Origin of the sequence: Propioniciclava soli (assembly GCF_014858005.1) — a bacterium.
Lineage (GTDB): Bacteria > Actinomycetota > Actinomycetes > Propionibacteriales > Propionibacteriaceae > Propioniciclava > Propioniciclava soli.
Window position 1 is genome coordinate 113,193 of record NZ_JACYOT010000005.1, and the last position, 56,600, is coordinate 169,792.

A 56,600-nucleotide genomic window follows, 5' to 3' on the forward strand; every position below is an offset into this window, starting at 1 on the left:
GAACGCTTGTTCGAGTCTAGGAGCAGATCAGACCCACGTCAACCCCCACCACCGGGTCAGATCAACACCGACACCGCCGAGGCCGCCACGGCCGCGACGGCCAGGCCCACGACGAGCCACGGACGCCAGCGGGGCCGGTCGGGGCCGCTCCACGTCAGGGCGGCCGCGATCGCGGGGAGGGCGAGCAGCCACACGATCACCACGGGCACCGGCAGTGCCATCACCGCCGGCAGCGCGAGCAACACGGCGAAACCGGCCAACCACCACTCCCACCCCAACCGCACGATCCAGGCCGTCAGCGCCGTGCCGAGCCCGAACCCGACGAACCAACCCAGCCACCACCAGCCCAGGCCACACACCACGTCGGAATCCGGCCCGCACACGCGGTCGGTGAACAGGCTCCACACCGACCAGACGAGCCCGGTGACCAGCAGCGCCCCGACGATTGCCAGGTAGGAGAACGCGATCCGGGAGCCCCCGATCGGGGACTCCCGGACGCGCAGGGTGAGGCTCTCGCTCACGCCGTCTTCAGCAGGCTCCGCAGCACGTACTGCATGATCCCGCCGTTGCGGTAGTAGTCGGCCTCACCGGGGGTGTCGATGCGCACGACCGCGTCGAAGTTCACCTCGCGGCCGCCCTCGGCCGTGGCCGTCACCGCCACCGTCTTCGGGGTACGCCCCTCGTTGAGCGCGGTCACGCCCGTGATGGCGAAGGTCTCGGTGCCGTCGAGGCCGAGGCTGTCGGCCGTCTCACCCTCGGCGAACTGCAGGGGCAGGACGCCCATGCCGATCAGGTTGGAGCGGTGGATGCGCTCGTAGCTCTCGGCGATCACGACCTTCACCCCGAGCAGCGAGGTGCCCTTGGCCGCCCAGTCGCGCGAGCTGCCCGAGCCGTACTCCTTGCCCGCCAGCACCACCAGCGGGACGCCGGCCTCGGCGTAGTTCTGCGCCGCGTCGTACACGAACGCCACCGGACCGTCCTGCTGGGTGAAGTCCCGGGTGTAGCCGCCCTCGGTGCCGGGGGCGATCTGGTTGCGCAGCCGGATGTTGGCGAACGTGCCCCGGATCATGACCTCGTGGTTGCCGCGGCGGCTGCCGTAGCTGTTGAAGTCCTTCCGCGCCACGCCGTGCTCGGTGAGGTACACCCCGGCCGGGGTGTCGGCCTTGATCGCGCCCGCCGGGCTGATGTGGTCCGTGGTCACCGAATCCCCCAGCTTGAGCAGGACGCGGGCGTCCGCGATGTCGGTCACGGGCTCGGGAGCGTCCGGCATGCCGTCGAAGTACGGCGCCTTGCGCACGTAGGTCGAATCCGGATCCCAGGCGAAGACCTCGCCCTCGGGCGTGGGGAGGGAACGCCACTGCTCGTCGCCGGCGAACACGTCGGCGTAGCGGTCGGCGAACATCTCCGCGCTGATGGAGCTGCCCACCACCTCCTCGATCTCGCCGGTCGTCGGCCAGATGTCGCGCAGGTAGACGTCGCCGCCGTCCGAGCCCTGACCCAGCGGCTCGGTGGCGAGGTCGATGTCCATCGTGCCCGCCAACGCGTACGCGATGACCAACGGCGGGGAGGCCAGGTAGTTCATCTTCACGTCGGGGCTGATGCGCCCCTCGAAGTTGCGGTTGCCCGACAGGACGGCCGTGACCGCCAGGTCGTTGTCGTTGATCGCCTGGCTGACCTCCGGGATCAGCGGGCCGGTGTTGCCGATGCAGGTCGTGCAGCCGTAGCCGACGGTGTTGAAGCCAAGCTGGTCGAGGTAGCCCTGCAGGCCGGACTTCTCGTAGTAGTCGGTGACGACCTTCGAGCCCGGTGCCAGCGTCGTCTTCACCCACGGCTTGGGCTCCAGCCCCTTCTCGGCGGCCTTCTTGGCCACCAGGGCCGCGCCGAGCATCACCGACGGGTTCGACGTGTTCGTGCACGACGTGATCGCCGCGACGGTCACCGCTCCGTGGCCCAGCTCGAAGCTGCGACCGTCGGCCAGCGTGACGGGGACGACCGTGTCGGGGGCATCGGTGTAGGTCGGCAGCGCGGCCTCGAAGGACGCCTTCGACTCGGCCAGCACCACCCGATCCTGCGGACGCTTCGGCCCGGCGATGCTGGGCACGACGGTCGAGAGGTCGAGCTCGAGGTACTCCGAGTACCGCGGCTCGTGGTCGGGCTCGTGCCACAGTCCCTGGGCCTTGCTGTAGGCCTCGACGAGCGCCACCTGCTCCTCGCTGCGGCCGGTGAGGCGCAGGTAGTCGGTCGTCTTGTCGTCGATGGGGAACACGGCGATGGTGGAGCCGTACTCGGGGCTCATGTTGCCGATCGTGGCGCGGTTGGCCAGGGGCACCTCACCCACCGAGGGTCCGTAGAACTCGACGAACTTGCCGACGACCTTGTGGGCACGCAGCATCTCGGTGATGGTCAGCACGAGGTCGGTGGCGGTCACGCCGTCGCCGAGCTTGCCCGACAGCTTGAAGCCCACGACGCGCGGGATGAGCATGCTGACCGGCTGGCCGAGCATCGCGGCCTCTGCCTCGATGCCGCCGACGCCCCAGCCGACGACGCCGAGGCCGTTGACCATCGTGGTGTGCGAGTCGGTGCCCACGCACGTGTCCGGGTAGGCCTGCAGCACGCCGTCCACCGTGCGCGGGAACACCACCCGCGCCAGGTTCTCGATGTTGACCTGGTGGACGATGCCCGTGCCCGGGGGCACGACCTTGAAGTCGTCGAACGCCGTCTGCCCCCAGCGGAGGAACTGGTAGCGCTCGCGGTTGCGCTGGTACTCGACCTCCATGTTGAGGGCCATCGCGTCGTCGGTGCCGAAGAAGTCGGCGATGACGGAGTGGTCGATCACCATCTCCGCCGGCGACAGCGGGTTCACCTTCGTCGCGTCCCCGCCCAGCTCGGTGATGGCCTCGCGCATGGTGGCGAGATCGACCACGCAGGGCACACCGGTGAAGTCCTGCATGATGACGCGCGCCGGCGTGAACTGGATCTCCTGGGTCGGCTCGGCGTCTGCCTCCCACTGGCCCAGGGCGGTGATGTGGTCGGCGGTGATGTTCGCACCGTCCTCGGTGCGGAGCTGGTTCTCCAGCAGGACCTTCAGGCTGAAGGGCAGGGTGTCGGCCCCCTCGACGGCGTCCAGGGCGAAGATCTCGTACTGCTTGCCGCCGGACTCCAGGGTGCGCTTGGCGCCGAAGCTGTTCACGCTCATGCGGTGCTCTCCTCGTCTGCTCTCGCTCGGAATATCTCGATGTCGAGATACTACTGCACCGGACGCCCTCTGTCACCCGGCTCGCTGCGTGCGATCCTACTCATCGGACGCCCCCGCAGCGGCCGGGACGAGCAGCGCGACGCACTCGACGTGGTGCGTCATGCCGAACAGGTCGATGGCTCGGACGCCCGCCACGTGGTAGCCCAGACCTGCCGCGGTCGCGAGGTCGCGGGCCAGGGCAGCCGGGTCGCAGGCGACGTAGGCGATGGCCCGCGGCCGACGGGCGCAGACCTGCTCCATCACGGCGCGTCCGGCACCCGCGCGTGGCGGGTCGAGCACAACGAGATCGACGCGGGGCGGCAGCTTGCGCACCAGCCGCTCGACCGGCCCGGCGCGAAAGGTGGCCTCCGGCACGTTGCTGGACGCGAGCGCCACGGCCTCGCGCGACCCCTCCACGCCGACGACGTCCACCCCCTGCGCGCTGAGCGCCCCCGCGAAGAGCCCCACCCCACAGTAGAGGTCGACGGCGCTCTCACCCGGCTGCGGGTCCAGCGCCGCGACGACCGCGGCTGCGAGCGTGTCCGCCGCCTCGGGGTGCACCTGCCAGAAGCCGTCGGTGCGCACCCGGAACGTCCGTCCCGCAGCGCGTTCCACCACGACGCCCGGCCCGCCCTCCTCCAGCGCCGTCGCCGCGCCGGGCTCGGCATCGGGCACGGCGTCGGACGCCCCCGCCGCAGCCAACCAGTGCACGGCCGGCCCCGAGATCTCGCCGCGGCTCTCGACGCCCAGGCGCTGGGAGCCGGCCGGCCCGGGGCCGACCTCGGGACGGGCGATCGGCGGTCGCGCGATGAGGCACCCCTGCTCGGGCAGCGGCACCACCGTGTGGGAGCGGTGCGCGCGCAACCCCCAGGCGCGGCCGTCGGAGAGATACCGGACGCGGGTGCGCCACCCGAGCGCCTCGGGCGTCACGGCCTCGACCGACCCGGAGAACGACACCCCGGCCAGCCGGTCCAGTTGTTCGGCGATCACCTGGCGCTTCAACTCCCGCTGGTGGGCCGGCGCGACGTGCTGCAGGTCGCACCCGCCGCAGACCCCGGCCACCGGGCAGGGCGCTGCCACGCGGTGGGGGCTCGCCTCCTCGACGCCCATGGCGTCGCCCCGCGCGAACCGCTTCGCGACCTCGGTGATGCGCACCCGCACCAGTTCACCCTCGAGGGTGTGCCGCACGAAGATCACCCGCCCCTCGTGGCGGGCGACCCAGTGCCCACCGTGGGCGACGCGTCCGACCCGCACCGGGCCGACCACGTCCCCCACGGCCAGCTCAGTCGTCAAGGTGCGCTCCCACGTGGACGGCCCCCGACCCGGGACGACGCCAGGCGGCGGCGTCCGACCGCACGGCCCGTTCGAGCGCGACCTGGCTGGAGGCCAGCTGGTAGGGCACGGCGGTGACCATCACGCCGGGGAAGAATTCCAGCCGCGCCTTGATGAGCAGGCCCGTCTGGTTGTGCAGCAGCCGCTCCCACCAGTGGCCCACCACCAGCTCGGGGAGGTACACCATCACGACGTCGCGCGGGTTGCCCGATCGCAGGCCCTTCACGTAGGCCAGGAACGGCGCCACCACCTGCCGGTACGGCGACGCGATCACGGTGAGCGTGATGCCCGGGTTGAGCTCGTCCCACTCGTCCCGGAGCTGCTCGACGGCGTCCGGGTCGGCCGCGACCACGACCGCCTCCATCGTGTTGGCGCGGCTGGCCCGGGCGAAGTTGATCGCCCGCATCGCGGGCTTGTTCAGCTCGTTGACCAGGATCACAGCGCGGACGCGGCTGGGCAGCGTCCGCGTCTCCGACGGGTCGAGCGCCGTCTCCCGGGCCACCTTCGCGTAGTGGCGCTGGATCGCCCACATCAGCGCGAAGAGGAGCGCCATCGCCACGACCGTCAGGTAGGCACCGTAGATGAACTTGGCCGCCAGGACGATGACGAGCACCGTGCCGGTGCAGGTGAGGCCGACGGCGTTGATGGCGCGGCTGCGCACCATGTGGGCGCGGGCGGCGGGGTCGACCTCCGTGCGCAGGTGCCGCGTCCAGTGACGCAGCATGCCGAGCTGGCTGAGGGTGAAGGAGACGAACACACCCACGACGTAGAGCTGGATCAGGGCGGTCACGCTGGCGTTGAACACCAGCACGAGGGCGGACGCCGCCACCGCCAGCAGGATGATGCCGTTGCTGTAGGCCAGCCGATCACCGCGGGTGTGCAGCGACTTGGGGAGGTACCCGTCGCGCGCGAGGATCGAGCCGAGCACGGGGAAGCCGTTGAAGGCGGTGTTGGCGGCGAGGAACAAGATGATCATCGTCATGGCGATGACGAACAGGAAGCCGGGGTAGAACCCGTCGAACACGGTGGCGGCGAGCTGACCCATGATCGTGTCGGTGTGCCGGACGACCTCCTCGCCGCGGGTCAGCACCACCCCGGAGCTCTCGTCGATCACCTTGGTGCCGGTCACGTTCGCCAGCCAGATGATGCCCCCGAGCATGCTGATCGCCACCGCGCCGAGCAGCCCCAGCGTGGTGGCGGCGTTGCGGCTCTTGGGCTCCTTGAACGCCGGGACGCCGTTGCTGATGGCCTCCACGCCGGTGAGGGCGGCACAACCGGACGAGAAGGCCCGCGCCAGCAGGACGACGACGGCGATCGACGTCAGTGACCCGTAGAAGGGGTCACCGACGATCGTGTAGTCGGCCGTGGGGGCGTGCAGCTCCTCTCCGAGACCCAGGATCCGGAAGGCGCCGAACAGCGTCATCCCGATCACGGCGACCATGAAGCCGTAGGTGGGGATGGCGAAGAACGTGCCCGACTCGCGCACCCCGCGCAGGTTGAGCGTCATGAGCAGCAGGATCAGCGCCGCGGCCCAGATGCCCTCGTGGCCGACGAGCTGGGGGAAGATCGCCTTCGCGTTCTGGACGCCCGAACTCACCGACACCGCCACGGTGAGGATGTAGTCGACCAGCAGCGCGCTCGCGACGACCAGGCCCGGGCGGCGGCCCAGGTTCACCGTCGCCACCTCGTAGTCCCCACCCCCGGAGGGGTAGGCATGCACCGTCTGGCGGTACGACAACACCACGACGAGCATGACCACGGCGACGGCGACCGCGATCGGCCAGCTGAAGGCGTACCCGGCAATGCCGGCCAGGCTCAGCGTCAGGAAGATCTCGTCCGGGGCGTAGGCCACGGAGCTGAGGGCGTCGGAGGCGAAAACCGGCAACGCGATGCGCTTGGGGAGCAGCGTCTCCCCCAGTTGGGTGCTGGCCAGTTTGCGGCCGACCAGCAGTCGCTTGAGCGATTCCGCGACGTTCACGGGGCTACACTGTAGACCTGCTTCCGCCGGACGCACACCCGTGGGTCACGAGTGGGGAGCAGGACAGGGAAAGGCCTCGTCACGTGCACATCGTGATCATGGGATGCGGACGCGTCGGATCGTCGTTGGCCCGGGCGCTCGAACGGCGCGGCCACAGTGTGGCCGTCATCGACATCAACGCCGACTCCTTCCGCCGGCTCGGGCCGGATTTCCACGGCCGGACGATCAAGGGCGTGGGGTTCGACAAGAAGGTTCTGGTGAGCGCCGGCATCAAGCAGGCGGACGGGTTCGCCGCCGTCTCCAGCGGCGACAACTCCAACATCCTCGCAGCCCGGGTGGTCCGGGAGACGTTCGGCATCGACAACGTCGTGGCCCGCATCTACGACCAGGGGCGTGCCGAGGTGTACGAGCGGCTCGGCATTCCGTCCGTCGCCACCGTGCGCTGGGCGGCCGACCAGGTGCTGCGCCGGCTGGTGCCCGAAGGCTCGGAGCCCGAGTGGCGGGACGCGGCGGGCACGGTCCGACTGCTCCGCCTGGGCGCCCACGACGGTTGGGTGGGCCGACGGATCGGCGACATCGAGACGGCCATCCGGTCCAAGGTGCCCTTCCTCTCGCGCTTCGGTCAGGGCCTGGTGCCGGACGCCGCCACCCTGTTGCAGGACGGCGACACGCTGTTCGTGGCAGCGGGCAACGACGACGTCTCGCGCATCGAGTCCGTCCTGGCCGCGCCCCCGCCGCGCCACTGACGCGCGCGTCCACCACCACCGAAGACACCGAAAGGGGCCCCATGCGCGTCGCCATCGCCGGAGCGGGCAACGTCGGGCGATCGATCGCCCGCGAGCTGCTCGCCAACGGCCACCGCGTCCTGCTCATCGACCGCGATCCCCATGCGATCAAGACCGACAGCGTTCCGGACGCCGACTGGCTGCTCGCCGACGCCTGCGAGGTCGACTCGCTGGAGGAGGCGCGGATCGACCGCTGCGACGTGGCCATCGCCGCGACCGGTGACGACAAGGCCAACCTGGTGCACAGCCTGCTGGCCAAGACCGAGTTCGCCGTCCCCCGCACCGTGGCCCGCGTCAACCACCCCAGCAACGAATGGATGTTCGACGACGTGTGGGGGGTCGACGTCGCCGTTTCGACGCCCCGCCTGATGTGCGCGCTGGTCGAGGAGGCGGTCACCGTCGGCGACCTGGTGCGCCTGTTCAGCTTCCACGGCGGCAAGTCGAACCTCGTCGAGATGACCCTGCCCCACGACAGCCCGGCGGTCGGCGTCCGGGTGGACGACCTGCGGTTCCCCGGGGACGCCGTTCCGGTCGCCATCATCCGCGACGGCGTCGCCCGACCCCCCGAGCGGGATGCCGCCGTCGAGGGTGGCGACGAGCTGCTGTTCGTGGTCAACCCCGAGTTCGAGGCGGAGTTGGCGCAGTACCTCTCCCCCGGCGTCCGCCGCGAGCCGGCGCCCGACGAGGACGACTGAGACCCGGCGGGCTGAGCCGCGGTCAGAGCAGGGTGAGCCGCGGTCAGAGCAGGGTGAGCCGCGGTCAGAGCAGGGTGTAGCGCGGGTTGTGGATGCGGCGGACGCCGTCGCTGACACCGACGCGGCCCTGCACGAGGAGTTCGCGCCCGGCCTCGATGCCCGGGATCTCGTGGCGCCCCATCCAGATCAGCGTCACCCGGCCGGTGCCGTCGCTCAGTTGGGCCTCCAGCCAGGGCTGCGGTCGCCTGGGCCGGACGGTGAGCTGCTCAACGGTGCCGCGCAGCGTGACGACACTACGGTCGCGGACGTCCGCGATCGCGTCCGCGCCGGTCGCCTCCGCCAGCCGGTGCCGATCGGCCGAGGTGAGCTCGTCGTCACTCGCGAAGACGCGGCGCAGTCCGTCAAACAGTCCCATGGTGTGCCTACCCGCGGACGCTGCCCTCGGGCAGGGCGAGCTGGATGATCTCCCCCGGCGACCGGGGGGCGTCATCACGGCGCACGACGAGGTTGCGGAAGAACTCCACGAAGAAGTCGGCCGGCGGCTTCTCGCCCTCGACGAGGCCCGCCTGGCCCATCAGCGTGCCGCGCAGCAGCCACCGGGGGCCCTCGACGAGCCAGATGCGTGAGACGTGGAACAGCTGTTCGCCCTCCGGGCCGGTGAGCGGCAGCACCCGCCGCACCTCCGTGCCGAAGGGCCCCTCGGCACGCTCGGCGCTGCCCCCGGCCTGGGTGGCCTCCTCGATGATGTCCTCGCGGAGCTCCTCGGCCAACCCGCCGCTGCGGGGGGCCGCGAACAGCGCCACCTCCAGCCCCGAGTTCTCGTGATGGGCGAGCAGGGTGTAGACGGCGTTCGTCTTCTGGTCCCCCTGCACCTGCAGCAACAGGTCGTGCGGTTGGGTGACGATCAACGGCCCGAACGCGACCCGTCGCACCTGGAGCCGTTCCAGCTCCGCCGCGTCGGCGTCCAGGTCGACCTCCTCGTGGTCGAACGGACCGTCGACGCGCGGATTGACGGCGTCGCGCTCCTCGGCGGTCACCTCATCGCTCTCGTCGGCCTCCTCGGCAGCGAGGCCGTCCGGTGCCGCGTCGGCCTCCATCGCCTCGTTCGCGTCGGCCTCCACCCCGGAGTCGTTCGGGGTCACCTCGACGTCCGCGTCCGTTCCGGCCCCCGCGGGGTCCTTGCGGCCCTTGCGTCCGAAGATCACTCGTCATCCTCCGTCGTCGTCGTCTGCGTGCCGGGGGCACCCCAGTGGGCGACTCCCCCGGTCGACCCGTGCCCACCCGCACCTCGGCTGCTGGCCGGCAGGTCGTCCACCTCGGTGAACACCGCCTGCGCCACGCGTTGGAAGACTAGCTGGGCGATCAGGTCGCCCCGACGCAGTATCACCCTGCGGCGGGGATCGGTGTTCAGCAGGCAGACCTGGATCTCCCCGCGGAACCCCGCATCGACCGTACCCGGCGCGTTGACGACCGTGACGCCCGAACGGGCAGCCAGCCCCGAACGGGGGTGGACGAGCGCGACCCACCCGGGCGGAAAGGCCAGGGCGATGCCGGTCGGCACGAGGGCGCGCTCCCCCGGTTCGAGGGTGACGTCGATGCGCGTTGCCAGGTCGGCGCCCGCGTCGCCCGGATGGGCGTAGCGCGGCAGCGGGACGCCCGCGTCCAGCCGGCGCAGCTGGACGCCGACCCGCTCGGCACCGCTCATCCCCGCTCGTCCACCGGACGCGTACGGCCCAGGGCCGCCGCGGCCCGCGCCGGGGAGCGGCTGGACACCAGCCAGTAGGGGTGCGGGTCGGCGGGGTCGGCCACGGCGATGCGCACCGACTCGGCCAGCCAGGGCCGCTGGACGACGTGGGCCCGGGCGTCCGCCCCGGTGCCCAGGGCCTCGCGGGTGGCGGCGGCGTCCAACACCGTGACCTCGCCGACATAGGGCCAGGTCAGCAGGGAGCGGCCCACGCGCACCCCCGCGTCATCGACCATGATCTCCGTGGCGCCCATGAGCCCCAGGCCGAAGGCGACGCCCACCCCTGCCACGAGTCCGGCGGCGATGCCGACCCATGGCCCGGCCAGGAATCCGATGAAGAAGAACGTGGGGACGCCGACGCCCAGGCCGACGATCCACCACCACACCGGGGGGGTGAGCCGCTCGCGATATGCCACCCGCCCAACCTACCCGCTGGCGGTGGGTCGCCCCTAGGATGGGGCCACCGGGAGGCCGCACGGGCCTCCCCGAGGCAGGACGGGGATCGTGGACCTCTCACAGAAGATCGTGTGGAACCTCTACTCCACCGGTGTCGCCGCCATCGCGGGCATCGTGACGAAGCAGCTCGTGGACCGCGCCTGGATGTTCGTGACGGGCGACGACGATCCGCCGGAGCCGAACGACCCCGAGACCCCGGTCGGGGCGGCGGTGGCGCGCGTGGTGGTGGTGGCTCTCGGCATGGGCCTCTCCCAGGTGCTCATCAACCGCGTCGCGGCCAAGGGGTGGTCGTCGTTCACCGGCCAGGCCAGCCCGGCCCGGCAGGTCAACCTCAAGTTCTGAGCCCCTGAGCAGGAACGCCGACGCGCGCGGCCCCGCCCGGATCGTCCGGGCGGGGCCGCGCGCATGATGGGTCCGTGGTCAGCCGGCGCAGTCCACGCAGTACGTCTGGCCGTTGCGCTCCTCGGCCACCTGGCTGCGGTGCTTCACCAGGAAGCAGCTCGCGCAGGTGAACTCGTTGGCCTGCCGGGGCAGGACGCGCACGGTGAGCTCTTCGTGCGAGAGGTCGGCCCCCGGGAGTTCGAAGGCTTCGGCCGCCTCGACCTCGTCCTCGTCGACCTTGCCGGAGTTCTTGTCGTTGCGCCGGCTCTTCAGTTCTTCAATGCTGTCTTCGCTCTCCTCATCGGTCTTGCGAGGAGCGTCGTAGTCGGTGGCCATGGGTTCCTTTTCTGTCCGGTCGATCGTGGACGGATGCGGCGGTGTGTCGCACGCACATATATCACACTGGTCAAACCCGGGCCCACCCGGGCGGGCCCGTCGGCGGCCCCGGGGTGTTGGGAACCAGTGCTGCGGAGTGCAGGGTAGGTTACGGGTGCAACCTTCTCCCACGGAAGAACGAGAGACATGGACAGTGCCCTGCGCCCCCGCGACATCCAGGCGCGCATTCGCGCGGGAGAGTCGCCCGACGAGGTCGCCGCGGCAGCCGGCGTCCCCGTCGAACAGATCGCCGGCTTCGCACTGCCGGTGGTCGCCGAGCGCGAGCACGTGGCCGGCCTGGCCCGCACCCACCCGGTGCGGCGTCGCGGCGAGACGACCTCCCACCGCACGTTGGCCGTGGCCGTGTCCGATGCCCTCGCCCAGCGCGGCATCGACGCCGACACCGCTACGTGGGACGCGTGGAAGCTCGAGGACCGGCGCTGGCGCGTCCGCGCCGTGTTCGACGCCGACGCCGGAACGGCCGCCGACTTCACCTACGACCAGGGCGGCCGCTTCGCCGTGGCCGCGAACGACGAGGCCCGGGCACTGATCGGTGACGCGGTGGCTGCTCCGGCCGCCGTTGCACCGCTCGATGACGAGCTGGCCCTGGTGCGGGCGGTCCAGGAGCCGGCAGCGCCCTCGGAGCCGTCGGCGACCGGCACGGGTGCCGTGGCCACTGTCACCGAGCTCGCGCCGCCCGTCGCCCAGGACGCCGTCGCCGACATCGCCACCCCGTCGGTCGCCGACACCCCGCCCCCGGCGCCGGACGCCACCGACGACACCCCCACCGACGTGGTCGACACGACCGAGTCGGCGGACGGGGAGGCCGAGGAGGATCCGACCCGCGACGCGTACTTCGAGGCCGAGCTGACCGAGGTGGATGGCGTCGCCGACATCGTCGTGGCCCTCGACACCGACATGGACGTGCTCTACGACATGCTCTCCAGCTTCGATGAGGACTCGGTGAAGATCTACGCCGGCCTCGTGCAGCCCATCCAGGAGAGCCTGCCCGTGGTGGACGATGCTCCCGTCCCCTCCGCCGACGCCGACGACCGCCCCGGCAACGAGGCGGAGACGGAGTCCGACGACGATCCCGAACCGCCGGTTGATGTGGCGGCCGAGGACGTGGGCGCCGAGGACGTCTGGGCGTCCACCGAGTTGCCGGCGCCGGCTGCGTCGTCGGAGGAACCGGAGCAGCTGTCCCTGATCGACGACATCGACCCCGCGCCCGTGCTGCCCAAGCCGCGCCCGCGCAAGAAGCGGGCCTCGGTGCCCAGTTGGGACGAGATCGTCTTCGGCGGCCCCACCCCGCGCCAGCAGGACTGAACCCCAGGACTGAGCCCCAGGACTGAGCCTCAAGACGGAGCTCAGCCCCCCTCGAAGGGGAGCGGTTCGGGCTGCGCGACCCCGCTGCGGGCTCGCGGCAGCCGCAGGCGGTGGTGACGCCGGCACAGCACCTCGTAGGTGACCCGCCCCGGCGCGACGGTGTCGGTGTCACCGACGGCGATCTGGGCGCCCTCCGTGACCATGGCGCCGTCCACGAGCCGGGCGTTGTGCGTCGCGACGGCGCCGCACCAGCACCGCGGCCGCGCCGGCAGCATCTCGATCCGGTCCGCGAGTTCGACCAGCCGCGCAGAGCCCGGGAACAGGCAGGTGCGGAAGTCGGCCAGGATGCCGAAACACGACACGTCGATGCCGAACTCGTCGACGATGCGCGCAAGGTCGTCCACCTGCGCGGCGGTGTAGAACTGCGCCTCGTCGCAGACCAGGTAGTCGATGCGGCGCCCCGCGGTCAGCTCGGCGGCCACGTGGGCCCACAGGTCGAGGCCGGGCGTGACCTCCACCGCCGGCGCCGCCAGGCCGATGCGGGAGGAGATCACGGCCTCGCCGCCGCGGTCGCAGCAGGTGAACAGCAGGCCGCGGCGTCCGGCGGAGCGTTCGGTGTCGTCCACCTGGAGGGCCAGGGTCGACTTGCCGCAGTTCATCGGCCCGGTGAAGTAGATCAGGGCGGCCACGTCACCCCACCAGCAGCGGGACGCGCATTTCGGCGTCGGTGAGGGAGCCATGCATGCCGACGAGTCCGAACTCGTTGGGCTGGCGGCGCGTCATGACGGCGGTGTCGTCGCGCACGCCGACGAGCACGTCGCCGATCCGGGATGCCAGGCGGGGCTGCACCGGGCCGAACCAGCCGGCGTCGATCGCCTCGTCCCGGGTCACGACCCAGGCCCGCTCGCCCAGGACGGACGACCACCGCCGCGCGACGCCGACCACGTGGCCCGGCTCCGCGTAGACCTGCCGGAAGCGTCCCTCGCCGGCGAACAGGGTGACGTCGTCGAGCAGGCCGGGCACGTCCTCGGCCACCACCCACCGGTCGCGGGGGCAGTCCACCATGCCGTGGTCCCCCGTCACCAGCAGCGCGACGTCGTCGGGCAGCGCCTCGCGCAGCCGCCGCGCCAAGGTGTCCACGCGGCGCAGCGCGTGGCGCCACGCGCTGGACTGCCAGCCCTCACCGTGCCCGGTGTGGTCGAGCTCGCGTTCGTAGAAGTAGACCAGGGACGCGTCCCCGGACGCCGCGGCGTCGGCCACCCACCCGATGCGGGACGCGTGGTCACCCTCGTCGGGCACCGGCACGAACCGGGCCCCGCGCAGGGCGCACTCGGTCAGCCCCGTGCCCGCGAACCGGGCGAGGGCGACATTGGTGAGGTCGACCCCCGAACGGGCCAGGCGTTCGAAGCCCGTCAGGCGCGGCTGCACGTCCAGCGCGGAGAGCCCCCGCTGCCAGGACAGGGCGTTCAGCACCCCACCGGAGACGGGGTTGCGGAACGAATAGCCGACGATGCCGTGCTCCCCGGGGGTCAGCCCCGTGCCGAGGCTGGTGATGCTCGTCGCGGTGGTGCTCGGCGCGCCGCTGGTGAGGGTGCGACCCTGCGCCTCGCGCAGCCCCGCCAGGTAGGGCGCGCAGTCGGCCGCGGCGGCCAGGTTGGCGTCCCCCAGGCCGTCCACGAGCAGGATCACCCAGCGTGCGGACCGCGGCAGGCCCAAGGCGTCGGGCCACCCGCTCACCCCCAGGGACGTGGCGACGCTGCCGAAGACGTCGGCGAGGGTCGAGCGCCCGTAGTCGGGCACGCAGGGCTGCTCGTTCGGCTCGGGTTCGGCCACGTCAGACGCACCTGCGTTGCAGGAGCGAGCCCAGGCGCACGAGGCCGGCCAGCGCGGCGTCCCCGTCGGCGGCGGCGCTCATCCGCACGCTCAGGTCGTCGGTCAGGTCCTGGGCGGTGTAGCCGTGGTCGGCGTCACAGGTCGGGTCGGCGCAGGCGGCCGGCTCGATCTCGACGCGGCGCACCGCCCCCCAGTTCACGACGAGCCACGCCTCGGCGATGCCGCCGCGGCCGCGTCCGAACTTCTCGGGCTGCGCCGCCACCTGCGTGAGGGCCACCGACCGGACGCGGGAGAGTCCGACGACCTCCGTGGTCGTCAACGCCTGGCCCGGCGTGCCGGGGACCCCGTCGCCGTCGTCGGTGTGGGCAACGATGAACCGGGCCGGGGTCACGACGAGGACGGTGACGTGGCGGTGCACCTCGCTGGCGGTGAACGTGGCCTCGTGGTGCACCAGGGAGTCGACCACCTGTTCGTCGCCCACCGCCTGGAGCACCGTGGCCGCCACGAACTCCGGGAAGTAGCCCGAGGCGACGATGGCCTCGTGCAGGTCGCGGGGCAGTTGTGGCGTCGTCATGGCGTGCATTCTCGCACCCCGCGCGGTGGCGACGAAACGGACGCGGCGGCGTCCGGGGGGTGACGGCGTCCGTTACGGTGGGGTCCCATGAGCAATCGCCCGTTCTTCGCCGCCCGCGTCGAGATGTTCATCGACCGCCGTGCCGAACAGTTCTTCCGCTCGCTGGGGTGGACCGAACAGGTGATCCCCTACACGGCGTACGGCGACGACGGGTTCGCTCGGGTCCTGGCACGGGTGGTGCTCAGCCCGACGTTCAGCGAGACGCAACTCGGCAAGGTCGCCGAGGAGTTCCTGGCCAGGCGGGGCTGGCGCAACTTCCTCAACGCCGCCTGCGTCCACGCCCGGTACACGATCCGGCTCGGCGACGCCGAGGTGCACGGCACGACCGACCGGGGCGGCTACGTCGACCACCGGGTTCGCAACCACGGGTCCGAACCCGGATGGGTGATGGCCACCGTGGAGTCCGGTGACTCGTCGGCGCAGGTGCCGGTGCTCGTCGTCAACCCCGACGCGACCGTGGGGATGGTGAGCGACATCGACGACACGATCCTGACGACCATGCTGCCCCGCCCCTTCATCGCGGCGTGGAACTCGTTCATCCGCACCGAATCGGCCCGCCAGGCGGTGGCCGGCATGGCGCTGTTCTATGACGCCTTCCTCACCCGTCACCCGGGCGCGCCGGTGCTCTACCTCTCCACCGGCGCGTGGAACACGCACGGCTTCCTGCGCCGCTTCATGCGCCGCCACCGCTACCCCGAGGGTCCGATGCTGCTGACCGACTGGGGGCCCACCAACACGGGCTGGTTCCGGTCCGGTCAGGAGCACAAGCGCATGTCGCTGCTGCAGCTCAGCGTCGACTTCCCCCACCTGCGCTGGCTCCTGGTCGGCGACGACGGCCAGCACGACCCGGACATCTACAGCGAGTTCGCCTCCGCGAACCCCCATCGCGTGCTGGGCATCGCGCTGCGCCAGCTGTCGCCCGCCGAGCACGTCCTCGCCCACGGCACGACCGAGCCGCTGCTGGAGGACGAGGGCCCCACCCCGGTCCCCGTCGTGCGCGCCCCCGATGGGCGCGGCCTGCTGCAGATGGCGCGCGAACGCTTCGGGCTGCTCTGAGGCACCCCGGCGCCCGGTGCGGCGTCCGGACGCCGGCGTCCGGGCCCCCTACCATGGTTCGCGCGCCCGCCCGGGCGCGGTCGAGGGCGCCGAACGGGCGCCGGGAAGGGGTCACGTGGTCACCCGAGGGCCGAGCGAGGACGAGCTGGTCGAGAAGATCATCGACATCGACGTCACCTCCGAGATGGAGACGAGCTTCCTCGAGTACGCGTACTCCGTCATCTACGCCCGCGCCCTGCCCGACGCCCGCGACGGGCTGAAGCCGGTGCAGCGCCGCATCCTGTACTCGATGGACGACATGGGGGTGCGGCCCGACCGCCCGCACGTGAAGTGCGCCCGCGTCGTCGGCGAGGTGATGGGCAAGCTGCACCCCCACGGCGACTCGGCGATCTACGACGCGCTCGTGCGCATGGGGCAGTCGTGGGCGATGCGGCTGCCGGTCGTCGACGGCCACGGCAACTTCGGTTCGCTGGACGCCGGCCCCGCGGCGATGCGCTACACCGAGTGCCGGATGGCGACGGCGGCGTCCGCCATGGTGGCCGACATCGGCGCCGACACCGTCGACTTCAAGACCAACTACGACGGCCGCGGCACCGAGCCCGTCGTCCTGCCCGCGGCGTTCCCCAACCTGCTCGTGAACGGCTCGACCGGCATCGCGGTCGGCATGGCCACCAACATCCCGCCACACAACCTCGTCGAGGTCGTCCAGGCGCTCAAGCACCTGTTGAAGCACCCCGACGCCACGGTGGAGGACCTGATGCGGTTCGTACCCGGCCCCGATCTGCCCACCGGCGGCAAGATCGTCGGTCTGGAGGGCATCGCGGACGCCTACGCCAGCGGCCGCGGCGTCTTCCGCATCCGCGCCACAGCCCGCATCGAGCAGACCTCCCCGCGCCGCCGCGGCATCGTCGTGACCGAGCTGCCGTACATGATCGGCCCCGAGCGGATCATCGAGCAGATCAAGACGCTGCACCAGAACAAGAAGATCACCGGCGTCGCCGACATCAAGGACCTCACCGACCTCGTCAACGGCACCCGCCTGGTCATCGAGGTCAAGAACGGCATCAATCCCGACGCGCTGCTCGAGCAGCTCTACAAGCTGACCAAGCTGGAGGACAGCTTCGGCATCAACATGGTGGCCCTCGTCGAGGGCCAGCCGCAGACGCTGTCGCTGCGCGACGCCCTGGTCGTCTACGCCAACCACCGCCTCGACGTGACGCTGCGGCGGACGCGGTACCTGCGGCAGCAGGCCGCCGACCGGCTCCACCTCGTCGAGGGTCTGTTGCTGGCGATCGTCGACATCGACGACGTGATCGCGATCATCCGGGGTTCGGACGACGCCGAGGCGGCCCGCACCCGGCTCATGGAGGTGTTCGACCTCACCGAGCTGCAGGCCACCTACATCCTCGACCTCCGGCTGCGTCGCCTCACGAAGTTCAGCCGCATCGAGCTGGAGACCGAACGCGACGAGCTGCTGGCCCGGCTCGCGGAGCTGGACGAGATCATCGGCAGCGACGAGGCGCTGCGGGCGCTCGTCGCCGCCGAGCTCGACGCGATGGCGCGCACCCACGGCACTCCGCGTCGGACGGTGCTGCTCGCCGGCGGCGGCACCACCGTCACCGCCGCCGCCACGCCGCTGGAGGTGGCCGACGACCCCTGCACCGTCATGCTCAGCTCGGCGGGCCTGCTGGCGCGCGTCGACAGCCCGGAGGCGCTGCCGAGCGGCGGACGCCGCGCCCAGCACGACGTGATCGTCTCGGCGATCCGCACCACGGCGCGGGGCGAGTACGGCGTCCTGACCTCGGCGGGGCGGGTGCTGCGCGCCCATGCCATCGAGCTGCCGAGCGTGGCGCTGACCGCCGACGCCCCCAATCTGCAGGGCGGCACGCTGGCGTCCGAACTGCTCGACCTCGCCGCCGGGGAGCGACCGTTGGCGCTCACACGGCTCGGGGCGGACGCCACCTGGGCGCTGGGCACCGAGCGCGGCGTCGTGAAGCGCGTCAACCCCGAGGTGCTGACCAACAAGGACGCCTGGGAGGTCATCCGCCTCGAGGAGGGCGACGCCGTGATCGGCGCGGTCGAGCTGACCGACGAGACCGCCGAGCTCACGTTCGTCAGCTCCGACGCCCAGCTCCTGCACTTCCCGGCCGCGGCCGTGCGCGCCCAGGGCCGCGCCGGTGCCGGCATGGCGGGCATCAAGCTCGCGGCCGGTCAGAAGGCGGTGTTCTTCGGCGCGGTCGGCGACGACGCGGTCGTGGTGACGGTGTCGGGTTCGGCCTCGGCGCTGCCCGGTACGGAATCGGGTTCGGTGAAGGTCACCCCGTTCTCGGAGTACCCGCCCAAGGGCCGGGCGACCGGCGGCGTCCGCTGCCACCGCTTCCTGAAGGGCGAGGACGCGATCGTGCTGGCCCACGTGGGGGCGATTCCGGTGATCGCGGCGGCGGCGTCCGGTGCGCCGGTCGACCTGCCGCCCGCCACGGGCCGGCGCGACGGCTCGGGCACGCCGGCGGTCCAGCCCATCGCCGGCGTCGCGTCCCGGCGCCACCCCGAGGCGGACGCCCCCGCCGCCGGCTGAGTCAGACCCGCTGCTCCAGCAGGCCGGTGTCCACGTCGTACAGGAAGCCGCCCACCTCGGCGCGGCCCGCCACCAGGGGGTGCTCGCGCAGCAGGGCGACGTCGGCCGTGAGCCGGCCCTCCTGGTCGGGGTCGGTGCCGAAGTCGAAGTCTCCGGCGTCCAGGCCGGACACCTGGAGGATGCGTTCCCGGATGCCGGCACTGTCGGCCGCTGCGGCAGCGCACTTGGTGTGGTGGACGACCAGGATGCGGTCGACCCTCAGCAGGTGCACCCCGAGCACGCAGCCCACCAGCGCATCGGGCGTGACCCGGGCCCCGGGGGTGCGCAGGAACTTCGCCTCGCCGAGCATCAGCCCCACCATCTCCAGGGGTTGGAGGCGTGAGTCCATGCACGTGATCATCAAGACGCCCGCGTGCGCGATGCCGTCGAAGCCGCGGGGTGCGCTGTTGGCGTAGCGCCGGTTGGCGGCGAGGAGATCTGCGAACGGCTCGGCTTCCATGGGCTGGATCGTAGCGACGCGGCGGGCGGCTGCGGTCCGCCGTCCACCCCGGGGCGGCCGTCGCTGGGACGCCTGCTGCCTCAGGCGTCGATGCGTTCCGCGTCGAGGGCGTAGGCACCCTCGATGATGAACTCCTTGCGGGGGGCCACCTCGTTGCCCATGAGCTTCTCGAAGGTCGCGACGGCCTGCTGCAGCGATTCCCCCTCCTCCACGGTGATGCGGCGCAGCGTCCGGAACCGCGGGTCCATCGTGGTCTCCTTGAGCTGCTCGGCGTCCATCTCCCCCAGACCCTTATAGCGCTGCGGCTCCTTGAACCCGGTGCCCCTCTTGGTGAGCTCGGCGAGCTTTCGCTGGTACTCGGCCTCGGTGTAGGTGTAGGTGTACTTCTCCTGGCCCTTGCGCGGGTTCGTCAGCTCGAACCGGTGCAGCGGCGGCACGGCGGTGTAGACCTTGCCCGCCTCGAGCAGCGGGCGCATGTAGGTGAAGAACAGGGTCGTCAGCAGCGTTCGGATGTGCGCGCCGTCGGAGTCGGCGTCCGCCATGAAGATCACCTTGCCGTAGCGGGCGGCGTCCAGGTCGAACGAGCGGCCCGACCCGGCCCCCACCACCTGGATGATGGCGGCGCACTCGGCGTTCTTCAGCATGTCGCCGACCGACGCCTTCTGCACGTTGAGGATCTTGCCCCGAATCGGGAGCAGCGCCTGGAACTCGGAGTTCCGCGCCATCTTGGCCGTCCCCATCGCCGAGTCACCCTCGACGATGAAGAGCTCCGTGCGGTCCCCGTCGTTGCTGCGGCAGTCGGCCAGCTTGGGCGGCAGGCTGCTCGACTCCAGCGCGTTCTTGCGCCGCTGGTTCTCCTTGTGCGCCCGGGCGGCCACGCGGGTTCGGGCCGCCCCCACCGCCTTCTCGAGCACGGCGCGGGACTGCCCTCGCTGCGTCGGCTTGGTGGAGGTGAGGAGGGTCAGCAGCTCCTGCTCCACGATGCGGGTGACGAGCCGGGCCACCGGAGGCGTGCCGAGCACCTCCTTGGTCTGCCCCTCGAACTGGGGCTCGGCGAGCCGGACGGTGACCACGGCCGTCAGCCCCTCGAGAATGTCCTCCTTGACGACCTCCTCGCCGGCCTTCAACAGCCGGGTGCCATCCAGCGCCTTGCCGACGGCGCGCACCAGCCCGCGTTCGAAGCCGAGCACGTGCGTGCCCCCCTTGGGGGTGGCGATGATGTTCACGAAGGAGACCACCTTCGTGTCGTAGGTGTCGCTCCAGCGCAGCGCGACGTCGACCTCCAGGTCACGCTCGACATCGGTGGGGGTCATCGCCCCGGCATCGTCCAGCATCGGGACGGTCTCGGTGAAGCGGTCCGCGCCGCCCAGCCGCCAGACGTCCGTGACGGGCGTCCCCTCGGCGAGGAAGTCCGCGAACTCCGAGATGCCCCCGGTGTGGAGGTGCGTGTCGACGCGCTCGGCGCCGGCGACGCGCCGGTCGTCGACCGCGATCTCGAGGCCCGGCACCAAGAAGGCCGTCTGGCGGGCCCGCTGGGCGAGCTGGGTGCCGGAGAGCTCGGCGTCGGCCAAGAAGATCTGCCGGTCGGGCCAGTAGCGGATGCGGGTGCCGGTGCGTCCCTTGGCCACGCGCTTGCCCTTGTGCAGGGTGTTGTCGGGGGTGAACGCGGCGTTCGGGCCCTCGCCGTCGAACACGCCGGGGACGCCGCGCCTGAACGACATCAGCCAGGTCGCCCCGTTGCGGTCGACCTCCACGTCCAGCCGCGCGCTCAGCGCGTTCACGACGGACGCCCCCACCCCGTGCAGACCGCCGGTCGCGTTGTACGAGCCGCCGCCGAACTTGCCGCCGGCGTGCAGCTTGGTGAAGATCACCTCGACGCCCGACAGGCCCGTCCGCGGCTCGATGTCCACCGGCATGCCGCGGGCCTCGTCGTCCACCTGCACCGACCCGTCGGCGTGCAGCGTGACCCGGATGCGCTGCCCGAACCCGGCCAGCGCCTCGTCCACCGCGTTGTCGATGATCTCCCACATGCAGTGCATGAGGCCGCGGGTGTCGGTGGAGCCGATGTACATGGCCGGCCGCTTGCGCACCGCCTCGAGGCCCTCCAGCACCAACAGGTGCCGGGCCTCGTACTCGCGGCTCTCGGCCTTCGGCTTCGTCTGGGTCGTCGTCACGCCCCGCAGCGTACCGGGGCTCTCCGACAACCTTGGTGACCCACTCCGCGACCGTCCGGGGGTCGCGGGGCGGCCTCCGCCAGGACACGAACGTGTGACGATCGTGCGTCGTCGCCGGGAATGTTGTGCGCAGCGAGTACCGTCAGGGGCGTCGGGAACAATCCTCCGCACGGCGGCGTTGAACCCGGTGTCACCGACTTGGACCGCCGATGAAAGGAAGGCCGATGACCACGACCGTTCTGGACGGGCTCACCGCCGCCGACCGCTGCGATCGCTGCGGCGCTCAGGCCTACGTCCGCGTCACCCTCCCCTCCGGCGGCGAGCTGCTGTTCTGCGGCCACCACGGACGGGCGCACTCCGACAAGCTCAAGCAGGTCGCGCTCAACATCCACGACGAGACCAGCAAGCTGTCCTGACGAGTCCCCCGAACCGGACAGGGCCCGGCACCGCACGCGGTGCCGGGCCCTGCTGCATGCAGGCCGACGTCGGGGGCCCGGGATCAGGCCGCCAGCGACTCCAGCATGGCCACCCGGGTGGCGACGTCGTGCGCGGTGGCGGTGACCATCAGCTCGGCCAGGCCTGCGTCGGCGACCAGCTCGGCCAGGCCCTCCCGGACGGCGTCCGGGGTGCCGACGTACTTGGTGGCCACCAGGGATGCGGCGTCGTGGGCGGCGAGCCGGTGGGCGGCCTCCTCGGGCGTGACGATCGGCTCCAGGCGTCCGGTGCGCAAGCCCAGCCACATGACCTTCGCCGGGCCGGCGAGCCAGTCCGCCTCCTCGGGCGTCGGCGCGGTGATGACCGACGTGCAGACCATCGGGTACGGCTCGGCCAGGTCGGCCGACGGGACGAACGCGTCGCGGTAGAGGGCGATCACGGCCGCCGGGTCGAGTTGCCCGAAGTGCCCGGCGTAGCAGTAGCGCAGGCCGAGGCGTCCGGCCAGGCGGGCGGAGTAGTCCGAGGAGCCGAGCAGCCAGAGATCGGGGTAGCTGGACGCCGCAGGCGTCGCGGTCAGCGTGGTGCCCAGGCCGGTGCGGACGCCGGACGGGCTGAGCCACGCGCGCACTAGGCGCAGGTGTTCGTCGAACTCCTCGTGGCCCAGGCCCTCCTGGGTGCGGCGCAGCGCCCAGGCGGTGATCTGGTCGGCGCCCGGCGCGCGACCGATCCCGAGGTCGATGCGGCCGGGGTGCATGGCCTCGAGCGCGGCGAACTGCTCGGCGATCACGTAGGGGCTGTGGTTGGGCAGCATCACCCCGCCCGAGCCCACGCGGATCCGCTCGGTGCGGGCAGCCACCGCGGCGATGAGCACCGGGGGCGTCGTGGCGGCCACGGACGGCATGTTGTGGTGCTCGGCCACCCAGAACCGCTCCAGACCGAGCCGGTCGGCGGCTTGCGCGAGGGTGAAGGTGTCGGCGAGGGCGTCCGCAGACGTGCCGCCGGCGCGCACCGTGGAGAGGTCGAGGACCGAGAGCGGAACAGGGAACATGCCTTCCGCAACGTCGTCACCGACGGGCGCATTCCCACCGCGACAACGACGAAGGGGGCAGGATGGGCGTCATGCGGAGCATCACCTGCCACCTCGGCGACATCACCACCGAACGGGTCGACGCTGTCGTCAACGCGGCCAATTCCTCCCTGCTGGGCGGCGGCGGGGTCGACGGGGCGATTCACCGCGCCGCCGGGCCGGGGTTGCTCGCGGCGTGCCGGGAGCTGCGGCGCACCTCGCTGCGGGACGGCCTGCCCGTGGGCGACGCGGTGGCGACCGACGCCTTCGACCTGCCCGCCCGCTGGGTGATCCACACCGTCGGCCCCAACCATCACGCGGGCCAGACCGATCCCGCGTTGCTCGCGTCGGCCTTCCGTCGGTCGCTGGAGGTCGCGGCCGGTCTGGGGGCGGCGTCGGTGGCCTTCCCAGCGATCAGCGCCGGGGTGTACGGCTGGGACGCCGACGAGGTCGCCCGCATTGCGGTGGACGCGGCGCGCCACACCGTGGCAGCAGGGGTCGATGACGTCCGCTTCGTGCTGTTCTCCGAGGAGGCCCTGGCGACGTTCCGCCGGCATGCGGCCGGGTGATCCTGTCGCGTCCTCTCACTTGATAACGATTCTCATATGCAGCTACGGTGGGGCGCATGCCACGCCTCTCCACGTCGTCCGCGACCATCCACACCCGTCCCCTGACCATGACAACGCCGCTGCGCCTGCTCGCCACTGGGGTGGCGACGACGGGCCTGTTGGGGCTCGCCGCCTGCGCGACCACACCGCCGACCGCGATCGCACCCACCGCCGCCTCATCCCCCACGACGGCGGAGGAGACACCTCGACCCCAGAAGGAGGTGTCCTCGATCGGCCCGCGTCTCGTGATCGCCCACGACGGCGGGTTGCTCACCCTGGATGCCACCACCGGAGAGATCGTGGCCGACGTGGCGCACCCCGGGTTCCTGCGGCTCAACAACGCCGGTGACGGCCGGCACGTGCTCGTCAGCGACGGCGACGTCTTCCGCCTGTTCGACGCCGGCATCCAGGCCCGGGCCCACGGCGATCACCACCACTTCTACACCTCCGAGATCGGCCTGACCCGTACCACCTTCCTCGCGCCCCACGCCGGCTACGTCGTCACCCACGCCGGCCGCACGACGCTGTTCGCGGATGGAACGGGCTCCATCCAGGTGATGGATGCGCGCTTCGTGGGCGATCCGCTGCGACATGTCGAGCACCACGCCACCGACGCCCCGCACCACGGCGTCGCGATGGTGCTGGCCGACGGCAGCCTGCTCACCACGCAGGGCACCGAGGACGAGCGGCGCACCGTCCAGGTGCTGCGCGACGGCGCGGTCGTCGCGGAGACCACCGACTGCCCCGGCGTGCACGGCGAGGCCGCTGCCGCGCCGACGGCGTCCGGCGACGTTGTCGCGCTCGGCTGCACCAACGGCCCGGTGGTGCTGCGGGACGGGGCGTGGCACAAGGTGGCCGTGCCGGACGCCTACGCCCGCTCGGGCAACCTGTTCGGCCACGAGGCCTCGTCGGTCGTGCTGGGCGACTACAAGGTGGATCCGGACGCCGACCCGGTCGAACGCCCCACCCGGATCGCCCTCATCGACACGCGGACCAACGAACTCGATCTCGTGGATCTCGGGTCGCCCTACTGGTTCCGCTCGTTCGCCCGCGGGTCGCAGGGCGAGGCGCTGGTGCTCACCTATGACGGGGAGCTCAAGGTCTTGGACGAGCAGGGCTCAGTGCGGCACGAGGTGCCCGTGATCGCCCCGTGGGAGGAGAAGGCCAGGTGGCAGGATCCCGGCCCGCTGGTCAAGGCAGCCGACGGCTTGGCCTACGTCACGGACGCCGCCGCCCACACGGTGAGCGTCGTCGACCTGAGTTCCGGAACCGTGACCGCGACCCACCAGCTGCCCGTGACGCCGGTCGAAATGGTCGTGGTGACCGGCCATCCGGAGACCGAGCGCCCCGCCGGGTGACGCGCTCAGCGACGGGTGTCGGATCTGTGGGCCGGGACGCGGTGAGGTGGGTTGGTCCCGGCGAGGTCACGCACCCTACGATGCGGTGTCACCGTCGAACACTGGGGGAAGTTCACCATGAAACGCATCCTTGCGGCCGCCTGCTGATGGCCCTGGCAGCATGCTCGTCAGCCACGCCGGCGCCGGAAGAAGCACCCATGACGACCCGTCCGCCGGCATCGACTGGGCAGACCCCGATGCCCACCGGCTCACTGACGCCAGCGCCCACCGTCGCAACGACGCCAACGCCCGCCGATACATCCTCCGCGTCAAGCACCCGAGGGGACGTGGTGAAGGAGATCGGGCAGCGGGCGGACGTCACGGACGAGGCGGGGAACCTCCTCCTCGACTTCACGGTGACCCAGATCGAGGTGAACCCGCAGTGCACGTCCCCGTTCGAGCAGGCACCGGAGCACGGCAACTACCTGGCGCTTTCGCTGGACGTGACGACGGCCAGTGATTGGGACCCAGCCGAGTCTCCGGTGTTCTTCGATTCCAGCTCGTGGACCGTCATCGGGCCGGACGGCACGACGGAGAACAGCTCGATCGGCAACGGGTGGAGCTGTCTGGGCGAAGCGGTGTCCCTGCCCGGGCAGATCGACCCAGGACAGCACCTCGAGGGCAAGGTCGTCCTCGACACGGCCTACACATCGGGGGCCGTGATCCTCCGACTTCCGGGGCAGACCTCGGGCGGATGGGAGTGGACGTACTCCAGCTGAGCAGGCAGCCACGGAGTTCATTGCGTCTCTGTCGAGGCACCGGGGAAATGGTCTCACCTCCGAACGACCTTGCTCCGGGCGCGGCGATCCGTTGCCCAATCGGGCTGCAAATCGGCAGTCCATTGCCGACGAGGCCGTGCCCGGGCGTGCCGCCGAGGGGCGCGATCCCGGATCGAGTCCGATGGGGGTGCTGGCGACCTGGGCCCCACCCCATGATCGGTGGGGATCGGCTCTTCCATCGTCCGCGGCCTGGGAAACCCGGCATCGTGGGGAACGGGCGTCCCCCAAGGGAGGCTGCCACCCTGCCGAAGCCGTCGCCACCCTGCCAAAACCGTCGCCACCCTGCCAAGTCCGTCGCCACCCCATCCCAGTTCCACGACCCTGTTGTTGCAACGCTAGGGGGGTCGGCTTAGGGCAGGGAGGCGACCGCTCGGGTAGGGAGGCAGCCGCTTGGGCAGGGACGCGACCACGCGGGCAGGGAGCTGAGGTGCGCGGAGCATCGCGGGGCGGCGTCGGTCCCCGCCGACGACCTCGCCGCGCTGACCGGCGGCCTTGATTGCCGCTCAGACCCGTGGGTGGGCTTGTCAATCGGCCTCAGCGCCGGCCCGCCGCACCATGCGGATCTCGCGGATCCCGGGCAGGCCGCGCACGTCCTGGATGCCCCCGTCGGGCACGAACCCCTCGCGGCGGTAGAACGCGATCGCCCGCTCGTTGCCCTCGAGCACCCAGAGGTAGGCGTCGGCGTCCCCGATGGTGGTGTGAAGGAGGGCTTGGCCGAGCCCGGTGCCCTTGACCCGGTCGAGGAGGTACAGCATCTCGAGCTCCAGGGCGATGCCGGCCTCGGCGTCGCGCGCCGCGCCCGCGTGGGAGAGCCCCGCGATGCCGGCGGCGTCCTCGGCGACCCAGAAGTAGCCGCCGTCGAGCATCCGGCTCTCCCAGTGTGCGACGACCCCGGGGCGTCGGGACGACAGGCCCGCCAGGACGTCGGCGGGCAGCAGGTCGGCGTAGCTCTCGCACCACGCCGCGTCCTTCATCACCGCCATGGCGTGCAGGTCGAGCGGGGTCGCCTGCCGGATGTGGGGCACGTCAGTCCAGGTAGTCCCGAAGCACCTGCGAGCGCGACGGGTGCCGCAGCTTGCTCATCGTCTTGGACTCGATCTGGCGAATCCGCTCGCGGGTGACGCCGTAGACCTTGCCGATCTCGTCGAGGGTCTTGGGCTGGCCATCGGTCAGGCCGAAGCGCATGCTGACCACGCCAGCCTCGCGCTCGCTCAGCGTGTCGAGCACGTCGTGCAGCTGCTCCTGCAACAGCGTGAAGTTCACGGCCTCGGCCGGCACGACGGCCTCGGAGTCCTCGATCAGGTCGCCGAACTCCGAATCGCCGTCCTCGCCCAAGGGCGTGTGCAGCGAGATCGGCTCGCGGCCGTACTTCTGCACCTCGACGACCTTCTCGGGGGTCATGTCGAGCTCCTTGGCGAGCTCCTCCGGGGTGGGTTCGCGGCCCAGGTCCTGCAGCATCTGCCGCTGGACGCGCGCGAGCTTGTTGATGACCTCCACCATGTGCACCGGGATGCGGATGGTGCGGGCCTGATCGGCCATGGCGCGCGTGATGGCCTGCTTGATCCACCACGTCGCGTAGGTCGAGAACTTGTAGCCCTTGGTGTAGTCGAACTTCTCGACCGCGCGGATGAGGCCGAGATTGCCCTCTTGGATCAGATCGAGGAAGAGCATGCCGCGGCCGGTGTAGCGCTTGGCGAGCGACACCACGAGGCGGAGGTTCGCCTCGAGGAGGTGGTTCTTCGCGCGGCGGCCGTCCTCGGCGATCCACTCGAAGTCCTCAGCGTCCTTGGCCTTGACGCGCCCCTCGGTCCGCGACTCGTCGGCGAACAGGCCGGCCTCGATGCGCTTGGCCAGCGTGACCTCCTGCTCGGCGTTCAGCAGCGCGACCTTGCCGATCTGCTTGAGGTAGTCCTTCACCGGGTCGGCCGTGGCACCGGCCACCATGACCTGCTGCTCCGGCTCGTCGGTCTCGTCGGCGTCGGAGACGACGAAGCCCTCGTCCTCGGTGAGCTCCTTCTCCTCCTTCGCGGCCTCGCTCTGGTCGAAGGTGTTCTCGTCGACGTCGTCCAGGCTGCGCTTCTTGCCGCCCACGGTCAGGACGACCTCGTCGCCCTCGCGGGCGAACTTGACGTCCTGCAGCCGCTCGGGGCTCAGCACCTCGGCGACGGTCGGCGTGTCGGCCTCTCCGCCCTCGACCGCGTCCAGCGCGATGTCCTCGTCCGCCAAGTCGTCGGGCGCCTCGTCCTCGCCGGGGGCGTCGCCCGTCTCAGTCGGCACCGCCTCGTCGGTCTTCGCACGACGCGCGCTGCCAGCGGCCGGCTTGCGGCCTCGCTGCGGCAGCGCAGTCACGTTGTCGGTGGTGTCGTCGGACGCCTCCGCCGCCGCCTTGCTGCGGCTGCGGGTCGGCTTTGCCTTGCTGGACGACGTGGTGGACGCTGCGGACGTGGCGCGTGGAGTCACCTAGGCCCCTCCCCCGGGATGTAGCTGCTAGGGCGTGCGTCGGCCGGGTCTTGTCAACGGCTGGCGCACTCGCCATTGTGTCACGCCGAGCTACCCCACCCAAATGTCGGAGGCGGCCACTAGCCTGTCCGGGTGTCTTCGAACTTGCCTGTCCCACCACGCGCCCCCCAGCGGCCGTTCACCCGACTCGTGCACGGCGACGCGGTGGAGGACCCCTATCACTGGATGGCCGACAAGACCGACCCCGCCTTCACCACCCACCTCGAGGCGGAGAACGCGTACGCGGACGCCCTCACGGCCCACCTGAGCGACCTGCGCGAGGAGCTGTACGAGGACATCAGCGCACGCACGAAGCAGACCGACCTGTCGGTGCCGCTGCACGTCGCCCACAGCGACGGCACGGCCTATTGGTACTACAGCCGCACCGTGGAGGGGCTGGACTACCCGTTGTCGTGCCGGCTGCCGGCCACCTCGCGCGACGCCATCCCCGACGTCACCGAGCCCCACCCCGACGAGGTGGTCATCCTCGATGGCAACGCGCTGGCGCAGGGCCACGACTTCTCGGCGCTCGGCTGGTCGGAGGTCTCTCCGGACGGACGCCGGCTCGCCTACGCCGTCGACCACACCGGCGACGAGCGCTACGACCTCGTCGTGCTCGACCTCGCCACCGGCGCCGTCCTCGACGACACCGTCACCGGCATCGGCGCCGGGGGCGCCTGGGCCGGCGACGACTGGATCTTCCACACCCGCGTGGACGCGGCCTGGCGCCCCCACGAGGTGTGGCGCCACCGCATCGGCTGTCTCGACGACGACGCCCTCGTGCTGGCCGAGCCCGATGCCATGTTCTGGCTGGGCGTCGGCTCCAGCCGTGACGACGCCTGGGTGCTGGTGGAAGCTGCGAGCCGCACCACGTCGGAGACCCATCTCGTGCCCGCCGCCGACCCCACCGCGTCGCCGCGCTGCGTGGCCCCCCGGCGCCCCGGGGTGGAGTACGCGGTGGAGGTCGGGCCCGACGCGCTCTGGATCCTCCACAACCACGACGCGCCGCAGTTCAGCCTCGCCCGCGTCCCCCTCGCGACCCCGGACGCCCCGTGGGAGACCGTGCTGGCCCACGACCCCGACACCCGGCTGGTGGACGTGGCCGTCTACGACGCCGCCCTCGTCGTCAGCCACCGCACGGCCGGGCTGCCCGGCATCCGCGTGTGCGACCGGCTGCCCGGCGGGTTGCTCGGCCCGGCGCGCGAGCTGGAGTTCGACGAGCCGCTCTACGACGTGGGTGCCGAGGACGCCCCGGACGCCGACACCGACCGCATCCGGTTCGGCTACGAATCGCTGACCAGCCCGCCGTCGGTGTGGGAGTACCACTTCGCCACCGGGGAGCGTCGACTCCTCAAGGAGTCCGAGGTGCGCGACCACCCGGTGCACGGGCCCTACGACCGGACGCGGTACGTCGCCGAGCGCCTGTGGGCCACCGCAGAGGACGGCATCGCGGTGCCGATCTCACTCGTCCGCCACGTCGACACCCCGGTCAACGGCACCGCGCCCGGGTTGCTCACCGGGTACGGCAGCTACGAGATCCCCAACGACCCGCACTTCGCCACCAGCCGCATCAGCCTGCTCGACCGGGGGTTCGTCGTGGCGATCGCCCACGTCCGCGGCGGTGGAGAGCTGGGGCGGCCGTGGTACGAGGGCGGCAAGGAGCTGGCCAAGACCACCACGTTCACCGACTTCGTCGCGTGCGCGCGCCTCCTCGTCGATGCCGGTCACGTCGCGCCCGACCGGCTGGCGATCGAGGGAGGTTCGGCCGGCGGGCTGCTGATCGGTGCGGCGGTCAACCTCGCTCCCGACCTGTTCCGTGCCGCGCACGCCATCGTGCCGTTCGTGGATCCCCTCACCACCATCCTCAACCCCGAGCTGCCATTGACGGTCATGGAGTGGGAGGAATGGGGCGACCCGCTGCACGACCCGCAGGTGTACACCTACATGAAGGACTACTCCCCCTACGAGAATGTCGACGCCGGGCCGTACCCCGCGATCCTGGCGTCCACGAGCTACCACGACACCCGGGTCGAGGTGACCGAGCCCGCCAAGTGGGTGGCGCGCCTGCGTGACCGGGCCACCAACCCGCCCGAGCGGCCCATCCTGCTGCGCACCGAGATGGCGGGTGGACACGGCGGGGTGTCGGGTCGGTACAAGGCCTGGCGGGAGCGCGCGTGGCAGCTGGCGTGGCTCATCGACCAGGTGGGGCGTGGGGCGTCCGCGCCGCAGGTCACCCGCGCGGGGTGACCCCAGGACAGATCTGCGTGTACGACCACGGTCTACGATCGCACCCCCGGCTCCCTTCCTAGGGGTGGTTCAGGGGGTCGACCGAACAAATCCGACGCGTTTGGCGTTGTACTGGTTGTCGAAGGGAAAGGACCACCACATGATCTCGAGCTCCCACCGCACCCGCACCAACGACGGGATCGACGGCAAGGACTCCGTCGGGTTGTACCTGGACGGCATCGCCAAGACGCCGCTGCTGACCGCTGAGGAGGAGGTGCGGCTCGCCCGCGAGATCGAGGCCGGCCTGTACGCCGACGCCATTCTCGCGAAGACGGTCACCTCCAAGGAGCGTGGCGGCCGGTCGGCCGTCAAGGCGTCCGCCGAGGAGCTGCAGGCGATCTCGGAGCGCGGCCAGCAGGCGATGCGCCAGTTCGTGACCGCGAACCTGCGGCTCGTCGTGTCGGTCGCCCGCAAGTACGGCCGTTCGCAGATGCCGCTGCTCGACCTGGTGCAGGAGGGCAACACCGGCCTGATCCGTGCGGTCGAGAAGTTCGACTACACCAAGGGCTTCAAGTTCTCCACCTACGCCACGTGGTGGGTGCGCCAGTCGATCAGCCGCGGCATCGCGCAGCAGGGCCGCATCGTCCGCCTCCCGGTGCACGTCGCCGAGCAGATCAACCAGGTGTCCGCCACGCGGCGCGACCTGGAGCGTCAACTCGGCCGCGAGCCCGAGGTGGAGGAGATCGCGGCGCAGCTTGACCTCGAGGTCGAGCGCGTCGTGGAGCTGCTCCGCCTGGCCCGCGAGCACGTGTCGCTGGACGCGCCGGTGGAGGAGGACGGCGACACCGCGCTGGGCGACCTGCTCGCCCGCGATACTGCCCCCGGCCCGGACGAGATGGTGCTGGACGCCGAGGAGCGTGGCCGCCTGGACGCGCTGCTCGCCAGCCTCGACGAGCGCTCCGCCGACGTGGTCCGCCGCCGGTACGGCCTGCTCGACGGACGCCAGGCCAAGCTCGCCGACATCGCCCAGGTCTGGGGCATCACCGCCGAGCGGGTCCGCCAGATCGAGCGTCAGGCGATCGCGAAGTTGAAGAACCACACGCTGGCGGCCTGACCCCCAGCAGGCACCGACGGGCACCCCATCACCCCACACCACCCCGCACGACCGCGCGAGCCGCTCCACCTTCGGGTGAGGCGGCTCGTTCGTGGTTCAGGGCACGCGCAGTTCGGTGGCCGGATCCCGTCGGCTGGCGAGGATCGCCGGGGCCAGCGAGGCGATCAACGCGAACGTCAGGGTCCAGATCGTGACGGCCAGGGAGAACCGCACCCCGGGTTGAGGTGCTCCGGTCACGGCAAGGACGACGCCGGACGCCATCACCCCGGCCGCCGCCCCCACCAGCACGAGCAGGGCCGTCTGGGTGAGCTGCAGCGCCACGATGAACCCGCGGGAGGCGCCGAGGGCGCGACGGCGTCCGAAATCCTTGCGCCGCATGAGGACGAGCGCCGTCTGCAACGCGGCGACCAGCACGGCCGCCACGCCCACCAACCCCACGATGAGGGAGCGGGACAGCGCGGACATCTGCGCCTCCACCAGGGAGCGCAGCTCAGCGAGGTCACTGCTGGTCGACACGGTCGCCATCCTCGGGTCGTCGAGTGCCAGCAGGGATGTCACCACGGGGGTGAGGGGAGCCACCATGTCCGGACTGGCCGCGATCACCACGACCACGGCCAGCGGCTCATCACCGTGCGGCGTGGCGGGCACGAGCACGAGCGGTTCGAACTCCAGCAGCGCGGGGGCCGGCCCCACGGCAGGCGCGACGCCGAGCGTGTCGCCGTTGGTCAGGGAGAGTTCGCCGACGCCGTACGGCATGCCGAGCGCGTCCAGCGCGGTGGCCGAGGCATAGGCCGTGTGGCTGACCGGCTGGGCGGGCATGCCCGCCGCCCGGAGATCGTCCGAGTAGAGCTGGCGCACCGGAACGCCGGCGGCGTCCGGCACACCGGCGTTGCGCCCGTCGACGATCGGGGAGAGCCCGCCCAGCCAGGCGATCTGGTCGACCGCGCGGAGCCGCTGGAGAAAGCCGGTGGTGAGGCCCGAGTCGGTATCCGCCCGGACGACGATGGCCCGGGTACCGACGCTGTCGATGCTCCTCAGCACCTCCTGCTGCGCCGCGACCGTGCGTCCCGACGTCAGCGTGATGGCCACCACCACCGCCGCCACGAGCAGGCACGTCAGGCTTGAGGCGACCCCCTGCGAGCGGGCCGCGGCCCACGCCTCGCGCACGAGGGCGGTCACAGGCGAATTTCCTGGTCGCAGCTGGCGGCGACGGCGTCCGAGTGGGTCACGATGGCCACCACACCCCCGTCGCGTGCGTGCTGGCGCAGCGCGCCCAGCACGACGGCGCTGGACTCGGGATCGAGGTTGCCGGTGGGCTCGTCGGCCAACACGATGCTCGGCTCCCCGATGAGTGCACGACACAGGGCGATGCGCTGGGCCTGGCCGCCGGAGACCTGGCCGGGGCGCCGATCGACGGGCACGTCGACACCGAAGGCCGCGAGCAGGGCGGGGACCCGTCCGCTGGCAGCCTTCCGGTCGCCGCGGCGGTAGAGCACGGGTTCGGTGACGTTGTCCGCGACGGTTCGGGTGGCGTCCAGGGCGGCGTCCTGGAACACGAAACCGAACAGCTCGCTGCGCAGGGCCGCGCGTTGGGTGTCGCCCAGCGTGTCCACCCGCTCCCCGTCGATGAGGACGCTGCCGCTCCCGGGCGTCAGCATCAGGCCGAGCAGGTACAGCAGGGTCGACTTGCCCGAACCGGACGCGCCGGTGATCGCCGTGACCTGTCCCGGGGCGAGCACCGCCGACCAGTCGACGATGGTCGTGCGCCGTCCGTCGTAGGAGAAACAGAGGTCGCGTGCCACGAGCCCCTGCGTCAGCGGTTTCATGGCCGCCGAACCTGCACCGGGGTGCCGAGCGGAACGCCCTCGATGAGCGACATGCCGCGTGCGGACGCGATGACCTGCACCGATCGCAGCCCGCCCTGGTAGTCCAGGACGGCGGGGCTGCCGTCGGCTCCGGTCACGATGGCAGCGGTGGGCACCACCAGGCCGGACTGCTGGGCGACGGTGACCACGGTGGCGGCCAGGCGGCTCTCCCCGGCCACCGGCACCGACGCGCAGGCGTCAGCACACACCGGTCCGCCCGCCTCGCCGGTCAGCGCGATGGAGAACACATCGGGGGATTCACCGGGTCTGGCCGCCTCGGCGGTCGCCGGCCAGGAGGACCCGTCCGGAGCCGTCACCTGCACCTGCGTCCCGGGAGGAATCAGCACGGCCTGGGACGCCGCGACCGGCAGGGTGAAGGCCGGGGCGTCCTCCAGGACTGAGATGGCGGCCTCCCCTCCGGCGAGCCGATGACCGACCTGGACGACCGCCGGGTCGAACCGCACCCGGGCCGGCAGCGTGGGCAGGAACACGACGTCACCCGGCGCCACCGCGCCGGTGACCGGCACCCCCAGCGACCGCTGCCACGCGCGGATCGCGCGGGTGGTGCGCGCGTCCACGCGACCGTCGGCAGCTCCCTCCAGGAAGCCGAGCTCGCCCAGCATGGTCTGCACCTGGGCGACGTCATCTCCGCGGACGCCCTCTTCGATCGCGCGGAAGGCAGGCACCACGCCGCGCGCCGCGACGATGGGGCGCAGGTCGACCCGGTACAGGGTGTGGCCTTGGTCGACCGGGCTCGTCCCGTCCGTGTCGACGGCGGTCACCATGCCCGCCGCGGCGTTCTCGACCGTGTGGGTGGCGGGCCAGGTGACCACCGTGTTCAGGTGGATCGACGCGCCCACCTCCCCCTCGGTGACTTCGACGAGGACGTGATCGGCGCTTCCCACGGCGTCCGCCGACGGACGGAACAACTCGGCCCCCGCCCAGCCGGTCGCCACGCCCAGCGCGAGCGCACCTGTCACGAGGAGGGGCACCTGACGCCGATGACCGCCTCGTGAGGGGCGTGCCCTCACGGGTACGCAACCGGGCAGTCGCGCTCAAGTGCGAGCACCTGCTGGTTGCCCATGTCCGGCGGCAGATCGCTGGACGGGTTCCACTGCCCCTTGATCTCCGTCCAGGCTTCGTACGATGGCGCGGCAGGAAGCGCGGCTCCGTGCTCGAGCTGGCAGGCCCGGGTGCTCACGAACGCGTCGTAGACCTGGCGGCGGTACTCCTCGGGGGATTCGTCGAACGTGGGCTGTGCGGGGGCGGACGCCCAGCACTCATTGGAGTCGGCCTCGTACTGGAGCTCTTGCCCTGTCGGCGCAAAACCGTCAACGGATCCGTCCTCGGAGACGGTGACTTCCCAGCCTCGCTCCAACAGGCATTGCTGCACGATGGCACCCGCGTCGGCGGGCCGGGACACCTGCGTCGGTGGAGGCGTTGGCTCTGCTCCGGTACAGCCAGCGACCGCCACGACGCCCAGGAGTGCCAGGGCGCTGAATCGTCGTACCCCATTCACCGAAGCGAACCGGCAACCCCCCAGACGTCGGCTCTGATGGCGGCTGTCACGCGCGTCATCACGCGGCCACCGAACCGACGTCCCACTCATGTTGAGCCCTTCCTTCGCCGTGCCTTCGCGGAGGCACCACCATAAGCGGGGAGCGACCCTGGGCGCCATGGCACCAAAGTGCCAATCCCGAGGGCTCGACCGCGCGTCGTCCGGCCCTCGTGGCGTCCGGCCTGGTGGGCTTCAGCCCGCCTCGCCGTCCACCAGGCGGATCAGACCCTCCTGTGAGGTGGACGCCCCCAGCACGCCGGCCTGGTCGTAGAGCTGACCGCGGGCGAACCCGAGCCCGTTGGCGGCGTTCGGGGAGCTCTGGTCGTACAACACCCAGCCGTCGGCGCGGATGTGCCGGTGGAACCACATCGAGTGGTCGACGGTGGCCATCTGCAGTCGCGGTGAGCCGAACGCCTCGGGGTGCGGCAGCGTCGTGACGCCGAGCAGTGTCATGTCGCTGGCGTAGGCGAGCACCATCTGGTGCAGCCGCGGATCGTCGGGCATCTCCCCCACCGTGCGCAGCCACACCTGCAACCGGGGGCCCTGGCTCAGCTCGCGGTAGGAGGACCCCACGTGGCGGGTGTCGAGGGCCGCCCACTCGCGCTCCCACATCTCGGCGGTGCGGGGCGACCGCGTCCCCAGTACCTGCGACAACCGGGGGCACTCCTCCGGGGGGATCGGTGGCTTGCTCGGCATCGCGGCGTGGTCCAGCCCGTCCTCGGCCACCTTGAAGGAGGCGGACATGACGAAGATGTCCCTCCCCGACTGGGACGCCGTGACGCGACGCGTGGTGAAGGACCCCCCGTCACGGGTGCGCGCCACCGTGTAGTGGATGTCGGACGCCGTCGAGCCCGGCCGCAGGAAGTAGCCCTTGAGCGAGTGGCACAGCCGGTCGTCCGGCACGGTGCGGTACAGCGCCGCCAGCGCCTGGGCCATCACCTGGCCGCCGAAGGTTCTCTGCTGCTCGGTCTCCGGGTGGCGTCCGGCAAAGAGATCGGTGTCGAGGCGCTGCAGATCCAGAAGGTCCAGGACCTCACTGATGTGGTCCATGGGGGACCCTCCCCTCTCGTCGCCTTCGTGTGCGCAGGGTGCGCCCACCCCGTGATGATGGTCCTGCCACAGTACGGGCATGCTCGCTACCGTGGAGCAATGCCCACACAGACACTCTCCGTCGGAACGGAAATGCAGTTGCTCCTGCTGGCCGATCCCGCCTGGATGCGCCGCTGTGCGGAGGCGGGGCTGGACACCGACATCGTCCTCGATCCGTCCTTCTACCCGGCGCTCCTCGAGTCGGGAGAGGTCGTCGTGTTCAACACCGGTGAGGACAACCTCTTCACCGTCGTCATCACCGATGACCCGGACGGGCGAAGCCGCCACGCGTGTGCGGACCCTGCCGAGTTCGTGCTCCAGTCCAGCGGGCGGATGCTCTTCATGGGCAACGGGGAGTTCGACCAGCTTGGTGAGGGTCGCGGTGTCGGCGACGGCAACTACTCGGGGTGGGTGGACCTGCCCACCGGGACGTTGGCCGTCAGCGTGCACGCCGTGACACGGCACGACGACCCCGACGGCCCGGACTTCGTGGTGTTCGCCCGGCCGGCACCGGTGGACTTCCGCCCCACTGAGCGTTTCGGCATGCCCACCATCACCGCCGACGGGGTCGAGGAGGCTGACCCGGAGCCCATCGACGACTGGTACGCGCGGACGCGCACCGAGGGGGACAGGGACACCGACCGCAAGGCGTCCGGGAAACTGCAGTTGCCCGTGCGGTTGTTCCCCGAGGTGATCATCGGCCCCGATTCGTCCGTGACGCAGAGCCGGTCCGACAGTTCTTGGGACATGTCCGGTCACGGGGGCCTGCGGCCCTTCATCGCGGTGGCCACGGAGGGCGAGGGCGCGCCGGGGTGCGTCATGGAGTGCCAGAGCCAGCGCCGACGCGGCGCCACGGAGAAGGACGTGACCTGGCGGGTCCAGGGGTTCGGCCGGGTCGAGACGAAGGGCTCCACGACGGGCCGGACCGCCGCGCTCGTCGCCTGCCCCCCGCCGGTGCCGACGGAGCCGCCGCTCGATGTGGAGAGCATGCGGGCCCAGCTCATCAGCTGGCTGCGCGCGCATCCTCCGCAGCCGCCCACCCGCCGCATGCGCTCCGAGGCCGTGCTGCTCAGTCACGCGACCGCGATGCGGACGGCCACGGGACTCCTGGAATGGGCCTTCCGCGCCCTGCCGCTGCCCCTGGCGGTGGTGCTCCCCATGGCCGTGGCCGATGATGCCCAGCGCTGGCAGCTGCTGACGGACTTCTACGGTCGGCTGGAGCAGTGACCCAGGGCACGCCCGCCGCTGCCCCTTGAGACTCGCGCGGGGCGGGGCGCGCGGGTCATCGCTGCGGCCCCCGCGGCTCCCCCTGCTCGTCGCCATCCTGCTCGGCGAGGAACTGCTCCACCGCCGCACCGATCTCGTCCACCGACGGCACGGATGGGCGCTCGGAGGCCTCCATCTCGTCGTACTGGCGCTCCAACTGGGCGACCAGCGGGCCCAGCTCGCCGTCGCCGGCCACCTCCTCCTCCAGCGCCGCGAGCGACTGCGTGGCGATCGAGGCGAGGTTGCCGGGCGGCAGGTCGAGCCCGGTGGCGTCCCGCACCCGGTCGAGCGCGGCCAGCGCCGCCGGGGCGTAGGTGCCGGGCGCGAGGTAGTGCGGCACGTGGGCGACGAACCCGCGCCCGAGCAGCCCGCGCTCCCCCGCGCGGAATTCCAGCATGGAGGCGAAGCTGCCGGGGACCGTGACCCGGTCGATCCAGACCGGGTTGTCCGGGGCGAGTTGGGGATCGGTGGCGTGGGCGGTGACGAGGGTGGGGCGGGTGTGCGGCACGCCCATCGGGACGCCCTGCGCGGTGACGAGCTGGGCCACGGCGAGCTCCCCGGCCAGGCCGAGGATCGCCGCGCAGGCACGGTTCCACTGCGTGTCGGGCTCCGGGCCGGTCAGCAGCAGGAAGACCCGGCCCGAGGCGTCCTCCACCTTGTGCAGCACCAGCGCCACGTCGTCGAGCGAGGTCCAGGTGTTCGTGTCGAACACCATGGCGGGACGCCGCGAGCGGTAGTCGTGCAGCTGGTCGTGATCGAAGACGGCCAGCTCGGTGGCCGTGAAGTCCTCGCGGAGGTGCTCGCCGAGCTGGCGGGCCACCTGGCCGGCGTCCACATAGCCCTCGAGCAGGTGAATCAGCACCGGCTGCTCTCCGGCCAGGCTCTCCTTCACCTCGGGGCGGACGGTGTACAGCTCCCTCGGATCCAGCATGCGGGCCACTCTAGTGGGCCGCCGCAGCCCGCAGGTCAGCCCGACGCGTTCAGCTCAGCGCGGCCAGGGCCGAGCGGACGCGCTTGGCCGAGACCGGGGCGGCGGTGCCGAGCGACTGGGCGAAGAGGCTGACGCGCAACTCCTCCAGCAGCCAACCGGCGTCAGCCACGGCGGGCGGCAACTGACCGACCGGATGGCGCTCCAGCACCCGGCCGTAGGCGTCCTCGAGCTCGGTGATGACGTCCAGGCCCTGCTGTTCTCGCGCCGGATGGGTCGCGCGGCTGCCGAGGCGCACGACCACGGCGTGTAGGTAGCGCTCGAGGCGTCCGAAGTGGGGCTCGGGGGTGGCGGCGATGAACCCGTCGAACACCAGGTTGTCGAGCTGGGCGGTGACGTCGGCGCGCGTGTCGCCGTCCGGCAGCGCGTCGACGAGGCGGCGCGCCTCGGCGTGACGGGTGAGGACGCGGGCGGCGGTGGTGACCACCGCCTGCATGCGGTCGGCCACGTCGGCGCGCACGGCGTCCTTGAGCTGGGTGAAGGCGGCCTCGTCACGGACTGCCGTGGGGTCGGCGATGCGCGCGGCGATGAGGTCGCCGGTCGCCTTGAGGCGGGCGTCGGCCAGCGCCGCGTTGAGGTGGGCGTACGGGCCGGAGGCCAGCGCCACCTTGTCGGCGTTGGCGAGGCGGGCGAACACCGAGCGCGCCGGGTCGGGCGTCACGAGCGTGACGAGCCGCCGCAGGCCGAGCGGATGCCACTTCTGGGCGCGCGCGGCGGTGTTGGCGATGCGGACGCCGACGCTGGCGCCCTGGTCGACGAGCGCCGGATAGCCCACCAGCGGGGTGGGCTCGCGGGCGATGGTGGTGTCGAGCGGCAGGGTGCCGAACTGCCAGCTGGTCGCGCCCGGGTGGGCCAGGTCGGACGCCGCCGCGTTGAGCCGCTTGGCCAGACGCGGCGCGAACTGGTCGCGCAGCGAGGCGAAGTCCTTGCCGGCGCCGAGGGTGCGGCGACCATCGGTGATGACGTAGCGGACGCTGAGGTGCTCCGGCAGCGCGGCATGGTTGAACTGGGCGGGGTCGACGACGTCACCGGTGAGCTGGGTGAGCGCCCGGGCCAACGCCCCGGGGAACGAGCCGTCGGTCGGGTGGTCCTCCAGCCAGCTGAGCGCGCGGCGTCCCCAGTCGGGAGCCGGCACGAACCGCGTCCGCACGGCCTTGGGCAGCGAGCGGATCAACTCGGTGGCCAGCTCGTCCCGCAGGCCCGGCACCTGCCAGGTGAAGGGGGCGGCGTCCACCTGGTTGAGGACGCCGACGTCGATGTCGACGCTGACGCCGTCGGTGCCCGAGCCGGGGTCGAAGGTGTAGGAGACCGGCAGGTCAGCGGGGCCGACCGTCCAGCTGTCGGGGAAGGCGTCGGTGTCGACGGCGGCATCGCCGACGAGGTCGCCGAGGCGCAGGTCGAGGAAGGCGTCGTCGGCGCGGCGCTGGTCGCGCCACCAGCGGTCGAACGCGGCGACTGAGGTGATGTCGGCCGGCACCCGGGCGTCGTAGAAGGCGTAGATGGCCTCGTCGTCCACGACGATGTCACGGCGGCGGGTGCGCTCCTCCAGCTCGGCCGCCTCGGCGCGCACCTTCTCGTTGCGGGCGAAGAAATGGTGGCGGGTGCGCCAGCCGCCCTCGACGAGCGCCGAGCGGAGAAACACCGCCCGGGCCACCTCCGGATTGATCTTCGCGTAGCTCACGGTGCGGTCGGCGATGATCGGGACGCCGAGCAGCATCACCTTCTCGGTGGCCACGCACTGCCCGCCGCGCGCCGACCAGCGGGGCTCGGAGTACGTGCGCTTCACCAGGTGCTCGCCGACGTCCTCGACCCACTCGGCCCGGATCGGCGCCACCGTGCGCGCCCACAGCCGCGTGGTCTCCACGAGTTCGACGGCCATCACCAGCGGTGGTGTCGCCTTCGCCGCCGCTGAGCCGGGCTGGATCGCGAACCGCGTGCCGCGGGCGCCGCCGTACTCCGCCAGTGGACGCCGCCCGCGCGGGGTCGGCTGCTGCCGGGCGCGCTCGTCGAGCAGCCCGACGTGGCTGAGCAGGCCGGAGAGGACGGCGATGTGCACGGCGTCCCAGTCGGGCGCCGTGCCCTGCTGGTCGTCGTCGCCCAGCCGGTTCGGCTGGCTGCGCGGGCCGTCGGCGTCCCGCGGGCCGGATGCGCGCGACGACCGGCCGCGGCCGGCGCGCCGCTTCACGTCCTCGTGGCTCTGGGGGCCGCTGCGATCGAGGTTGAGCTCGCCGGCGATCTCGCGGAGCTGGCTCACCAGGTCCTGCCACTCGCGGATGCGGAGGAAGTTGAGATACTCGTCGCGGCACATCCTGCGGAAGGCGTTGCCGGACAGCTCGGCGCGCTGGTTGCGCAGGTACTCCCAGAGCCGCCACAGGGCGGCGATGTCGGAGGCGTCGCGGTCGGAGTCCGACTCCCCCGACGCCCAGAACCGGCGGTGCAGGGCGTCCGCCTCGGCCTGCTTCTCGGCCGGACGCTCCCGCACGTCGGGGATGGCCAGGGCGGCGACGATCGGCAGGACGTCCCAGGTGACGCCGCGGCGTCCGGCCTCGACGAGCATGCGGCCGAGCCGCGGGTCGACGGGCAGGCGGGCCAGGAGGCGTCCGGTGCGGGTGAGTTGGGTGGCGCCCGCCGCGTCGTCACCGGCGAGGGCACCCAACTCGCGCAGCAGGCGGACGCCGTCGCGCACCTGGCCGCGGTCGGGCGGCTCGACGAAGCCGAAGTCCTCGATGGCGCCGAGCCGGGCGTCGGCCATCTGCAGGATGACGCTGGCGAGGTTGGTGCGCAGGATCTCGGGCTCGGTGAACTCCGGGCGGGCGAGGAAGTTCTCCCCGGAATACAGGCGTATCGCGATGCCGGGCCCGAGGCGTCCGCACCGGCCGGCGCGCTGGTTGGCACTGGCCTGGCTGATCTCCTCGATCGGCAGGCGTTGCACCTTCGTGCGCGCCGAGTACCGCGAGATACGGGCGTATCCCGGGTCGACGACGTAGCGGATGCCGGGAACGGTGAGCGAGGTCTCGGCGACATTGGTGGCCAGGACGATGCGCATGCCGCTGTGGCGGGTGAACACGCGCGACTGTTCGGCCGCGGAGAGGCGGGCGTACAGCGGCAGGATCTCGGTGTTGCGCAGTTTGAGCCCGGCGATGGCCTCGGCGGCGTCGCGGATCTCGCGCTCCCCGGAGCAGAAGACGAGCGCGTCGCCCTCGCCGAGGGCATGCAGCTGGGCGACGGCGCGGGTGATGCCGTCCACGAGCTCTTCGCCCTCGGCCAGCGGCTCGTGGACGATCTCGACGGGGAACGTGCGCCCGGAAACCTCGACGACCGGGGCGTCGTCGAAGTGGGCGGCGAAGCGGGCGGTGTCGATGGTGGCCGAGGTGATGATCACCTTGAGGTCCGGGCGGCGCGGCAGGAGTTGCTTGAGGTAGCCGAGCAGGAAGTCGATGTTGAGCGAGCGCTCGTGGGCCTCGTCGATGATGATCGTGTCGTAGGCGCGCAGGTCGCGGTCGTGGCTGATCTCGGCGAGCAGGATGCCGTCGGTCATGAGCTTGACCTTGGTCTGGCGCGACGCCTGCCGGGTGAAGCGCACCTGGTAACCGACGACGTCACCGAGCGGGGTGCCCATCTCCTCCGCGATGCGCTCGGCGACGCTGCGGGCGGCGATCCGGCGGGGCTGGGTGTGGCCGATGCGCTCGCGGCCGGCCAGCAGGGCGATCTTGGGCAACTGGGTCGTCTTGCCCGAGCCGGTGGCGCCGGCGACGACGACGACCTGGTGGGCGTCGACGAGGTCACGGATCTCGTCGACGGCGGCCGAGATCGGCAGCGCGTCGTCGAAGGTGAGCGTGAGAGGGGTCGCCATGGCCCACCCAGCCTACCGACCCTCCCCCGCGCCCGGCTCCGCCGTTCCTGCGCCGTTCCTGCGCCGACACGCTCACTCCGGGCTCGAACTCCGGTTCCGGAGTCGGAGTTTGATGCCGAAACCGGAGTGTGAGCGGGCCCGGGGCAGGTTCCGTGGCGCCCGGTGCACCCTACGATGGGGCCATGACCGAGGTCCCCGCCCCGCGCTACCGCGCCGGCGACGCCGACCGCGACGCCGCGCTCGAAATCCTGCAGCGTGCCTACGAGGCCGGCCGTCTCACCTTCACCGACATGCAGGAGCGCCAGGACCGCGCCTTGAGCTGCGTCTACACCGACGAACTGCGCCCGCTCGTCGCGGACCTTCCGGAGGGTGACGAGCTGGGCGAGCGACCCGGCGCAACCGTGCTGGTGCCTCGGCGTTCGGTCGTGCCCGAGACCGCGCCTGCCCACGGCGGAGCCAGCCTCACCGTGATGTCCGGACGCGACGTGATGGTGGAATCGGGCACGCGCGATCTCTCCGACTTCGCCTGGTGGGGCGGAAACAACTACGACCTGAGCGAAGCGATGGGCCCCGGCCGGGTCGTGACGCTGCACCTCCATGCGGTCATGGCCGGCCACAACCTGTATGTCCCAGAAGGCGTCCGCGTCATCGACCAGAGCGTCGCGATCATGGCGGGCAACGACATCGACCGCTTCGCCCAAGGAGACGGTTCGAACGGCACCCTGATTCTCAAAGGCGTCCTGTTCTGGGCCGGCAGCGACGTCAAGCTCGCCGGCGACCGCTGAGGCCGTCCCGGGCTGACACGCACGCACAGGGCTCAAACTCCAGCTTCCAAGCTGGAGTTTGAGCCCTGAGTGTGCGTGTCGTCGCCCCTACGGGCCCGCCGGGGGAACCACCAGGCCCGTGTGGTGAGCGGCGAAGGCCAGCAGATCCGCCCACTCGGACGCCACCATCTGCAGCGACTTCCCCGCGCCGTGCCCCGCCGAGGTCTCGATGCGCAGCACCACGGGGGCGTCCCCGCCTTGGGCCGCCTGCAGCGCGGCCCCGAACTTGAAGCTGTGCAGCGGCACGACCCGGTCGTCGTGGTCCGCAGTCGACACCAGCGTCGCCGGATAGGACACCCCGGGACGCACCTTGTGCAGCGGCGAGTACGCCCACGCCGCCTCGAAGCCCTCGGCGGAGTCGGGGTCGCCGTAGTCGCTCATCCACGCCGCCCCGATGGTGAAGCGGTGGAACCGCAGCAGATCGAGGACACCCACCGTCGGCAGCGCCGCCGCGAACAGCTCCGGCCGCTGGGTGAGCAGCGCCCCCACGAGGAGGCCCCCGTTGGAGCGGCCGTGGACGGCGAGCCGCGAGGCGTCCGTCACCCCGGTCGCGATCAGGTGCTCGGCCACGCCGATGGCGTCGTCGAACACGTTCTGCTTGCTCCCCAGCCTGCCTGCCTCGTACCACGGCGTCCCGTACTCGCCGCCGCCGCGCAGGTTCGCGATCGCCAGCGCTCCCCCGGCCGCCAGCCACGCGGACCAGCCGGGCCGGTAGTCGGCCAACACCGGAATCTTGAAGCCGCCGTAGCCGTACAGCAGCGTCGGACGCGGACCCTCGGCCAGGTCGTCGGGCATCACCAAGAAGTACGGCACCTCCGTCCCGTCCGCGCTGGGTGCCCGCTCCCGCAGGACGCGGTACGCCGGCGCCAGTGACGTCGACTCCCCCGCCAACCCGAGCCGCTCCACCCGCGGATCCACGTCACGGCTCTCGGGCAGGTCGACCCGGAACGCCGCGGTCGGCCAGTCGAGCGTGCTGATGCCCACGAAGGCGCTCTGCCGCAGCGGGGAGCCGTCCAGACCCACCAGCGCCCCAGCCGGCAGCGCCAGCTCGACCTCGTCGGTGCCCTCCAACGAGCACCAGGTGACCACCGGCTGGGCGTCGTCGAGGTGGGCCAGCAGCAGCCCGTCCCCGGCCGCCTCGGCACCGATCAGGGTGGCGCGGCGCTCCGGCACCACCTCGGCGAAGGCCACGTCACCGCGCGCGGCCCAGTCGAGATCCACCCGCACCACGCGGCCCATGGGTGCGTCCTTGTCGGTGGTCAGGTAGAGCTGCGGGCCGTCGACGCGCACGAAGCCGTACTCGGCGTCCGCCACGTCGATCACCTTGACCGGTTCACCGATCTCGGTGCGGCCGGCCACCGTCGTCAACGGGTAGGCCCACAGCCGGTTGACGTGCTCGGTGCCACGCCCGATCGTCACCACCAGCCACGCGTCGTCGTGGGAGACCTCGCCGGACGCCATCGTGTGCGGCTCGTCGGGGAAGCTCAGCAACAACTCGTCCTCGCCGTCGAGGCGGTGCACCATGAGCCTCGCCACCCCGAGCCCCGCCGTCGCCGTGCCGCGGGCGTCCGCCGCTTGGTCGAACGTCGTGTACAGGAAGGAACGGTGATCGGGCAGCCAGGCCGGCGAGGAGAACTTCGCCACCACCTCGTCGGACGTGTCCTCCAGCGTGGCCAGATCCTTGACGCGGATCTTCTGCCAGTCCGAGCCGCCCTCGCTCACGGCGTAGGCCATCGCGCTGCCGTCGCGGGCCACCGAGAACGTGCTCAGCGACGCGGTGCCGTCGTCCGACCACGTGTTGGGGTCGAGGACGACCGAACCGCCACGCTCCAGCTCCTCCAGCGAGCCTGCGGTGTACCAGACATCCTGGGCCATGGTGCCGTCGTTGCGGCTGAGGAAGAAGCGGCCGCCACGCACGACCGGGATGCCAGCGCGGGGCCGGGCGACGATGCGCGCCATCAGGTCGGCGAACCAGGCGCGCCCCGGCAGGGCGCCCAGCACGGACTCCGCGAAGGACCGCTGCTCGGCCACCCAGTCGGCGACCTCCGGCGCGTCGGCGTCCTCCAGCCAGCGATAGGGATCGGCGACCTCACGGCCGTGGAGCGTCTCGACCGTCGCGTCGCGGCGGGTCTTCGGAGAAGGCATGGCCGCCAGTCTAGGGCCGGTGCGCGACGCATCCGGACGCCGCGACACCCGCCCGCGGCGGCGGACGCCGCGTCAGGCCGCGGAGACGGACCGGCCGCTCATGGAGTGGATCTCGACGACGATGAGGAGCTCGCGTTCCCCCGGCGCCCAGGGCTGCGGCGCCCGGTCGGGGGCCTCGGTGGGGACGCCGGCGCGGCCCTGCACCAGCACCGTCCACCCGTTGCTCATGGTCTCGTCGACGTCCTCGATCTCGACGGCCACGTCGCGGCCGTCGGCGAGCTCGGCCAGCACCGAGCCGCGGTCGACCCTGAACCAGAGGGCGTCCCCGTCGAACCGGTAGTTGAGCGGCAGGATGAGCAGCCCCTGCGAGGACTGCCACGCCACCCGTGCCACGACGCGCTCGGCCAGCAGTTGGCGGCACTCCTGCGGAGCAATCGGTTGCAGATGACCAGGGCCTGTCACAGGCACGACTGTATACGAACCCGGCCCCCGCCCCCATGCGGCGTGCACCGGGGCCCGACGACGCGGCCGCCCCTGACTCACCCGAACAGGGCCGCTGCCGCCAGCAGGGTGCCCACCGAGAGGATCGTCGTCCAGAACACGGCGTCGCGGGCCAACAATTCGGCCGCGCGGTACCGCGTGGCGACGACGTAGACGTTCTGCGCGGCCGGGAGTGCGCCGAGCACCACGACGGCGTACAGCGCCGGGCCGGTCAACCCGAACACGAGGTGTCCGATCACCCAGGCCAGCAACGGGTGGACGAGCACCTTCAACACCACCGTGAACCACACGTGCGCCCGGTGCGGGCCCGAGCCGGGCAGCGGGTCCAGCCGCAGGGACGCCCCGAACGCCAGCAGCATCAGGGGCACCGCCACGTTGCCGATCAGCGCCACCGGTTCACTCACCAGCGCGGGAACCGTGACGGGCAACACGTTGGCGGCCAGTCCGAGCAGGATGCCCACGGTGATCGGGTTCTTGAACGGGATCGCGACGTAGTGCCAGGGGCTGGGCCGGTGGGCGGCGGAACGGGCGTTGCGCGCATCCAGGATGACCAGGGCGAGCGGTTGCAGCAGCCCCACCTGCAGCAGCAGGATCGGCGCGATCCGCGTCCCGTCCCCGAGCAGCGCCAGTGCCACGGGCAACCCGAAGTTGTTGGCGTTGGTGTAGGCCGAGGCCAACGCGCCAATGACCAGTCCACGGACGCCGGGGCGGAACACCCAGGGCGCGACGGCGAAGTACACCGCCATCGTGGCCGCAACGGCCAGCACCGAGACCAGCGCCGTGGTCGAGAACAAGTGGTCGAGTGAGGCCGTCGACAGCAGGGCAAACATCAGCATGGGCGTCCCGACGTTGAACGCGAGCAGCGACATGAGCCGGCGTCCGCCGTGGTCCACCAGGCCGAGGTGGGCGGTGAGCCAGCCCACGGCGATCACGATCCAGATCGTCGCGATCCCGGTGATGGCGTCCTGCACCCCCACACCCTAGGACGTCCGGCACCCTCCTTCCACCGGCGGACGCCCCCGCAGCACGGGGCTGCCCCGGCGGGTCCGCGCCCGGCCCCGCCGGTGCGGGTCTACGCTGAGCCCGATGGCCGGGGAGCGCAACCACGTGATCGATGTGGCGCGCGCGGCGTCCGTCGCCGTGGTCGTCGTGTTCCACGGCCTGCTCTACCAGGTGCGTCTGGCCGGCGACATCCCCGAGGTCGTCCCCTGGGCCGCGCCGCGCTGGCTCTACCCGCTCACCTGGGTTCTCATGATCATGCCGCTGTTCTTCGTGGCGGGTGGGTTCGGGCACGCCCTGACCGTGGACCGGATGCGCCGCGAGGGCGCGAGCTACGCGCACTTCCTGGCCAGCCGCGGCCGCCGGCTGGTGGGCCCGCTGGTGCTGTTCGTGACGTTCTGCACGCTCATCGCCACCGTCGCGGCGTGGGCCGGCCTGCCCGGCCCGGCCGTGACCCTCTCCCGGGCCCTGATGCAGCTGCTGTGGTTCATCTCGGTGTACCTGGTGATCGTCGCGGTGGCGCCGGCGATGGTCACCTGGCACGACCGGCAGGGTGTGGTGCCCATGCTCGTTCTGGCCCTGCTCGCCGGTGTCGTCGACGCCGTCTCGTTCACCCACGGTGAGCCGGCGTGGCGCAACCTCAACCTGTTGTTCGTCTGGCCGCTGGTGCACCAGTTCGGCATCGCCTACGAGCGCGGCTGGTTCCGCCGCGGCCGCGCTGCCACGCCGTGGCTCGCCCTCCTCGCGGGCAGCGCGGGGGTCGCCCTCTTGGTGTTCGGCGCGGGCTACCCGCCCTCGTCGGTGGGCTTCGCCGACCTGCCGATCGCCAACATCCAGCCGCCGACCCTGGCGATGGCCAGCCTCGCGCTCGCCCAGTGCGGGGCCCTCGCCCTCGTGGAACGCTCTGGCGTGCTGGCCCACGTGTCCGCCCGCACCGAACGCGCCCTCGCGGTCGTCAACGCCCTCATGGTGACGACCTATCTCTGGCACATCTTCTGCATCCTGCTCGCCGGCACCGCGTTGGTGCTGCTCGCACTGCTGCTGCCACCGCTGGACGGCCTGCTGCTCAACCAACTCGTCGTGGCAGGCGTGGGGCTGGTCTTCGTGGCCGCGCTCGTCGGCCCCATCGGACGCCTCGAGCTGCGGCTCATCCCCCGCCTCGGTGAGGTGCAGGACGCCCGCGCCGTCATCGGGGCGTACGTGCTCCTGACGGCCGGCACCATCGGGGTGTGGCAGAGCGGCACCGTGCTGCACCCCGCCGCCCCCTGGTCCGTCGTCTCCGTCGCCTTGGTGTGGGTCGGTTCGTGGCTGATGGGGCGTGCCGCGGACGCGGAGCCGCGTCGGCACCGCGTGGCACAATGGGGCCGATGAGCGCGCGCTGACCTGGGGAGGTGCCCACGGGCATCCACGGGTGTGCGCCACCCCGCGATGGTGGACGAGAGGGAAGCGTCGGTGGATCCGAGGACCTGGGACGCCCCGTGGGCGGTGATCTTCGGCGCGCTGTGGGTGATCGTCATGCTGCGCGCGAACGCCACCTACTGGCTTGGGCGCCTCGCCGCCCGCGGTGCCGAGTCGACCCGTGCCCGCCGGGTGATGGCCTCGCCGGGCTACCGAACCGCCGCCGACCGGCTCAACCGCTGGGGGGCTCCGGTGGTCACCCTCTCGTTCCTCACCGTCGGGGTGCAGACCGTCGTCAACGTGGCGGCCGGTGCCACGCGCATGCCGCTGCGACGTTACCTGCCCGCCGTGGCTCTCGGGTGCGTGGCGTGGGCCGCGATCTACGGCACGGTGGGGTTCTTCAGCGTCGAGGCGCTGGTGGTGGTGTGGGAGCGAGCCCCCGTGCTCGCCGTGGCGCTCGGGGTCAGCCTGGTCGGCGCCTTCGCCGCCTTCGTGGTGTGGCGCGTCAAGGATGCCCGGGCCGGACGCGTCCGACCGCCCGTCCCCGCCGACGACGTGCCGGCCGGCTCGCGGGGAACCGACCGGCACTGACGTCGCTCCGCGGCATCGCAGCCCCGGGGCCAGCCGGGCTCAGGGAAGGTCGACGACCTTCGCTGCGTCGGAGGTCTCGTCGGAGTTGCCGGTGACGCTGCGCAGCACCTTCACCAACATGCCGACCCGCGACTCCCCGCCCCACACCTGGGCGGTGTCGCCGTGCACCTTGAGCACGACGTTGTCGGGGTTCTCCGGGCCGCCTTCCATGAAGAAGGACGCCCCGGCACTCCACAGCTCCTCGATCAGCGCGCGGTCCTCGATCACCTCGGCGGTGCCGGACAGCGAGACCCAGGCCGACTTCGACGTGTAGCCCACGTTGACCTGGGGATGGGCGCGGATGTCACGGACGACATGGCTGCTGCTGCGCACGAGGAACAACACGTCGCCGTCCTCCTCGGCGAGCTGGGTCGACAGCGGGCGGCTCGTCAGGCGCCCGTCGTCGGCGCCGGCGTCCACCGTCGTCAGCATCGCGACGTCGATGTCGGCCATGAGCGAGCGGACGCGCTCGACCTCGGCGGGGTCGGAGGTGACGACAATGTCGTTGGCGGGACTGTTCTCGTTCTGGCTCATCGTGCTCCTTCGCTTCGGCCCTCGGTCGAGGACGCCCCCACCCTAGCCCGCTGCCGGCGGCTGCGACCGGTCGCCTCCGCCCGCCTGGGGCGCCGGCGACGCGTGGGTGGGGTCGAGCACCCGCTGCAGGAACGTGCGCGTCCGCTCCTCGCGCGGGCTGCCGATCACCTGGTCGGGGTGGCCCTCCTCCACGATGACGCCGCCGTCCATGAAGATCACCCGGTCGGCCACCTCGCGCGCGAACGCCATCTCGTGGGTGACCACCATCATGGTCATGCCCTCATCGGCCAGGTCGCGCATCACGCCGAGAACGTCGCCGACCAGCTCGGGGTCCAGCGCCGAGGTGGGCTCGTCGAAGAGGATCATCTCGACATCCATGCTCAACGCGCGGGCGATCGCCACCCGCTGCTGCTGCCCCCCGGAGAGCTGGGCCGGGTAGGACGCCGTCCGGTCGGCCAGCCCGACCTTGGCGAGGTTCGCGCGGGCATTCTCCTCCGCAACCGACCGGGGGATCTTCTTCACCTGCGTCTGCCCGATCGTGCAGTTCTCGAGCACGGTCAGGTGCGGGAACAGGTTGAACTGCTGGAACACCATGCCCATCTGGGTGCGGATGAAGTCGACGTCGGCGTCCGGATCGGTGATCTCCTCGTTGAGGATGAAGATGCGGCCGCTGGTCGGCTCCTCCAGCAGGTTGACGCAGCGCAGCAGCGTCGACTTGCCCGAACCTGAGGGGCCGATGACGCACACCACCTCACCGCGGCGCACCACCGTGGAGATGCCCTTGAGCACCGCGAGGTCGCCGAAGTTCTTGTGGAGGTCGTAGATCTGGATCTCGTCGGCGCGGTTGCCGGTGGGGACGACGTCGGGTGTGGTGGTCACGGGGTCACCGGGCCTTCTGCTGACGGGCCTCCATGCGCCGGACGAGGAACGTCAGCGGGAGGGTGATGATCAGGTAGCAGAACCCGGCCACGACCAGCGGGGTCAGGTTCACATTGCTGTTGGACAGCTCGCGCCCGAACTTCGTCAGCTCGAACGCGGCGGTCGTCAGGCCCAGGACGTAGACCAGCGAGGAGTCCTTCGTCAACAGGATCAACTCGTTGGTCAGCGGCGGGGTGATGATGCGGAACGCCTGGGGCAGGACGATCTTGCGCGTCGCCATGCCGGCCGGCATCCCCAGCGACCGCGCCGCCTCGACCTGGCCCTTCGGCACGGCCTGGATGCCGGCGCGGATCGTCTCGGCCATGTAGGCCGCGCTCACCATGCCCAACGCGGCCCACACCGTCCCGTACGGATCGAAGGGGAATCGGAGCCCCGGGAAGGCGACCGACAGCAGACCGAACGACAGCAGCACGATCAGCGCCGGCACCCCGCGGAAGAACTCGATGTAGATGCTCGCCAGCCACCGGTAGGGCGCGACCTGGGAGAGGCGCATCAACGCGAGGATCGTGCCCAGCACCAGCCCCACCACGAACGCCCCGAGCGTGTAGGCGAGCGTGTTGAACAGCGCGTGCGGAACCCCCTGCAGCGTCAGGACGATCAGGTCGGGGCGGAAGAACACCGACTGCACCTGGCGGCCGTCCACCGTCGCGATCATGAGCACGACGAGGGCGATCAACACGGCGTACTGGACGAGGCGGATGCGTCGGGCCCGCTTGCGGGGAGAGATCTTGGCGCGGGTGACGCGCGGGGCGACGGTGGCGGTCGAGCTCATGGCACTCCTGGCAGATGACGGTGGCGCGCCGACGAGAGCGCGGTGAGGAACCCGCGGCGTCCGGGCCGGACGCCGCGGGCGCGGATCAGCTGGCAGGGGCGTCCACGCCGAACCAGCTGCGGTAGATGTCGTTGAAGCGTCCGTCCTCACGGGCCTCGGTGAGCACCTGGTCGATCACCTCGCCCAGCGCCTCGTTGTCCAGCGCGTAGTTGAACCCGTAGTCCTCCCCCGTCTGGAACTCGGTGGCCACCTTGGTGGTCGGGTTCTCCCGAGCGAAGTCGTAGAAGACGCCGTTGTCGTTCACCGCGGCGGCCACGGTGCCGGCGAGCACCGCGTTCGCACTGGTCGGCATGTCCTCGAAGATGCGCACCTCGTAGCCGAACTCGGCCGCGTGCTCCTCCACGTAGGACTTGCCCGTGGTGTCGGTCTGGGCGCCGACCACCTGGCCGCGCAGGTCCTCTAACCCCGTCACCGACGAGTCGGCGGACACCAGCAGCGCCTGGGTGGCGCTGAAGTACCCCTCGGAGAAGCCCGTCGCTGCGGCCCGCTCATCGTTGATCGTGATCGCGGCCGCGCCGACGTCGCAGCGCTGGGCGGTGAAGACCGCCCCCGACGTGATCTGGCCGAAGTCGATGTCGATCACCTCGCGGGTCACGCCCAGCTCCTCGGCCACCAGATCCATCAGGTCCATGTCGAAGCCGACCACCTCGTTGCCCTCGGTGAACTCGAAGGGCTTGTACGACAGGTGGGTGCAGACCGTGAGGTGGCCCGGGCTGACCAGCTGGACGCCGGCGTCCGCCCCGGCGGTCTCCGTGGCGCCCCCGGCAGCGGTCGTGGTGGGCGCGCTCGCGTAGTTGGCGCACGCGGTGAGGCTGAGCGCCGCGGTGCCGGCCACGAGGGCGGCGGCGAGCCGCGTGCGGCGGCGGTGGTTGTTCACAGGGATCCTCCCGGTCGATGGTGTTCGCCGGAATCTTTGCACCCGCGGCCGACAATTCCCGTCCGTGTCCACACGATTTAACGAAGCCGTGACCATTCCTGACAGGCGGGGGGCGTGGAGACGTTGCCCGTGGAGGCAGAACTGGACGCCCTGCTCACCGTCGCCGCCCACGTCGCACGCGCCTGTGGGCGGCCGATCGTCGACGAGCGGCCCCGCGTGCTCGACGTGGCGGCGACCAAGTCGAGCGTCACCGACGTGGCGCAGCGCTCGCCGAGGTCGCCCCCGACGCGGAGACCCCCACCTTGCTGAGGTGAACCCGGCCTCGAAACGCCCCGGGGAACGGGCCCGGACGCCGTTGACCGGGCCCGCCCTGGGGTGCTTTCCGCCGAGATGACCGCCTCGGGGGCGGCTCGGCTGACTCACCGTGCAGGGATCAGCCCAGCGCGCCCCGCACCTCGGTGACGAACCCCTCGGCCGCCGGCTCGGGCGCCTGGGTGCCGAACATGACGGCCTGCGCGTAGCGGAGCTGGATGGACGGGCTCTGCCCGCCCCCCATCGGCGGCACGAGGGAGGGCGCGCCCAACTCGTCGTTGATGGAGTCCAGGTACTCAACCACCTTGCGATCGGACTCGCCGAGGTCGCCGGCGATGGCCTCGCGGACGGTCAGGTTGGCCGGCACCCCCCGGTCGGTGCCCAGCAGCGTGCCCGCCTCGACGTTGTTGGCGAGGTAGTCGATGAAGATCTTGGCCTCCTCGGGGTGCGCCGAGCGGGCCGAGGCAGACCAGTACATCGACGCCTTGTACCAGAGCTCGGCGTCCCGGCCGGTGCCCTCGGCGCGGGGCAGCCGCAACGGCAGGAGCGACTCCCCGGTGGCGCGGTCGAGCGCCGGGTACTGGTTCGACCACAACGACCCGAGCGCGACCCGGTTGGTGCCGAGCAGCGACTGGTCGATCGGCTGCCCCTCGTCCTCCCCCGTCACGGACGCCGGGGGGATCGAGCCGTCCTCCTGCAGCGTCAGGAAGTAGCTCCAGTAGTCGGCCACATCGGACGCCTCGTAGGCGATGCCGTCGGCCGTCCACTGCTCCTTGCCGTGCTGACGCAGCCACGCCTTGAGGACGGCGTCGGTGCTCATCATGTTCATGGCCCCCCAGGACTCACCGCCACCGGCGGCCGAGATCTCCTGGGCGATGCGGTGGAAGTCGTCCCACGTCCACGTGGTGTCGTCGGGCAGCTCAACCCCCGCCTGTTCGAACAGGGTCGGGTTGGCCGCCATGGACGGTGCGTTGATGCCTGCGTTGATGCCGACGAGGGTGCCGTCGACCTCGCCGAGCTCCACGGTGCCCGGGGCGAAGTCGCCCGTGTCGACATCCGCCAGGTCGAGCAACAGCCCACGACTGCCGTACTCGACGATGTACTTCTCATCCATCTGGATCACGTCGGGGGTGTCGTTCGCGGCGGACTGGGTGGCCAGCCTGTCCCAGTATCCGCTCCAGTCACCGGGCTCCGGCTGGATGCGGATGTTCGGGTGCTCGGCCTCGAACGCCTCGATGACGCGGCTCGTGGTCTGCAGGCGATTGTCGTTGCCCCACCAGGTGAAGCGGAGGGTCAAGGGGGCGTCGCCCCCCGCCGTGGTGGTGGCCGGCTCACCTGCGCCACAGGCGCTCAGCAGCACCAGCCCGCTGACGGCAGCGGCCAAGACGGGGGCGAGGGTGCGGCGACGAGTCATGTGGACGAGACCTCCCAGTGCGCGTGCGGCGGCACCGCTGCCGTCGATGAGGCGAGAGTAACAGCCGTCATCGTACAAGTCAACGACTCGTATGATGCCTTGGGTACGTTGTCAGACACGTCTCCAGCTGGTACGACAGGGCCATGTCTGACACCGCTGCCCTCGCCCGCGGCTCCCGCGCGCTGGCCCACGAACTCTCGGCACGTCTGCGGGCGCAGATCTTGGCGGGCGAGCTCGCAGCCGGCGCCAAGCTCCCCACCGAGAGTGAACTCAGCAGTACCTTCGAGGTGAGCCGCACGGTGGTGCGTGAGGCGCTGCAGCACCTCCAGGCGTCCGGGCTGGTGGAGACCTTCCAGGGCCGCGGGTCCTTCGTCCTGGCCGTGCCCGTCGAGCCGGTGGGCGGCCCGCTCGCCGCGGTCCGGACGCGGGACGATCTTGCCGCGCTGCTGGACTTCCGCATCGGCGTGGAGTCGGAGGCGGCGGCGTTGGCGGCCCAGCGCCGCTCCGCCGCCCACCTCACCTCCCTGCGGCGTGCCCTGGAGCATTTCGGGCGCGCCGAGCGGTCGCCGGAACGGGGCGTGCAGGCCGACTTCGAACTGCACCTCACCGTGGCCCGGGCGAGCCAGAACGCCTTCATGGTCTCCACGCTGGAGTCGTTCGGGCCGCGCATGGTGCTGCTCCAGCGCACGGGGCTGGACGAGTCCGCCGCGCTCACCGACAGTGCCCACTTCGCGCAGATCCTGACCGAGCACACCGCCTTCGTGGACGCCATCGAGGCCGGGGACGCCGCCGGCGCGGGCGCGGCCATGCGCGTCCACCTGGCCGCGTCGCGTCGACGTCTGCAGGCGCGGAAGGGCTGAAACGGGGGGCTTCCGGCCCCGTTCGGCCACCCCGGGGGCGACGTCACTGTTCGGGGGCACGCCAGGTGCGACGGCTGCGGACGGCGTGGGCCACCGCTCCGACCAGCAGTGCCGCCACGAGCATCCACAGGACGGCCGGATGGGACGGACGCCCCAGCGCCACGCGGCCGAGCATCCAGACGGCGTATCCGACCAGCACGAGCGTGGCGGCTCCGAGCCACCCCGTCTCGTCGGCGAGCCGCCGACGGGTCGTGGCCAGGTTCTCGGCACGCAGCCAGTACTCGGCGTCCGGGAGGTTCACCAGTTCGGCCGGCAGCCGGCCCGTCAACCACGGGACGGCCCAGAAGACTCCCACCACGGAAATGCCCATGACGACGGCGAACGCGAGGTGCCCCCCGAGCGTGCCCCACCGCGTCGGGTCTCCACCGGCGTCGACGTGGACCGGCACGGTGGCCGGCAGACTCACCGCCTGCCAGCCGAGCAGGACGCCGTACGCCGCGCCCACCGCGAGCAGTGCAACACGTCCCGGAGCCACGCGTTCACCCTACGCCGACGGGCCCCCGGGAACATCCCGGGGGCCCGTCGCCGCGACCGCACCGCGTGGGGAGCGGCCAGTGGTTCTCAGCTGCAGCCGCTGGTCGAGCCGCAGCCCTCGCAGACGTAGCAGCTGCCCGATGGCCGCATCTTCGTGCCGCAGGTGAAGCACAGGGGCGCGTCGACGGCGTGACCGGTGACCCGCTCCATGAGTTCGGCGGTGGTGTGCGCACCGGTGAGGTCCGGGCTCGCGGAGACCAGGCTCGGCTGGTTCGGGCCCGACTCGTCGAAGCGCATGTCGTCGATCGCGTCGTTCTTGAGCGACTCCGACTCGATGAGCTGGGCCTCGTCCTCCTCGGAGAGGTAGGAACCGGTCTCGACGTACCGGGCCCGCTCGCTGGCGGTGTAGATGCCCAGCTCGCCGCGTTCGTCGAAGCTCAGGTAGTCCAGCGCCAGCCGCTTGAAGACGTAGTCGATCACCGACTGCGCCATCCGCAGGTCGACGTCGTCGGTCATGCCGGCGGGCTCGAACTTGAGGTTCGTGAACTTCTGGACGTACGTCTCCAGCGGCACGCCGTACTGCAGCGCGATCGAGATCGCGATGGAGAAGGCGTCCATGACACCGGCCAGCGTCGAGCCCTGCTTGCCGAGCTTGAGGAACAGCTCGCCCAGACGGCCGTCCTCGTACTCCGAGCTCGTCATGTAACCCTCGGCGCCACCCACGGTGAACGACGTCGTCCGCGACATGCGCTGCTTGGGCAACCGCTGCCGACGCGGGCGGTACTCGACGCGCACCGCCGGCTCGGCCTTCACCTCGACGACCGGCTCGACCTTCTTCTTGGCATCGCTGAGCGGCTGGCCCACCTTGCAGTTGTCGCGGTAGACGGCCAGGGCCTTGAGCCCGAGCTGCCAGCCCTGCATGTACACGTCGGCGATGTCCTCGACCGTGGCCGACTCGGGCAGGTTCACCGTCTTGGAGATCGCGCCGGACAGGAAGGGCTGCACGGCCGCCATCATCCGCACGTGGCCCATCGGCTTGATGGCCCGCTCACCCATCGCGGTGTCGAACACCTCGTAGTGCTCCGTCTTCAGCCCGGGCGCCCCCACGACGTGGCCGTGCTCGGCGATGTAGGCGACGATCGCCTCCACAACCTCGGCGGAGTACCCGAGCCTGCCCAGGGCGCGCGGGATCGTCTGGTTGACGATCTGCATCGACCCGCCGCCAACCAGCTTCTTGAACTTCACCAGCGAGAAGTCCGGCTCGATGCCGGTAGTGTCGCAGTCCATCATGAAGCCGATCGTGCCGGTCGGCGCGAGCAGGGACGCCTGCGCGTTGCGGAAGCCCTGCTTCGCGCCCAGTTCGACGACATGGGCCCATTCGGCGCTGGCGGCGTCGTGAACCGGGCGGTCCGCCGCCTCCACGATACGCAGGTCGTCGTTCGCGGCCTGGTGCTTGCGCATGACCTTCTGGTGCGCCGACGCGTTGCGCGCGTAACCGGCGTAGGGGCCGACGACGCCGGCCAGTTCGGCCGAGCGACGGTAGGCCGCCGCGGTCATGAGCGACGTGATCGCCGCAGCGAGGCTGCGCCCACCCGGGGAGTCGTAGCCCCGGCCCATGGCCATCAGCAGCGCGCCCAGGTTGGCGTAGCCGATGCCGAGCTGGCGGTAGTCACGCGTCGTCTGCGTGATCGCCTCGGTCGGGAAGTCGGCGAAGCAGATCGAGATGTCCATGGCCGTGATGATGAGCTCGCAGGCCTTCACGAACGTCTCCACCTCGAAGGTGTCGTCGTCGCGCAGGAACTTCAGCAGGTTGAGGCTGGCCAGGTTGCAGGAGCTGTTGTCGAGGCTCATGTACTCCGAGCACGGGTTGGACGCCGTGATGCGGCCCGTCTCGGGGTTGGTGTGCCACGCGTTGATCGTGTCGTCGTACTGGATGCCGGGGTCGGCGCACTGCCACGCGGCCTCGGCGATCTTGCGGAA

At 71.4% G+C, this 56,600-nt stretch carries 52 protein-coding genes (1 of these 52 only partly in view); 18 read left to right on the forward strand and 34 right to left on the reverse strand.

The features are described from left to right. Positions 1–56 precede the first annotated feature (56 nt). The 4 genes from IFY26_RS05645 to IFY26_RS05660 form a co-directional block, all read right to left on the reverse strand. Positions 57–521 carry a hypothetical protein gene (locus IFY26_RS05645; RefSeq protein WP_232548026.1) on the reverse strand — a complete coding sequence of 155 codons (465 nt, stop codon included), beginning with the start codon at positions 519–521 and terminating at the stop codon, positions 57–59. Next, positions 518–3,196 carry an aconitate hydratase AcnA gene (gene acnA / locus IFY26_RS05650; RefSeq protein WP_232548027.1) on the reverse strand — a complete coding sequence of 893 codons (2,679 nt, stop codon included), beginning with the start codon at positions 3,194–3,196 and terminating at the stop codon, positions 518–520. The genes IFY26_RS05645 and acnA overlap by 4 nt, the downstream gene beginning before the upstream one ends. A 96-nt stretch (positions 3,197–3,292) precedes the next feature. Beyond that, complete coding sequence (locus IFY26_RS05655) at positions 3,293–4,528, reverse strand: class I SAM-dependent RNA methyltransferase (protein WP_232548028.1); 1,236 nt, start codon at positions 4,526–4,528, stop codon at positions 3,293–3,295. After that, on the reverse strand, positions 4,518–6,545 hold the full coding sequence (locus IFY26_RS05660) for an APC family permease (protein WP_232548029.1): 2,028 nt from the start codon (positions 6,543–6,545) through the stop codon (positions 4,518–4,520). The genes IFY26_RS05655 and IFY26_RS05660 overlap by 11 nt, the downstream gene beginning before the upstream one ends. A 98-nt stretch (positions 6,546–6,643) precedes the next feature. Between IFY26_RS05660 and IFY26_RS05665 the strand changes: the two genes are divergently transcribed. Then, complete coding sequence (locus IFY26_RS05665) at positions 6,644–7,291, forward strand: potassium channel family protein (RefSeq protein ID WP_332836159.1); 648 nt, start codon at positions 6,644–6,646, stop codon at positions 7,289–7,291. 41 nt (positions 7,292–7,332) lie between these two features. Further along, positions 7,333–8,025, forward strand: a complete 693-nt coding sequence (locus tag IFY26_RS05670) for a potassium channel family protein (RefSeq protein ID WP_232548031.1) — start codon at positions 7,333–7,335, stop codon at positions 8,023–8,025. Between the two features lie 64 nt (positions 8,026–8,089). Here IFY26_RS05670 and IFY26_RS05675 read toward each other — a convergent pair whose 3' ends face one another. Genes IFY26_RS05675 through IFY26_RS05690 form a run of 4 tightly spaced genes read right to left on the reverse strand, consistent with a single transcriptional unit; the run spans position 8,090 to position 10,185 of the window. Further along, positions 8,090–8,440 carry an OB-fold nucleic acid binding domain-containing protein gene (locus IFY26_RS05675; RefSeq protein ID WP_232548032.1) on the reverse strand — a complete coding sequence of 117 codons (351 nt, stop codon included), beginning with the start codon at positions 8,438–8,440 and terminating at the stop codon, positions 8,090–8,092. A gap of 7 nt (positions 8,441–8,447) precedes the next feature. Continuing rightward, positions 8,448–9,230, reverse strand: a complete 783-nt coding sequence (locus tag IFY26_RS05680) for a DUF3710 domain-containing protein (RefSeq protein WP_232548033.1) — start codon at positions 9,228–9,230, stop codon at positions 8,448–8,450. After that, the gene (gene dut, locus IFY26_RS05685; RefSeq protein ID WP_232548034.1) at positions 9,227–9,730 is read right to left on the reverse strand and encodes a dUTP diphosphatase; all 504 of its coding nucleotides are present in this window, start codon (positions 9,728–9,730) and stop codon (positions 9,227–9,229) included. The genes IFY26_RS05680 and dut overlap by 4 nt, the downstream gene beginning before the upstream one ends. After that, positions 9,727–10,185, reverse strand: coding sequence for a DUF3093 domain-containing protein (locus tag IFY26_RS05690; protein ID WP_232548035.1), 459 nt, complete (start codon positions 10,183–10,185; stop codon positions 9,727–9,729). The genes dut and IFY26_RS05690 overlap by 4 nt, the downstream gene beginning before the upstream one ends. A gap of 88 nt (positions 10,186–10,273) precedes the next feature. On the opposite strand from IFY26_RS05690, the gene IFY26_RS05695 reads away from it, so the two are divergent. Beyond that, the gene (locus IFY26_RS05695) at positions 10,274–10,567 is read left to right on the forward strand and encodes a DUF4235 domain-containing protein (protein WP_232548036.1); all 294 of its coding nucleotides are present in this window, start codon (positions 10,274–10,276) and stop codon (positions 10,565–10,567) included. A gap of 78 nt (positions 10,568–10,645) precedes the next feature. On the opposite strand, the gene IFY26_RS05700 is transcribed toward IFY26_RS05695, so the two are convergent. Next, positions 10,646–10,942, reverse strand: coding sequence for a DUF4193 domain-containing protein (locus IFY26_RS05700; RefSeq protein WP_232548037.1), 297 nt, complete (start codon positions 10,940–10,942; stop codon positions 10,646–10,648). Between the two features lie 186 nt (positions 10,943–11,128). On the opposite strand from IFY26_RS05700, the gene sepH reads away from it, so the two are divergent. Next, positions 11,129–12,307: a septation protein SepH gene (sepH, locus tag IFY26_RS05705; RefSeq protein WP_232548038.1), complete on the forward strand. Its 1,179-nt coding sequence runs from the start codon at positions 11,129–11,131 to the stop codon at positions 12,305–12,307. Between the two features lie 41 nt (positions 12,308–12,348). Here the strand turns inward: sepH and IFY26_RS05710 are convergent, their stop codons facing one another. From IFY26_RS05710 to IFY26_RS05720, 3 genes are read right to left on the reverse strand one after another with little or no spacing between them, the layout of a single operon-like run. Beyond that, the gene (locus IFY26_RS05710) at positions 12,349–12,996 is read right to left on the reverse strand and encodes a thymidine kinase (RefSeq protein ID WP_232548039.1); all 648 of its coding nucleotides are present in this window, start codon (positions 12,994–12,996) and stop codon (positions 12,349–12,351) included. 1 nt (position 12,997) lies between these two features. After that, complete coding sequence (locus IFY26_RS05715) at positions 12,998–14,140, reverse strand: alkaline phosphatase family protein (RefSeq protein WP_232548040.1); 1,143 nt, start codon at positions 14,138–14,140, stop codon at positions 12,998–13,000. A gap of 1 nt (position 14,141) precedes the next feature. Continuing rightward, a complete protein-coding gene (locus IFY26_RS05720; RefSeq protein WP_232548041.1) occupies positions 14,142–14,714 on the reverse strand; it encodes a DUF5998 family protein in 573 nt (190 codons plus the stop codon). An 87-nt stretch (positions 14,715–14,801) separates the two neighbouring features. Here IFY26_RS05720 and IFY26_RS05725 point away from each other — a divergent pair, with 87 nt between their 5' ends. Both IFY26_RS05725 and IFY26_RS05730 read left to right on the forward strand, forming a co-directional pair. Beyond that, on the forward strand, positions 14,802–15,830 hold the full coding sequence (locus IFY26_RS05725) for an App1 family protein (protein ID WP_232548042.1): 1,029 nt from the start codon (positions 14,802–14,804) through the stop codon (positions 15,828–15,830). 115 nt (positions 15,831–15,945) lie between these two features. Then, complete coding sequence (locus IFY26_RS05730) at positions 15,946–18,405, forward strand: DNA gyrase/topoisomerase IV subunit A (protein WP_232548043.1); 2,460 nt, start codon at positions 15,946–15,948, stop codon at positions 18,403–18,405. Between the two features lies 1 nt (position 18,406). On the opposite strand, the gene IFY26_RS05735 is transcribed toward IFY26_RS05730, so the two are convergent. Together IFY26_RS05735 and IFY26_RS05740 are read right to left on the reverse strand one after the other, a co-directional pair. Next, positions 18,407–18,904 (reverse strand): beta-class carbonic anhydrase, encoded by a 498-nt coding sequence (locus IFY26_RS05735; protein WP_232548044.1) that lies wholly within the window; start codon positions 18,902–18,904, stop codon positions 18,407–18,409. A gap of 80 nt (positions 18,905–18,984) precedes the next feature. Further along, the gene (locus IFY26_RS05740) at positions 18,985–21,078 is read right to left on the reverse strand and encodes a DNA gyrase/topoisomerase IV subunit B (RefSeq protein WP_232548045.1); all 2,094 of its coding nucleotides are present in this window, start codon (positions 21,076–21,078) and stop codon (positions 18,985–18,987) included. Between the two features lie 224 nt (positions 21,079–21,302). On the opposite strand from IFY26_RS05740, the gene IFY26_RS05745 reads away from it, so the two are divergent. Further along, positions 21,303–21,494: a DUF7455 domain-containing protein gene (locus tag IFY26_RS05745; RefSeq protein WP_232548046.1), complete on the forward strand. Its 192-nt coding sequence runs from the start codon at positions 21,303–21,305 to the stop codon at positions 21,492–21,494. A gap of 83 nt (positions 21,495–21,577) precedes the next feature. On the opposite strand, the gene IFY26_RS05750 is transcribed toward IFY26_RS05745, so the two are convergent. Further along, positions 21,578–22,561 (reverse strand): LLM class flavin-dependent oxidoreductase, encoded by a 984-nt coding sequence (locus IFY26_RS05750; RefSeq protein ID WP_232548047.1) that lies wholly within the window; start codon positions 22,559–22,561, stop codon positions 21,578–21,580. A gap of 71 nt (positions 22,562–22,632) precedes the next feature. Between IFY26_RS05750 and IFY26_RS05755 the strand changes: the two genes are divergently transcribed. The 3 genes from IFY26_RS05755 (at position 22,633) to IFY26_RS05765 (ending at position 25,303) form a co-directional block, all read left to right on the forward strand. Then, complete coding sequence (locus tag IFY26_RS05755; protein ID WP_232548048.1) at positions 22,633–23,148, forward strand: O-acetyl-ADP-ribose deacetylase; 516 nt, start codon at positions 22,633–22,635, stop codon at positions 23,146–23,148. Between the two features lie 56 nt (positions 23,149–23,204). Continuing rightward, positions 23,205–24,545: a hypothetical protein gene (locus IFY26_RS05760; protein ID WP_232548049.1), complete on the forward strand. Its 1,341-nt coding sequence runs from the start codon at positions 23,205–23,207 to the stop codon at positions 24,543–24,545. Positions 24,546–24,874: 329 nt separating this feature from the next. Next, a complete protein-coding gene (locus IFY26_RS05765; RefSeq protein ID WP_232548050.1) occupies positions 24,875–25,303 on the forward strand; it encodes a hypothetical protein in 429 nt (142 codons plus the stop codon). 584 nt (positions 25,304–25,887) lie between these two features. Here the strand turns inward: IFY26_RS05765 and IFY26_RS05770 are convergent. Both IFY26_RS05770 and IFY26_RS05775 read right to left on the reverse strand, forming a co-directional pair. Then, entirely contained in the window at positions 25,888–26,388 is a 501-nt protein-coding gene (locus IFY26_RS05770) for a GNAT family N-acetyltransferase (RefSeq protein ID WP_232548051.1), read from the reverse strand. 1 nt (position 26,389) lies between these two features. Further along, a complete protein-coding gene (locus IFY26_RS05775; protein ID WP_232548052.1) occupies positions 26,390–27,823 on the reverse strand; it encodes an RNA polymerase sigma factor in 1,434 nt (477 codons plus the stop codon). 132 nt (positions 27,824–27,955) lie between these two features. On the opposite strand from IFY26_RS05775, the gene IFY26_RS05780 reads away from it, so the two are divergent. Continuing rightward, positions 27,956–30,109, forward strand: a complete 2,154-nt coding sequence (locus IFY26_RS05780) for a S9 family peptidase (RefSeq protein WP_232548053.1) — start codon at positions 27,956–27,958, stop codon at positions 30,107–30,109. A 139-nt stretch (positions 30,110–30,248) separates the two neighbouring features. Beyond that, entirely contained in the window at positions 30,249–31,202 is a 954-nt protein-coding gene (locus IFY26_RS05785) for a sigma-70 family RNA polymerase sigma factor (RefSeq protein WP_269779159.1), read from the forward strand. A gap of 96 nt (positions 31,203–31,298) precedes the next feature. Here IFY26_RS05785 and IFY26_RS05790 read toward each other — a convergent pair whose 3' ends face one another. From IFY26_RS05790 to IFY26_RS05810, 5 genes are all read right to left on the reverse strand, one after another. Further along, a complete protein-coding gene (locus tag IFY26_RS05790; protein ID WP_232548054.1) occupies positions 31,299–32,381 on the reverse strand; it encodes an ABC transporter permease in 1,083 nt (360 codons plus the stop codon). Further along, the gene (locus IFY26_RS05795) at positions 32,378–33,028 is read right to left on the reverse strand and encodes an ABC transporter ATP-binding protein (RefSeq protein ID WP_232548055.1); all 651 of its coding nucleotides are present in this window, start codon (positions 33,026–33,028) and stop codon (positions 32,378–32,380) included. The genes IFY26_RS05790 and IFY26_RS05795 overlap by 4 nt, the downstream gene beginning before the upstream one ends. Continuing rightward, positions 33,025–34,047 carry a peptidoglycan-binding domain-containing protein gene (locus IFY26_RS05800; RefSeq protein ID WP_232548056.1) on the reverse strand — a complete coding sequence of 341 codons (1,023 nt, stop codon included), beginning with the start codon at positions 34,045–34,047 and terminating at the stop codon, positions 33,025–33,027. Before IFY26_RS05800 ends, IFY26_RS05795 begins: the two co-directional genes overlap by 4 nt. A 47-nt stretch (positions 34,048–34,094) precedes the next feature. Further along, positions 34,095–34,490 (reverse strand): hypothetical protein, encoded by a 396-nt coding sequence (locus tag IFY26_RS05805; protein ID WP_232548057.1) that lies wholly within the window; start codon positions 34,488–34,490, stop codon positions 34,095–34,097. A gap of 327 nt (positions 34,491–34,817) precedes the next feature. Continuing rightward, on the reverse strand, positions 34,818–35,675 hold the full coding sequence (locus tag IFY26_RS05810; protein ID WP_232548058.1) for an acyl-CoA thioesterase: 858 nt from the start codon (positions 35,673–35,675) through the stop codon (positions 34,818–34,820). A gap of 99 nt (positions 35,676–35,774) precedes the next feature. Between IFY26_RS05810 and IFY26_RS05815 the strand changes: the two genes are divergently transcribed. Further along, complete coding sequence (locus IFY26_RS05815; protein ID WP_232548059.1) at positions 35,775–36,941, forward strand: hypothetical protein; 1,167 nt, start codon at positions 35,775–35,777, stop codon at positions 36,939–36,941. Between the two features lie 55 nt (positions 36,942–36,996). Here IFY26_RS05815 and IFY26_RS05820 read toward each other — a convergent pair whose 3' ends face one another. Both IFY26_RS05820 and hrpA read right to left on the reverse strand, forming a co-directional pair. Then, positions 36,997–37,911, reverse strand: coding sequence for a PAC2 family protein (locus tag IFY26_RS05820; RefSeq protein ID WP_232548060.1), 915 nt, complete (start codon positions 37,909–37,911; stop codon positions 36,997–36,999). Between the two features lie 49 nt (positions 37,912–37,960). Then, positions 37,961–41,821 carry an ATP-dependent RNA helicase HrpA gene (gene hrpA / locus IFY26_RS05825; RefSeq protein WP_232548061.1) on the reverse strand — a complete coding sequence of 1,287 codons (3,861 nt, stop codon included), beginning with the start codon at positions 41,819–41,821 and terminating at the stop codon, positions 37,961–37,963. A gap of 182 nt (positions 41,822–42,003) precedes the next feature. Between hrpA and IFY26_RS05830 the strand changes: the two genes are divergently transcribed. Then, positions 42,004–42,606 (forward strand): DUF1707 SHOCT-like domain-containing protein, encoded by a 603-nt coding sequence (locus IFY26_RS05830; protein ID WP_232548062.1) that lies wholly within the window; start codon positions 42,004–42,006, stop codon positions 42,604–42,606. An 87-nt stretch (positions 42,607–42,693) separates the two neighbouring features. On the opposite strand, the gene IFY26_RS05835 is transcribed toward IFY26_RS05830, so the two are convergent. From IFY26_RS05835 to IFY26_RS18110, 3 genes are all read right to left on the reverse strand, one after another. Continuing rightward, on the reverse strand, positions 42,694–44,790 hold the full coding sequence (locus tag IFY26_RS05835) for a prolyl oligopeptidase family serine peptidase (protein WP_232548063.1): 2,097 nt from the start codon (positions 44,788–44,790) through the stop codon (positions 42,694–42,696). A 72-nt stretch (positions 44,791–44,862) separates the two neighbouring features. After that, positions 44,863–45,252 carry a pyridoxamine 5'-phosphate oxidase family protein gene (locus IFY26_RS05840; protein WP_232548064.1) on the reverse strand — a complete coding sequence of 130 codons (390 nt, stop codon included), beginning with the start codon at positions 45,250–45,252 and terminating at the stop codon, positions 44,863–44,865. 77 nt (positions 45,253–45,329) lie between these two features. Continuing rightward, positions 45,330–46,262 carry an AEC family transporter gene (locus IFY26_RS18110; RefSeq protein WP_232548065.1) on the reverse strand — a complete coding sequence of 311 codons (933 nt, stop codon included), beginning with the start codon at positions 46,260–46,262 and terminating at the stop codon, positions 45,330–45,332. 115 nt (positions 46,263–46,377) lie between these two features. On the opposite strand from IFY26_RS18110, the gene IFY26_RS05850 reads away from it, so the two are divergent. Beyond that, on the forward strand, positions 46,378–47,661 hold the full coding sequence (locus IFY26_RS05850; protein ID WP_232548066.1) for an acyltransferase family protein: 1,284 nt from the start codon (positions 46,378–46,380) through the stop codon (positions 47,659–47,661). A gap of 81 nt (positions 47,662–47,742) precedes the next feature. Further along, complete coding sequence (locus IFY26_RS05855) at positions 47,743–48,279, forward strand: DedA family protein (protein WP_232548067.1); 537 nt, start codon at positions 47,743–47,745, stop codon at positions 48,277–48,279. Between the two features lie 39 nt (positions 48,280–48,318). Here the strand turns inward: IFY26_RS05855 and IFY26_RS05860 are convergent, their stop codons facing one another. The 4 genes from IFY26_RS05860 to IFY26_RS05875 form a co-directional block, all read right to left on the reverse strand. Continuing rightward, entirely contained in the window at positions 48,319–48,852 is a 534-nt protein-coding gene (locus tag IFY26_RS05860; RefSeq protein WP_232548068.1) for a pyridoxamine 5'-phosphate oxidase family protein, read from the reverse strand. A 42-nt stretch (positions 48,853–48,894) separates the two neighbouring features. Beyond that, complete coding sequence (locus IFY26_RS05865; protein WP_425325658.1) at positions 48,895–49,731, reverse strand: amino acid ABC transporter ATP-binding protein; 837 nt, start codon at positions 49,729–49,731, stop codon at positions 48,895–48,897. 4 nt (positions 49,732–49,735) lie between these two features. Then, on the reverse strand, positions 49,736–50,563 hold the full coding sequence (locus IFY26_RS05870) for an amino acid ABC transporter permease (RefSeq protein ID WP_232548069.1): 828 nt from the start codon (positions 50,561–50,563) through the stop codon (positions 49,736–49,738). An 85-nt stretch (positions 50,564–50,648) separates the two neighbouring features. Beyond that, a complete protein-coding gene (locus IFY26_RS05875) occupies positions 50,649–51,500 on the reverse strand; it encodes a transporter substrate-binding domain-containing protein (protein WP_232548070.1) in 852 nt (283 codons plus the stop codon). A gap of 114 nt (positions 51,501–51,614) precedes the next feature. Between IFY26_RS05875 and IFY26_RS05880 the strand changes: the two genes are divergently transcribed. Then, a complete protein-coding gene (locus tag IFY26_RS05880) occupies positions 51,615–51,809 on the forward strand; it encodes a hypothetical protein (RefSeq protein WP_232548071.1) in 195 nt (64 codons plus the stop codon). A 124-nt stretch (positions 51,810–51,933) separates the two neighbouring features. Here IFY26_RS05880 and IFY26_RS05885 read toward each other — a convergent pair whose 3' ends face one another. Next, the gene (locus IFY26_RS05885) at positions 51,934–53,226 is read right to left on the reverse strand and encodes an ABC transporter substrate-binding protein (RefSeq protein ID WP_232548072.1); all 1,293 of its coding nucleotides are present in this window, start codon (positions 53,224–53,226) and stop codon (positions 51,934–51,936) included. Positions 53,227–53,369: 143 nt separating this feature from the next. Here IFY26_RS05885 and IFY26_RS05890 point away from each other — a divergent pair, with 143 nt between their 5' ends. Continuing rightward, the gene (locus IFY26_RS05890; RefSeq protein ID WP_232548073.1) at positions 53,370–54,086 is read left to right on the forward strand and encodes a FadR/GntR family transcriptional regulator; all 717 of its coding nucleotides are present in this window, start codon (positions 53,370–53,372) and stop codon (positions 54,084–54,086) included. A gap of 43 nt (positions 54,087–54,129) precedes the next feature. On the opposite strand, the gene IFY26_RS05895 is transcribed toward IFY26_RS05890, so the two are convergent. Together IFY26_RS05895 and IFY26_RS05900 are read right to left on the reverse strand one after the other, a co-directional pair. Next, positions 54,130–54,621 carry a hypothetical protein gene (locus IFY26_RS05895; RefSeq protein ID WP_232548074.1) on the reverse strand — a complete coding sequence of 164 codons (492 nt, stop codon included), beginning with the start codon at positions 54,619–54,621 and terminating at the stop codon, positions 54,130–54,132. Positions 54,622–54,707: 86 nt separating this feature from the next. Further along, positions 54,708–56,600, reverse strand: partial view of a vitamin B12-dependent ribonucleotide reductase gene (locus IFY26_RS05900; protein WP_232548075.1) — the 3' portion only. 966 nt of this gene lie beyond the right edge of the window; only the last 1,893 of its 2,859 coding nucleotides appear in the window; its start codon lies off the right edge, out of view; its stop codon occupies positions 54,708–54,710.

What these genes read in the sequence shown, in the direction of transcription:
- acnA (WP_232548027.1), bottom strand. Translation starts at nt 3,196, where the DNA reads ATGAGCGTGAACAGCTTCGGCGCCAAGCGCACCCTGGAGTCCGGCGGC.
- IFY26_RS05820 (WP_232548060.1), bottom strand. Translation starts at nt 37,911, where the DNA reads ATGCTGGATCCGAGGGAGCTGTACACCGTCCGCCCCGAGGTGAAGGAG.
- IFY26_RS05830 (WP_232548062.1), top strand. Translation starts at nt 42,004, where the DNA reads ATGACCGAGGTCCCCGCCCCGCGCTACCGCGCCGGCGACGCCGACCGC.
- IFY26_RS05810 (WP_232548058.1), bottom strand. Translation starts at nt 35,675, where the DNA reads ATGGACCACATCAGTGAGGTCCTGGACCTTCTGGATCTGCAGCGCCTC.
- IFY26_RS05745 (WP_232548046.1), top strand. Translation starts at nt 21,303, where the DNA reads ATGACCACGACCGTTCTGGACGGGCTCACCGCCGCCGACCGCTGCGAT.
- IFY26_RS05670 (WP_232548031.1), top strand. Translation starts at nt 7,333, where the DNA reads ATGCGCGTCGCCATCGCCGGAGCGGGCAACGTCGGGCGATCGATCGCC.
- dut (WP_232548034.1), bottom strand. Translation starts at nt 9,730, where the DNA reads ATGAGCGGTGCCGAGCGGGTCGGCGTCCAGCTGCGCCGGCTGGACGCG.
- IFY26_RS05760 (WP_232548049.1), top strand. Translation starts at nt 23,205, where the DNA reads ATGCCACGCCTCTCCACGTCGTCCGCGACCATCCACACCCGTCCCCTG.
- sepH (WP_232548038.1), top strand. Translation starts at nt 11,129, where the DNA reads ATGGACAGTGCCCTGCGCCCCCGCGACATCCAGGCGCGCATTCGCGCG.
- IFY26_RS05890 (WP_232548073.1), top strand. Translation starts at nt 53,370, where the DNA reads ATGTCTGACACCGCTGCCCTCGCCCGCGGCTCCCGCGCGCTGGCCCAC.
- IFY26_RS05860 (WP_232548068.1), bottom strand. Translation starts at nt 48,852, where the DNA reads ATGAGCCAGAACGAGAACAGTCCCGCCAACGACATTGTCGTCACCTCC.
- IFY26_RS05870 (WP_232548069.1), bottom strand. Translation starts at nt 50,563, where the DNA reads ATGAGCTCGACCGCCACCGTCGCCCCGCGCGTCACCCGCGCCAAGATC.
- IFY26_RS05750 (WP_232548047.1), bottom strand. Translation starts at nt 22,561, where the DNA reads ATGTTCCCTGTTCCGCTCTCGGTCCTCGACCTCTCCACGGTGCGCGCC.
- IFY26_RS05720 (WP_232548041.1), bottom strand. Translation starts at nt 14,714, where the DNA reads ATGACGACGCCACAACTGCCCCGCGACCTGCACGAGGCCATCGTCGCC.
- IFY26_RS05725 (WP_232548042.1), top strand. Translation starts at nt 14,802, where the DNA reads ATGAGCAATCGCCCGTTCTTCGCCGCCCGCGTCGAGATGTTCATCGAC.
- IFY26_RS05675 (WP_232548032.1), bottom strand. Translation starts at nt 8,440, where the DNA reads ATGGGACTGTTTGACGGACTGCGCCGCGTCTTCGCGAGTGACGACGAG.
- IFY26_RS05850 (WP_232548066.1), top strand. Translation starts at nt 46,378, where the DNA reads ATGGCCGGGGAGCGCAACCACGTGATCGATGTGGCGCGCGCGGCGTCC.
- IFY26_RS05755 (WP_232548048.1), top strand. Translation starts at nt 22,633, where the DNA reads ATGCGGAGCATCACCTGCCACCTCGGCGACATCACCACCGAACGGGTC.
- hrpA (WP_232548061.1), bottom strand. Translation starts at nt 41,821, where the DNA reads ATGGCGACCCCTCTCACGCTCACCTTCGACGACGCGCTGCCGATCTCG.
- IFY26_RS05885 (WP_232548072.1), bottom strand. Translation starts at nt 53,226, where the DNA reads ATGACTCGTCGCCGCACCCTCGCCCCCGTCTTGGCCGCTGCCGTCAGC.
- IFY26_RS05665 (WP_332836159.1), top strand. Translation starts at nt 6,644, where the DNA reads ATGGGATGCGGACGCGTCGGATCGTCGTTGGCCCGGGCGCTCGAACGG.
- IFY26_RS05735 (WP_232548044.1), bottom strand. Translation starts at nt 18,904, where the DNA reads ATGGAAGCCGAGCCGTTCGCAGATCTCCTCGCCGCCAACCGGCGCTAC.
- IFY26_RS05795 (WP_232548055.1), bottom strand. Translation starts at nt 33,028, where the DNA reads ATGAAACCGCTGACGCAGGGGCTCGTGGCACGCGACCTCTGTTTCTCC.
- IFY26_RS05835 (WP_232548063.1), bottom strand. Translation starts at nt 44,790, where the DNA reads ATGCCTTCTCCGAAGACCCGCCGCGACGCGACGGTCGAGACGCTCCAC.
- IFY26_RS05815 (WP_232548059.1), top strand. Translation starts at nt 35,775, where the DNA reads ATGCCCACACAGACACTCTCCGTCGGAACGGAAATGCAGTTGCTCCTG.
- IFY26_RS05700 (WP_232548037.1), bottom strand. Translation starts at nt 10,942, where the DNA reads ATGGCCACCGACTACGACGCTCCTCGCAAGACCGATGAGGAGAGCGAA.
- IFY26_RS05785 (WP_269779159.1), top strand. Translation starts at nt 30,249, where the DNA reads ATGATCTCGAGCTCCCACCGCACCCGCACCAACGACGGGATCGACGGC.